Source organism: Microbacterium kunmingense, assembly GCF_023155745.1.
In the GTDB taxonomy this organism is placed as follows: Bacteria; Actinomycetota; Actinomycetes; order Actinomycetales; family Microbacteriaceae; genus Microbacterium; species Microbacterium kunmingense.
Genome location: NZ_JAKNUS010000003.1, coordinates 1 through 56,954 on the forward strand (window position 1 = coordinate 1; position 56,954 = coordinate 56,954).

General features: G+C 66.5%; 55 protein-coding genes. 27 read left to right on the forward strand and 28 right to left on the reverse strand.

Annotated elements, in window-relative coordinates:
* Positions 1–109: 109 nt before the first annotated feature.
* From MA875_RS04970 to MA875_RS05005, 8 genes are all read right to left on the reverse strand, one after another.
* Positions 110–586 carry a hypothetical protein gene (locus MA875_RS04970; protein ID WP_504915092.1) on the reverse strand — a complete coding sequence of 159 codons (477 nt, stop codon included), beginning with the start codon at positions 584–586 and terminating at the stop codon, positions 110–112.
* A gap of 9 nt (positions 587–595) precedes the next feature.
* On the reverse strand, positions 596–1,564 hold the full coding sequence (locus tag MA875_RS04975; RefSeq protein WP_248240683.1) for an AAA family ATPase: 969 nt from the start codon (positions 1,562–1,564) through the stop codon (positions 596–598).
* 233 nt (positions 1,565–1,797) lie between these two features.
* Entirely contained in the window at positions 1,798–2,880 is a 1,083-nt protein-coding gene (locus MA875_RS04980; RefSeq protein WP_248240684.1) for a DUF4062 domain-containing protein, read from the reverse strand.
* 558 nt (positions 2,881–3,438) lie between these two features.
* Positions 3,439–3,789 carry a sulfate permease gene (locus MA875_RS04985; protein WP_248240685.1) on the reverse strand — a complete coding sequence of 117 codons (351 nt, stop codon included), beginning with the start codon at positions 3,787–3,789 and terminating at the stop codon, positions 3,439–3,441.
* Positions 3,790–3,871: 82 nt separating this feature from the next.
* Positions 3,872–7,357: a MobF family relaxase gene (mobF, locus tag MA875_RS04990; protein ID WP_248241341.1), complete on the reverse strand. Its 3,486-nt coding sequence runs from the start codon at positions 7,355–7,357 to the stop codon at positions 3,872–3,874.
* 490 nt (positions 7,358–7,847) lie between these two features.
* Positions 7,848–10,151, reverse strand: coding sequence for a glycoside hydrolase family 3 C-terminal domain-containing protein (locus tag MA875_RS04995; protein WP_248240686.1), 2,304 nt, complete (start codon positions 10,149–10,151; stop codon positions 7,848–7,850).
* A 20-nt stretch (positions 10,152–10,171) separates the two neighbouring features.
* On the reverse strand, positions 10,172–10,957 hold the full coding sequence (locus MA875_RS05000) for a phosphatase PAP2 family protein (RefSeq protein ID WP_248241343.1): 786 nt from the start codon (positions 10,955–10,957) through the stop codon (positions 10,172–10,174).
* Positions 10,958–10,959: 2 nt separating this feature from the next.
* Positions 10,960–12,261, reverse strand: a complete 1,302-nt coding sequence (locus MA875_RS05005) for an MFS transporter (protein WP_248240687.1) — start codon at positions 12,259–12,261, stop codon at positions 10,960–10,962.
* Positions 12,262–12,355: 94 nt separating this feature from the next.
* On the opposite strand from MA875_RS05005, the gene MA875_RS05010 reads away from it, so the two are divergent.
* Both MA875_RS05010 and MA875_RS05015 read left to right on the forward strand, forming a co-directional pair.
* Positions 12,356–12,988 carry a TetR/AcrR family transcriptional regulator gene (locus MA875_RS05010; RefSeq protein ID WP_248240688.1) on the forward strand — a complete coding sequence of 211 codons (633 nt, stop codon included), beginning with the start codon at positions 12,356–12,358 and terminating at the stop codon, positions 12,986–12,988.
* A gap of 95 nt (positions 12,989–13,083) precedes the next feature.
* The gene (locus MA875_RS05015; protein ID WP_282448723.1) at positions 13,084–13,563 is read left to right on the forward strand and encodes a glutathione peroxidase; all 480 of its coding nucleotides are present in this window, start codon (positions 13,084–13,086) and stop codon (positions 13,561–13,563) included.
* Between the two features lie 210 nt (positions 13,564–13,773).
* Here the strand turns inward: MA875_RS05015 and MA875_RS05020 are convergent, their stop codons facing one another.
* Both MA875_RS05020 and MA875_RS05025 read right to left on the reverse strand, forming a co-directional pair.
* The gene (locus MA875_RS05020) at positions 13,774–14,760 is read right to left on the reverse strand and encodes a phosphotransferase family protein (RefSeq protein WP_248240690.1); all 987 of its coding nucleotides are present in this window, start codon (positions 14,758–14,760) and stop codon (positions 13,774–13,776) included.
* Positions 14,761–14,979: 219 nt separating this feature from the next.
* Entirely contained in the window at positions 14,980–17,355 is a 2,376-nt protein-coding gene (locus MA875_RS05025) for an MMPL family transporter (RefSeq protein ID WP_248240691.1), read from the reverse strand.
* A 296-nt stretch (positions 17,356–17,651) separates the two neighbouring features.
* Here MA875_RS05025 and MA875_RS05030 point away from each other — a divergent pair, with 296 nt between their 5' ends.
* A complete protein-coding gene (locus MA875_RS05030) occupies positions 17,652–18,236 on the forward strand; it encodes a TetR/AcrR family transcriptional regulator (protein ID WP_248240692.1) in 585 nt (194 codons plus the stop codon).
* A gap of 118 nt (positions 18,237–18,354) precedes the next feature.
* On the opposite strand, the gene mftF is transcribed toward MA875_RS05030, so the two are convergent.
* From mftF to mftA, 12 genes are all read right to left on the reverse strand, one after another.
* Positions 18,355–19,761 carry a mycofactocin biosynthesis glycosyltransferase MftF gene (mftF, locus tag MA875_RS05035; protein ID WP_248240693.1) on the reverse strand — a complete coding sequence of 469 codons (1,407 nt, stop codon included), beginning with the start codon at positions 19,759–19,761 and terminating at the stop codon, positions 18,355–18,357.
* The gene (mftE, locus tag MA875_RS05040; RefSeq protein ID WP_248240694.1) at positions 19,758–20,552 is read right to left on the reverse strand and encodes a mycofactocin biosynthesis peptidyl-dipeptidase MftE; all 795 of its coding nucleotides are present in this window, start codon (positions 20,550–20,552) and stop codon (positions 19,758–19,760) included. The genes mftF and mftE overlap by 4 nt, the downstream gene beginning before the upstream one ends.
* A gap of 9 nt (positions 20,553–20,561) precedes the next feature.
* Positions 20,562–21,899 carry a pre-mycofactocin synthase MftD gene (gene mftD / locus MA875_RS05045; protein ID WP_248240695.1) on the reverse strand — a complete coding sequence of 446 codons (1,338 nt, stop codon included), beginning with the start codon at positions 21,897–21,899 and terminating at the stop codon, positions 20,562–20,564.
* Positions 21,900–21,966: 67 nt separating this feature from the next.
* Positions 21,967–22,716 (reverse strand): vWA domain-containing protein, encoded by a 750-nt coding sequence (locus MA875_RS05050; RefSeq protein WP_248240696.1) that lies wholly within the window; start codon positions 22,714–22,716, stop codon positions 21,967–21,969.
* Between the two features lie 243 nt (positions 22,717–22,959).
* Complete coding sequence (locus MA875_RS05055) at positions 22,960–23,898, reverse strand: AAA family ATPase (protein WP_248240697.1); 939 nt, start codon at positions 23,896–23,898, stop codon at positions 22,960–22,962.
* An 8-nt stretch (positions 23,899–23,906) separates the two neighbouring features.
* On the reverse strand, positions 23,907–24,740 hold the full coding sequence (locus MA875_RS05060; protein WP_248240698.1) for a mycofactocin-coupled SDR family oxidoreductase: 834 nt from the start codon (positions 24,738–24,740) through the stop codon (positions 23,907–23,909).
* Between the two features lie 38 nt (positions 24,741–24,778).
* Positions 24,779–25,615: a mycofactocin-coupled SDR family oxidoreductase gene (locus tag MA875_RS05065; RefSeq protein ID WP_248240699.1), complete on the reverse strand. Its 837-nt coding sequence runs from the start codon at positions 25,613–25,615 to the stop codon at positions 24,779–24,781.
* Between the two features lie 14 nt (positions 25,616–25,629).
* Positions 25,630–26,448: a mycofactocin-coupled SDR family oxidoreductase gene (locus MA875_RS05070; RefSeq protein WP_248240700.1), complete on the reverse strand. Its 819-nt coding sequence runs from the start codon at positions 26,446–26,448 to the stop codon at positions 25,630–25,632.
* Between the two features lie 55 nt (positions 26,449–26,503).
* Positions 26,504–27,364 (reverse strand): mycofactocin-coupled SDR family oxidoreductase, encoded by an 861-nt coding sequence (locus MA875_RS05075; RefSeq protein ID WP_248240702.1) that lies wholly within the window; start codon positions 27,362–27,364, stop codon positions 26,504–26,506.
* Between the two features lie 155 nt (positions 27,365–27,519).
* Complete coding sequence (gene mftC, locus MA875_RS05080) at positions 27,520–28,794, reverse strand: mycofactocin radical SAM maturase (RefSeq protein ID WP_248240704.1); 1,275 nt, start codon at positions 28,792–28,794, stop codon at positions 27,520–27,522.
* Entirely contained in the window at positions 28,791–29,066 is a 276-nt protein-coding gene (mftB, locus tag MA875_RS05085) for a mycofactocin biosynthesis chaperone MftB (RefSeq protein WP_248240705.1), read from the reverse strand. The genes mftC and mftB overlap by 4 nt, the downstream gene beginning before the upstream one ends.
* Before the next feature lie 7 nt (positions 29,067–29,073).
* Positions 29,074–29,184 carry a mycofactocin precursor MftA gene (gene mftA / locus MA875_RS05090; protein ID WP_248240707.1) on the reverse strand — a complete coding sequence of 37 codons (111 nt, stop codon included), beginning with the start codon at positions 29,182–29,184 and terminating at the stop codon, positions 29,074–29,076.
* 89 nt (positions 29,185–29,273) lie between these two features.
* Here mftA and mftR point away from each other — a divergent pair, with 89 nt between their 5' ends.
* From mftR to MA875_RS17920, 4 genes are all read left to right on the forward strand, one after another.
* Positions 29,274–29,939 carry a mycofactocin system transcriptional regulator MftR gene (mftR, locus tag MA875_RS05095; protein WP_248240710.1) on the forward strand — a complete coding sequence of 222 codons (666 nt, stop codon included), beginning with the start codon at positions 29,274–29,276 and terminating at the stop codon, positions 29,937–29,939.
* The gene (locus tag MA875_RS05100; protein ID WP_248240711.1) at positions 29,926–31,656 is read left to right on the forward strand and encodes a GMC family oxidoreductase N-terminal domain-containing protein; all 1,731 of its coding nucleotides are present in this window, start codon (positions 29,926–29,928) and stop codon (positions 31,654–31,656) included. The genes mftR and MA875_RS05100 overlap by 14 nt, the downstream gene beginning before the upstream one ends.
* Before the next feature lie 37 nt (positions 31,657–31,693).
* Positions 31,694–32,326 (forward strand): MBL fold metallo-hydrolase, encoded by a 633-nt coding sequence (locus tag MA875_RS17915; protein ID WP_372492524.1) that lies wholly within the window; start codon positions 31,694–31,696, stop codon positions 32,324–32,326.
* A gap of 403 nt (positions 32,327–32,729) precedes the next feature.
* A complete protein-coding gene (locus MA875_RS17920; RefSeq protein WP_372492525.1) occupies positions 32,730–33,020 on the forward strand; it encodes a GIY-YIG nuclease family protein in 291 nt (96 codons plus the stop codon).
* On the opposite strand, the gene MA875_RS05105 is transcribed toward MA875_RS17920, so the two are convergent.
* Entirely contained in the window at positions 32,937–34,139 is a 1,203-nt protein-coding gene (locus MA875_RS05105; protein WP_248240713.1) for an alpha/beta hydrolase family protein, read from the reverse strand. The genes MA875_RS17920 and MA875_RS05105 overlap by 84 nt on opposite strands.
* Complete coding sequence (locus MA875_RS05110) at positions 34,136–35,155, reverse strand: hypothetical protein (RefSeq protein WP_248240716.1); 1,020 nt, start codon at positions 35,153–35,155, stop codon at positions 34,136–34,138. Before MA875_RS05110 ends, MA875_RS05105 begins: the two co-directional genes overlap by 4 nt.
* Positions 35,156–35,265: 110 nt before the next feature.
* Between MA875_RS05110 and MA875_RS17925 the strand changes: the two genes are divergently transcribed.
* Positions 35,266–35,586, forward strand: coding sequence for a hypothetical protein (locus tag MA875_RS17925; protein ID WP_372492526.1), 321 nt, complete (start codon positions 35,266–35,268; stop codon positions 35,584–35,586).
* A 98-nt stretch (positions 35,587–35,684) separates the two neighbouring features.
* Here MA875_RS17925 and MA875_RS05120 read toward each other — a convergent pair whose 3' ends face one another.
* Complete coding sequence (locus MA875_RS05120; RefSeq protein ID WP_248240718.1) at positions 35,685–36,107, reverse strand: hypothetical protein; 423 nt, start codon at positions 36,105–36,107, stop codon at positions 35,685–35,687.
* A 396-nt stretch (positions 36,108–36,503) separates the two neighbouring features.
* On the opposite strand from MA875_RS05120, the gene MA875_RS05125 reads away from it, so the two are divergent.
* The 17 genes from MA875_RS05125 to MA875_RS05205 all read left to right on the forward strand — a co-directional run bounded on the left by MA875_RS05125 (position 36,504) and on the right by MA875_RS05205 (position 52,267).
* The gene (locus MA875_RS05125) at positions 36,504–37,604 is read left to right on the forward strand and encodes an ArdC-like ssDNA-binding domain-containing protein (protein WP_248240720.1); all 1,101 of its coding nucleotides are present in this window, start codon (positions 36,504–36,506) and stop codon (positions 37,602–37,604) included.
* Positions 37,604–38,491: a bifunctional DNA primase/polymerase gene (locus MA875_RS05130; protein ID WP_248240722.1), complete on the forward strand. Its 888-nt coding sequence runs from the start codon at positions 37,604–37,606 to the stop codon at positions 38,489–38,491. The genes MA875_RS05125 and MA875_RS05130 overlap by 1 nt, the downstream gene beginning before the upstream one ends.
* Positions 38,491–39,144: a DUF2637 domain-containing protein gene (locus tag MA875_RS05135; RefSeq protein WP_372492538.1), complete on the forward strand. Its 654-nt coding sequence runs from the start codon at positions 38,491–38,493 to the stop codon at positions 39,142–39,144. Before MA875_RS05130 ends, MA875_RS05135 begins: the two co-directional genes overlap by 1 nt.
* 423 nt (positions 39,145–39,567) lie before the next feature.
* Positions 39,568–40,467, forward strand: coding sequence for a hypothetical protein (locus tag MA875_RS05140; RefSeq protein ID WP_248240726.1), 900 nt, complete (start codon positions 39,568–39,570; stop codon positions 40,465–40,467).
* Positions 40,468–40,469: 2 nt separating this feature from the next.
* Positions 40,470–41,474, forward strand: a complete 1,005-nt coding sequence (locus tag MA875_RS05145) for a ParB/RepB/Spo0J family partition protein (protein WP_248240728.1) — start codon at positions 40,470–40,472, stop codon at positions 41,472–41,474.
* Between the two features lie 194 nt (positions 41,475–41,668).
* Complete coding sequence (locus MA875_RS05150; RefSeq protein ID WP_248240730.1) at positions 41,669–42,154, forward strand: hypothetical protein; 486 nt, start codon at positions 41,669–41,671, stop codon at positions 42,152–42,154.
* Positions 42,155–42,166: 12 nt separating this feature from the next.
* Complete coding sequence (locus tag MA875_RS05155; protein ID WP_248240731.1) at positions 42,167–43,336, forward strand: M23 family metallopeptidase; 1,170 nt, start codon at positions 42,167–42,169, stop codon at positions 43,334–43,336.
* A 10-nt stretch (positions 43,337–43,346) separates the two neighbouring features.
* A complete protein-coding gene (locus tag MA875_RS05160; protein WP_248240734.1) occupies positions 43,347–43,613 on the forward strand; it encodes a DUF6112 family protein in 267 nt (88 codons plus the stop codon).
* 98 nt (positions 43,614–43,711) lie between these two features.
* Positions 43,712–43,981, forward strand: coding sequence for a DUF6112 family protein (locus tag MA875_RS05165; RefSeq protein ID WP_028495551.1), 270 nt, complete (start codon positions 43,712–43,714; stop codon positions 43,979–43,981).
* A 32-nt stretch (positions 43,982–44,013) separates the two neighbouring features.
* Entirely contained in the window at positions 44,014–45,363 is a 1,350-nt protein-coding gene (locus MA875_RS05170) for a TrbL/VirB6 family protein (RefSeq protein WP_310891914.1), read from the forward strand.
* Positions 45,360–46,823, forward strand: a complete 1,464-nt coding sequence (locus MA875_RS05175; protein ID WP_248240737.1) for an SCO6880 family protein — start codon at positions 45,360–45,362, stop codon at positions 46,821–46,823. Before MA875_RS05170 ends, MA875_RS05175 begins: the two co-directional genes overlap by 4 nt.
* Before the next feature lie 56 nt (positions 46,824–46,879).
* A complete protein-coding gene (locus tag MA875_RS05180) occupies positions 46,880–47,362 on the forward strand; it encodes a hypothetical protein (RefSeq protein ID WP_248240739.1) in 483 nt (160 codons plus the stop codon).
* Positions 47,359–48,852, forward strand: coding sequence for a putative type IV secretion/conjugal transfer ATPase (locus tag MA875_RS05185; RefSeq protein ID WP_248240741.1), 1,494 nt, complete (start codon positions 47,359–47,361; stop codon positions 48,850–48,852). Before MA875_RS05180 ends, MA875_RS05185 begins: the two co-directional genes overlap by 4 nt.
* On the forward strand, positions 48,849–49,439 hold the full coding sequence (locus tag MA875_RS05190) for a hypothetical protein (RefSeq protein ID WP_248240742.1): 591 nt from the start codon (positions 48,849–48,851) through the stop codon (positions 49,437–49,439). Before MA875_RS05185 ends, MA875_RS05190 begins: the two co-directional genes overlap by 4 nt.
* A complete protein-coding gene (locus MA875_RS05195; protein WP_248240746.1) occupies positions 49,436–51,208 on the forward strand; it encodes a type IV secretory system conjugative DNA transfer family protein in 1,773 nt (590 codons plus the stop codon). The genes MA875_RS05190 and MA875_RS05195 overlap by 4 nt, the downstream gene beginning before the upstream one ends.
* Positions 51,209–51,261: 53 nt before the next feature.
* Positions 51,262–51,690, forward strand: a complete 429-nt coding sequence (locus tag MA875_RS05200; protein WP_248240747.1) for a single-stranded DNA-binding protein — start codon at positions 51,262–51,264, stop codon at positions 51,688–51,690.
* A 7-nt stretch (positions 51,691–51,697) separates the two neighbouring features.
* The gene (locus tag MA875_RS05205; protein WP_248240750.1) at positions 51,698–52,267 is read left to right on the forward strand and encodes a hypothetical protein; all 570 of its coding nucleotides are present in this window, start codon (positions 51,698–51,700) and stop codon (positions 52,265–52,267) included.
* Positions 52,268–52,485: 218 nt separating this feature from the next.
* Here the strand turns inward: MA875_RS05205 and MA875_RS05210 are convergent, their stop codons facing one another.
* Positions 52,486–52,974, reverse strand: coding sequence for a hypothetical protein (locus MA875_RS05210; protein ID WP_248240751.1), 489 nt, complete (start codon positions 52,972–52,974; stop codon positions 52,486–52,488).
* Between the two features lie 86 nt (positions 52,975–53,060).
* Positions 53,061–53,432: a MerR family transcriptional regulator gene (locus MA875_RS05215; RefSeq protein ID WP_248240753.1), complete on the reverse strand. Its 372-nt coding sequence runs from the start codon at positions 53,430–53,432 to the stop codon at positions 53,061–53,063.
* Positions 53,433–53,612: 180 nt separating this feature from the next.
* On the opposite strand from MA875_RS05215, the gene MA875_RS05220 reads away from it, so the two are divergent.
* Positions 53,613–55,136 carry a SulP family inorganic anion transporter gene (locus MA875_RS05220; RefSeq protein WP_248240755.1) on the forward strand — a complete coding sequence of 508 codons (1,524 nt, stop codon included), beginning with the start codon at positions 53,613–53,615 and terminating at the stop codon, positions 55,134–55,136.
* 301 nt (positions 55,137–55,437) lie between these two features.
* On the forward strand, positions 55,438–56,034 hold the full coding sequence (locus tag MA875_RS05225) for a DUF305 domain-containing protein (protein WP_248240759.1): 597 nt from the start codon (positions 55,438–55,440) through the stop codon (positions 56,032–56,034).
* A gap of 326 nt (positions 56,035–56,360) precedes the next feature.
* On the opposite strand, the gene MA875_RS05230 is transcribed toward MA875_RS05225, so the two are convergent.
* Positions 56,361–56,783 carry a hypothetical protein gene (locus MA875_RS05230; RefSeq protein ID WP_248240761.1) on the reverse strand — a complete coding sequence of 141 codons (423 nt, stop codon included), beginning with the start codon at positions 56,781–56,783 and terminating at the stop codon, positions 56,361–56,363.
* Positions 56,784–56,954: the final 171 nt, after the last annotated feature.

Below are 56,954 nucleotides of genomic sequence, written 5' to 3' on the forward strand. Positions count from 1 at the left end.
ATTCAACATCTTCAAGCAATGGCGCGCCTTGGCCACCCGCTACGACAAACTCGCCCTGACCTATCGCGGCGGCGTCGTCCTACGCGCCATCACCATCTGGCTCAAGGCTTTAAGAGACACGCCCTAGGCCGACCTCGGGAAGATCCTCGACGCCCGGTCCCCTCCGGTCGTCGGGGCCGTATACAGCAATTGAATCGATCTTGTTGTAGAGAGATTTGAGCTCGCCCGCGCCGCCCTCGACATCCTCGCCTTGACCATATCGCTCAAGAGCGGCGGCAAATGCTCGTCCGCCATCCTCGGCGAGTACGAAGTAAGTGGCGGAGTCATCGGTGCCAAGTACTTCCAACTCGCGAAGGCTGAGTGTGTGGTCGTCAGCGAACCCGGCTTCAGACTTGATCTTGAAGACGAATCGCGGGTCCACCCCATCCATTGCCGAACGAGCGGATGCGACAGGCATTGTTGCGAGTTGCGCACTAAGCGCCTGGCCATGTCGCCGGGGATTACGTGAAGGTGTAACTCCGAAGCCGGGCGACACGCGTCGCGAAGTCAAGGTTCTCCTGGGAGGCAGGAACGGATGACTTACCACTCCGCTTGCTTACCACGCGCGCTGGCGGATGCCGCGCAGAAGCTCGCTGACACGACTTGCGCTCACTTCCCCCCTGAGGATTTGCTCGCGGCGCACGTCGTACACGAATCGTTCGACGGCAGCGTGTGGGAGACCCTTCAATGCGGACGCAACTTCGTCGGTAGCAAAAGGTTTGACGCGCATGGCACGCGCGCGTAGGCGAAGCAAGCGACGGATGGCATGAACGCCGGGACGCTTGAACTCGGCTACCTCGTCGAATCTCCGCCAAAGAGCAAAGTCGAGGAGACCGGGGTAGTTGGTAATGGCGATCAAGATGCTGGGGCCGGAATAGTGGTCGAGGAACTGCAGGAAGGACGATACGACCCGCTTCATCTCCCCATGCTCCGACGAGTCGTCACGCATCCGCCCCAATGCATCGAACTCGTCAAAGACAAGGACAAGTCGGTGGTCCCGGGCAAACTCGAAAACGCGTCGCAAGTTCGTTGCTGTCTCGCCCAGGTAAGACGAGACGACGGTGTCCACACTGACCAAGCCCAGTGGCCAGCCAAGCATTGTCGCCAGTCCCTCAGCGGCACTCGTCTTGCCCGTGCCCGCCGGTCCGGTGAAAAGTAGCTTCTGCCGCTTGGGGACTCCCGCACTCGTAAGTTCTTCCCAGTGAGCGACCTCTCCAGCAACTTCATCCAAGGTGCTAGCAACGGACGGCTCTACAACAAGGTCGCTCAGATCCAATTCTGGGATCCGTACATCAATGAGATCCCACTCGTTGTCCCGTGACTTCGGCGCCGGAGGAAGCGTGAAGAGCGAGTCCGTTTGGCGCGCACCGCTCCCGACCGCGAGGAGAGCGCGGAGATCGCGGGCGATCGCGAAGTGGTGGCGAGCCTCTTCTTCCTCGATGATCTCGTTTACCGCGCGGCGGAATGCCAGCTCGTCGCGCGCCTGGAACGCACGCACGACATCCTTTATCTGCCTGCCCGCCATAGCGCCGATCCTAACGGGAGCTTCGGTCACTGTAAGCCGACCCGACGACGTTGCGTAAAGCTGCCCTGAGCGCTGAACGCGTCGCCCCGCTCATCACCACAAGCTCGGCCCTTTGGCGGTCTCAGGCCGCGCCCAATGGCGGCGCGTCAGCCAAGCAGGTGGCTCGATTCTTGCCGGATCACGCCATCGCCCGGGCGGGGCGCTCGCCGTAGTCGCGGCGCAGGCTCCGCCGCCTAACCCCGGCGGATCGCGCGGAGCTTCATCATCTGGTCTTCACCCAGTGGGGTCAGCCGCCAATACTTGGCGGTGTTGTTGACCGCTCGCTTCTTATCGCCTCGCGCGATAACTCCGATGGCGAACAGTTGGACGATGATGTCGCTGACGACCTCGTCGCCCACCGAGATCTTGCTGGTTCGTTTTCCAAAGTCTGCGTGGTAGTTCTCGGACACCTCAGCCGCTCGACTGTCAACCCACGCGTCGAGCGCACGGCGAATCTCCGGCTCTGACGCTTCGTGGAGCAACGTAGGCCCAACGGTCTGGAGAATCTCGTTCCACGTCGACGACAGGATCATCCACCATGTGCCGGGGGAGGTGAACATCTCCCGTAGTTGTCCGTCCTCACGAAGCTGGTCTTTCCGATATCCCTGAAACAGCATCTTGACCTCGTACTCATCTTCTCCTTGAGCAAGTTCGTCGATGCCTTCGAGAAACGCCGTTGAGGTCGCCTTGGCTTGTGCTTCCTGCGTCAGTTCTGCGACCTTGGCTCGAAGCTCCGCGAGTTCGGTACGGACTTCGGGCGTCATTGCTTGACTCGCACGCACCCATCCTTCAGCGGGGTAGTGATCACGAGTTTCCATGAGAGCCAAGGCCACGTGTCCGGGGAGTTCGGCTGGCGTGTTCCAGTACTTCACCACCCGCGACGCCTCGACCTTCGTGCGGAATGCATCGAGCTTCTCCCGGCGCTCCTTGTCGAGCTCGATCTGATCTCCGGTCAATTTGCCGGGAGCGCCATGAAGGAAGGCCATGATCGGCTTCTCGATCGACTCGGCGTAGTCGAACTCCATCTCCGTGTAGCTGAGTTCGGTCGCTGGGTCGAGCGATCCGTACTTACCGCCGATAACGAGGACGTAGTAGTCGCACTCGTTGATGACCCGCTGAATTAGCCGCCACTTCTCGTCGTTGCCCGCCGGAAACAACTCCATACCTGCGGGAATGCAACCGGCGATGAGCAATGCCTGGATGACCGACTGCCGCTCTTCGCGCAGATCAAGGTAGGTGGAACTGACAAAGACTTGTTCGCGGCGATCCCCGGGCATGATCTGAGGTTAGCGAGCCATTGGGACTTCCCAGCAGGAACGACGCCGTAGTGAGGGCGCACGGCGCGGCCTCTTGTGGTGTCTTCGTTGACGTCTTGCTGTTACGCCGGTACTCGTGGGGTGGGGACGCTCCGAGGCCGTCGGAGAGGCTGCACGGAGAGGACAACAGACTTCACCGCCTGATTGCGGGCGGGTAAGCCCGTGGCATGCAACTTCTCAAGCTGCGATCCGATCAGCGGAGGGTTCAAGTTGCCATTCGGCGACTTGAAGGCCGGTAGGTGTAACGGTCAGTTCCTAATTAGCTGCCTGGAGACTCTCGCCCGGGCCATTGACCCTCTTGGTGCGAGTTCGGGGGCGCGCTGGGTTTGATCCGGGACGCGGGGTCGCGTCTGTCGGCGGCGACCGGAAGGCGGTCCTGATCCGCGCCGCCGCTCCCTGTGCTGCGATCACTGCGTCAGCGGGAAGTCCTGCGCGTTTGGCAGGTGCAGAGAGATGAATGATGAGGGGACGGCAATTGAAGCCGGCCCCGCGGGCCGATCCGTCACCTAGAGCGGGTTTTCAGCTCACCGGCATCGATTCGTTCGACGCCACTCCCGCGTCGTGGTAGCGCCGCTCCAGCGCCCGTACCCGCACGATCCGCACAAGCGTGATCGGCCCGTTCACCACGAACTTGATCGCGTTCCACAGGCACACCAGTACGAGCAGGTTGATCCAACCCGGCGCGCCCCCGGCGACCCATTGCGCGAGTGCGGCGGCGATCACGACGTAGAAGACCGCGACGAGCATCGCGGGCACGCCCCACTTGAGTCCGCGGCGCGTGTGCGTCGCGCGAATCAGGATGTTCGTCGGCATCGTCCGCTGGAAGACGGCGTAGATGCGACTCACGAATGCGATGAGCAACTGGAACATCGGCCAGGCCTCTCCTTCAGGCGTGGGGCTTGCGGTTGCGCTCAGGTTACGCTCGCCCCTCCCGCACGGATAGGACTACCCGCTACAGGCTGTGGACAGATCCTGCACGAACAGGCACCCGCTGCGGCAGTGTAGGAGTATCGGCCCTCGACAACCTGAGCGCCCGATCCCGCGCCGCGGCTGCGGCCGCGGCATCCAATCGCTGGTTCGGCGAGGTTGCGGGAGCGCCGAGCGCGTCATCATCGAAAACGCCGTACCGGTCACGGTAGGCCGCCACAATGCGGGCTTGGCGCCGCCAGGCGCCCATGCGACCAGGATCGACAGGTACGCACCCGAGCGACGCGATCCAGCTCGCTTTCGAGGCCAGCGCCGCTTCCACGAGCGCGACGGCGCGCGCCTCAATCAGTTGCGCGCGTTCGTCGAGGGCACGCCGCATCTCGGCATCCATCTCCCCCATCGCCGCCGGAATGAGGCCCGCAATCAGGCGCTGCCCGCTCCCTCGCGAGCTGCCGCTCGACCGCTGAGCGAGGATGCGCTCGAGGCGTTCGTGGAGTACTGCTGCAGCATCCTGAGCATCTTCGAATCCACGGGCGGCGACTATGCGCGGCACAAGCGTCTCGACGTGGTGACCGAGCGCCTCGGCGCGTCGAAGGCCTGCGGTGAGGGCACCGAAGGCGTCCGACGCGATCACCGCTTCGGCCAGTTCGCCAGGCAGCCCGCACGCCTGAATGAGGTGCATCCACCGTGGCCGCTGGGCGGAGGCCGCGATCGTGTCGTACTCGGCGGCGAGTTGCGCGATCGATCCCCAGTTCTCCTGCTCGGCGGCGATCGTCTCGTGTGCCGACAGCTCTGCGCCGACGTGACCGAGCACGCCTGCGAGGATGTCGCGAGCCGACGCATCCAGACGCTCACCGGGATGCCGGGCGGAGTGATTGTTGTCGGTGCGCGACACGACCACATACGCGGTGTTCGAGACTCTCCCCCGTGTCATCGCGACGTAGAGGTTCTCGCGCGTCGTTCCGGGGTCGACGACGGCGTGCGCGGTGTCGGTCGTGATCCCCTGCGCGCGGTAGGCGGTCACCGCGTATCCGAGGTCGACGTTCTCAGCCACGTACTGAGCAGGTAGCGTGAGTGGTCGGGCGTCGGTACGGTCGGTATTTTGCACGCGTAGCGAACCGTCGCGACGAACGGCGACGACCTTCCACCGCGCTCCGTTGCGCACCCAGTCGCGCCCTGAGCGCAGGCGGCGGTCGTTCTTGCGGGTGATGACGACATCACCGACGGATGCCGCGGACTCATCCCACAGCGGAGCCTCAGCGCCCGCCTCCACAACGCCGTTGAGAATCAGCTCGGCGCGCGCCCGCCGGTTGAGCGTGGCGACCGACTCACCCGTCTCGGCGACGAGAACCGACGAAATGCCCGCTGCGACGTCTCGGAGCCAGGCGCTGTAGGCGGCATCCGCCATTGCGTCGGCGTCGCCGCCGACGATCCGATCATGCGCACCGTAAGTGTCGAGGGCGTGCACTCGCCCGTTACGAAGGTCGAGCGATGCGTCCTTCTCCCACGCATTGCGGAAGCGGTGGACGTCGGCGAGTTCTGGTGCATCTGGGCGGGCCTCGACGAGCATCCGGAACGCGCCGCCGGCGTCAACCGACTGCAACTGCGCCCAGTCCCCCACCAGCAGCACCTTCGCCCCGACCTGCGTCGCCAGCGTGCTGATGCGATCGAGCGCGAGCGTGCCGGAAAGGGATGCCTCATCGATGATGACGAGCTGTGCGGCCCGGAGGGTTACGCGGCCCTGGTCGTGCTCGTGCAGCCACTTTGCGGTGTTCTCGGCAGCTATGCCGAGGTCATCGGCAAGCTCGCGCGACGCCGCGGCGGATGGCGCGAGTCCGATTACCGAGCCCCGCCCGTGCTCGTGCTCCCAGGCCAGGCGCAGCGCATGCATCGCCGTCGTCTTACCCGCACCCGCCGGTCCGATAAGTACGTCGAGCGAGCGTGCGGAGGTTGCGATCGATTGGAGCGCCGTGCGCTGATCCTCCCCGAGGACGATCCCGTGATTGCGGCGGGCGCGCTCGGCACGCTCGAGGGTTGCAGTGCTGACCACCGGTGCATCGGGCGCGCGCGACGCGGTAAGCAAGCGCTCCTCGGCGTCGAGCAGCGTAATCGATGAGTAGCGCGTGGAGTTGCGCGGGCGGAAGACGCTCGTCTCGTCAGCACGGCGGAACTCAGCGGGCGAGACCGCGAGCTCGGGTGGCGTGAGGCGCGTGGAGCGCTGCTCCGCAGCATGGGTGATCATGCCGACGATCGCCTCGCGGTCCTCGGTCGCGGCGAACCGCCAACCCATCGTCTGGCGCGCGGCTTCGGCGTAGAGGTTCCAGCGAGTCCAGGTCGAGCGGCGCTCGCTGGCCGCTTCGACGACCCGCTCTGCGAGGTGGTTCAGGATGCTGCGCTCGATGTCTTCGGCACGGCGCGGCTGCGGGGCGTCCTGGTGCTCCACCGCGCCACGAGCCCACGCTGTCGCATTGCGGCCTAGCAGTCGGCTGGCGCGGGTGCGCCACTCGTGTGTGAGATCGGCGAGGGACCGGAGTTGCTTCTCGGGACGGGTTGCGAGGGTCGCCTGCTGACGGAGTCGGATGATCGTCACCTTCGACGGCGCGCGCCCGCGTGTCGCGATGTACTCGTCGATGAGCCGGTCCTTCTCGATGTCGATATGGCGCGAGCGGGACGAAAACTCCGCGACGAGCTGCTCGGGAACGGTTGCGATCGCCCACACCGGGTTGCGGTCGGCTTCGCGGTCGCGCAGCTCCCACCGCACGCCCAGCGCACGCGAAAGGTGGTCGGAGAACACAGCCGTGTGCAGCTCGGACAGCGCAACCGTCGCGGCGTGCAGCGGTCGTCCGTCGAGCGAGCGCCACTTGCCGTCCAGCACAGTGCGCACTTTGTTGCTCACCACGACGTGCGTGTGCAACTGCGGATCGCCGGCGCGGGAGTCGAAATGGTCGAAGCCCGCGGCGATGAGTCCGGTGACCTCAACCTGCGCGACAGCGCCATCACGGCCCGCTTCGCCAGCCCGAGTCGCGGCGTTTTCACGCTCCATGAAGGCGAGGACGTCGTCGATCGCTTTGTGGTGCGCCGCGGCGATTGTGGCCTGGGTGTTGGCGTCGGCGACTGCCCAGAGGACGGATGCCGACTTCGGCAACGAGAAGGTGAAGTCGTAGCCGGCGACTGCGCGGCGGCGGGTCGGTGCTGGAGCGCCCTCGGCTGGGCGGTCGGATCCGGGCGCGGATGCTGCGTACTCGGGGTACGCGCGGCCGAGCGGCGCTCCCTTTCCGGGGTCGCGCCCCATCCCGAGCAACAGCTCGAGCTGTGCCTCGGACACCCGCGATCCCGCGGCGATCCTGCCGTCGGCGAGCTCTGGCAGTCCGCTGCCGAGCCAGCGTCCCGGCGGCGTGCCGGCTTCGGCGTAGTACCGCGTCAGCGGGGTCGAGAGCGGCCGATCGCCGTCCGCTGCTGCCACGGTGCGGAGGAGGTACTTGTACCCATCGCCCGCGCTCATCACCCGCATCGACACCGACACCCGGCACCGCCTCTCCTTTCCCAGAGAGGTGGTCGAGCCGTGCCCGCTTCAGCGGGCGCGACCCTCGATCTGCAAGACGTGTGGAGGTGCATCGGTCGTTGCGCGAACAAGTGGCATCGGATCTGCGGGGAGCTCCTATAGCGAACCGGTTGTCCGCCAGCGAGATTGACTCGGCGGTCGGGGTGGGTTGTCGTCGGGAGCGAGCTACTCGCCGCGGTGCTACTCAGGCTACGCAATGCACCGATGGCCCCTGATCCCTGGGGCAATCTCCCTTTCACCGACGCGGTCGGGCCGGCCATTCGACATCCCGACCGCGTCCGTGACGACAACGCAAGTGCAAGGTCGCGATACTGTCACGCTCGGATTCACCGAGGACGGCCAACCGGCATGGTCGGGCCAACCGGTGGGGATCGCGCCCTCAGTTACCAAGGCGGAGACGTCCTCCTAGCCGTCGCGACGTCTCCATGACCGACATTGTTCAGCGCTGCGGCGGGAGCGGCGCGTTTGCCATCGCGATCAGCCCGTCGATCATCTCCGGCGTCACGCCGCCCGGGCTGTCGCTCACGGCGGCGAACATCCCGGCGCGGCCGATCGGGAACGACTCCATCATCTTCGAGGCGTCGACGCCTTCTGGCATGATCGCCTCGACGCCGTCCATCGAGCCCATCATCTGAGCGATCGCCGCCTGCACCATGGGTCCCACGACGGGGTGCGCCATGACCTCGCCGATCGACGAGGTCTTCGAGAGGGGCAGCTGCAGCGTGTCGCCGGTCACCTCGATCGAGACGGACGCGCGGATGTCGCGGCTCGACGCCGCCACGTCGACCGCGTAGGCTCCGCCCTCGACGACGAACCGGTCGGCGCGGATGTCCCAGTATGCGAGGTCGGCGCGGCGCACGGTCAGCGCGACGGTCTGCGTCTCGCCCGGCTCGAGGGCGACCGACGCGAACGCCTTGAGCTCTCGAGGGGCCCGCTGCACGCGCGAACCGGGCAGTGACGTGTAGACCTGCACGACCTCGCGACCCGCGCGGGCGCCGGTGTTCGTCACCGCGACGGTGACGATGACGTCGCCGTCCGCATCGACGGTGGCTGCGGCATCCGTGTACGAGAACGTCGTGTACGAGAGGCCGTGACCGAACGGGAACGCCACCTCAATGCGGCGCGCGTCGTACCAGCGGTAGCCGACGAAGATGCCCTCGCCGTAGCGGGTGTGCGAGAACTCGCCCGGGAAGTCGAGGAACGCGGGGGTGTCCTCGAGCCGAAGCGGGATCGTCTCGGTGAGCTTCGCCGACGGGTTGACGTCGCCGAACAGCACGTCGGCGGTCGCTCCGCCGCCTGCCTGGCCGAGCAGCCAGCCTTCAAGGATCGCGGGCACGCGCTCGGCGAAGGGAAGGGCCACCACCCCGCCGTTCGAGAGCACGACGACCGTGTTCGGGTTGACGGCCAGCACTGCGGCGAGCAGAGCGAGCTGCTCGGCGGGCAGGTCGATGTCGGTGCGGTCGTATCCCTCGGACTCGAGGCGGGCGGGCAGACCGAGGAACAGCACCACGACGTCGACACCGGATGCCGCGGCCACCGCCTCGTCGCGCAGTGCGGCGTTGTCGTCGGCCGTCGTGGTCGATGCGATGCCGAAGCCCTTGGCGTAGGTCACGTCGCCCGTCGCGAGTGCGCGGATCTCGTCGAGTGCGGCGTCCAGGCGCGTCGGGTTGATCATCGACGAGCCCGCACCCTGGTAGCGCGGCTTCTCGGCGAACTCGCCGATGACGGCGATGCGCGCGTCCTTCGCGAGCGGCAGCAGCGGCGCCTCGCCCCCCGCGGCCGGCTCGTTCTTGAGCAGGACGATGCCGCGGCCCGCCGCCTCGCGCGCGAGCGCGTGGTGCCCGTCGACGCCGAGCGGGCCTTCGACGCGGCCGGCGCCGGCCTGCGCCCTGCGCACGAGGTCGAGCACCCGGCCCGCCGCGACATCCAGCACCGACTCGTCGAGCGTCCCGTTCTGCACCGCCGCGACGAGTTGGGCGTCGGTGACCCCGTTCGAGGTCGGCATCTCGAGGTCCATGCCTGCGACGATGCCCGAGACCCGGTCGTTGACCGCACCCCAGTCCGAGACCACGAGACCCTCGAAGCCCCAGTCGTCGCGCAGCACCTCGGTCAGCAGCCACGGGTCCTCGGACGCGTACACCCCGTTGATGCGGTTGTACGAGCACATGACGGTCCAGGGCTGCGCGTCGCGGACGACCCGCTCGAAGCCGCGCAGGTAGATCTCGCGCAGCGGCCGCGGGTCCACGTCCGACGACGACCGCATCCGGTCGTCCTCCTGGTTGTTCGCGGCGAAGTGCTTCAGCGACGTGCCGACACCCTGCGACTGCACGCCGTCGACGTACGCCGCCCCGAGCGCACCCGACACGATCGGGTCCTCCGACAGGTACTCGAAGTTCCGACCGCACAGCGGAGAGCGCTTGATGTTGACGCCCGGTCCGAGCAGCACCGCCACCTTCTCGATCGAGGTCTCGGCGCCGAGCGCCTCGCCGACCCGCGACACGAGGTCGACGTCCCACGACGATCCCAGCGCGACGGCGGGCGGGAAGCAAGTCGCCGGCACGCTGTCGCCGATGCCGAGGTGGTCGCCGCCCTCGCGCTGCTTGCGCAGACCGTGCGGACCGTCGGTGAGCATGATCGCCGAGACCCCGGCGCGCTCGACGGGGGTGGTCCACCAGAAGCTCGCGCCGCTCGTGAGCGACGCCTTCTCTTCGAGGGTGAGGGTGCTGACATCGGGGATCGTCATGGTGTTCCTTTCGAGGGTTGTCAGATCGGTTGGGATGCCGCGAGCTCGGCGCGTCGACGGGCGCCGAGGTGCAGGAACCAAACGGGACGCCCGTAGTCCTTCTGCAGCCACGGCCAGAACGCCCACCAGATCAGCGGCGCACCGGCGGCGCCGGCGACGAGCCCGAAGAAGGTGTCGCTCAGCCAGTGCGCGTTGATGAGGGTGCGCTGCCACATCATGCCGACCATGATCACGCCGCCCACGATCCACCACACGCGGCGCACCGTGCGGCGAGCCGACGGGATGAGCGCGGCGATCACGAACACGAAGGCCGCCGCGGCGACCGCGTGCCCCGAGGGGAAGGACCCGTGGTCGACCGAGAACAGCGGGCCGTAGAGCCCCAGGGCCTCATCTGCGGCCGGACGCGGGCGGTCGACGAGGTTCTTCATGCCCTGCGAGTACAGGCCCATCGAGGTCAGGAGCGCCGCGATCGCGAACAGCGCCGATCGCCAGCGCCCGACGGCCACGAGGCCCAGCGGCAGCAGGATCACCATCACGAGGGCACCGCCGCCCTCGCCGAGGATCTGGAAGAACATCGCGATCGGCCCGAGGTGGGCGGTGCTGTCCGGGGCGGTGCCCACGAGGGCCCGCCACCAGTCGTCGAGGCCCTGCGTGAACGGCTCCTCAGCATTCACGGCGACCGCGGTCCCCATGAGGGCGAACGCGGCGGTGAGCCCCAGCGCCCACCACAGCAGCGCCATGGGGCGGCGGACTCGGGATGCCGCAGCATCCCGAGTCGTCGCGTCACCGGTGAGCGCAGTGCCCATCGTCACCTCACGGCCTTGATCGGCCACACCGCGAGGGCGCCCAGGATGCCGAGCACGATCGCGACCGGGAACAGGGCCTGGTAGCCCGCGACGAGCACGATCGCGCCGGCGACGCCGGGGGCGAGCGTCTGGGGAAGGGTGGCTGCGATGTTCACGACGCCGAGGTCCTTCGCGAAGTTCTTCGCCGAGGGCAGCACCTCGCTCATCAGCGCCGTGTCGACCGCCTGGAACATGCCGAAGCCGAAGCCCGCGATGAAGGTCATTAGCATCCACGCGTTGAGGTCCTGCCAGAACCACGGCAGGAGGAACGCGAGGCTCACGACGGCAGCCGACGCAAACACGAACGGCTTGCGCCGCCCGACCTTGTCGGAGATCGGACCCGACACGACCGTCGAGATGATGATGCCGACCAGCGACAGCAGACCCAGGAGCGGGATGACCGTCTCAGGGTGCTCGACGCCGAAGTAGTCGGTGAGGAGGAACAGCTGGTAACCGGTGACGGCGAAGTACCCCGTATACAGCAGCAGGCGACCGGTGAACGCCCAGAAGAAGTCCGGGTGCTTGACGGGGTTGACCCAGAACGTCTTGAGGAACTCGACGAGCGTGAACGGCTCGGGCTGGAGCTCCTGGCTCGAGTAGTCGGGGTTGAAGACGACGAACAGGCTCAGGATCACCACCGCGAACACGGCGAAGATGACGTAGCCGAGCGCGATGCTGTTGAAGAAGAACGAGCCGACGATCGTGCCGCCGAGCGCGCCGACCATGAGCCCGATGCCCGAGAGCGCCGCGAATGTGCCGCGCCGCTTGAGCGGCACGCGGTCGGGCATTACGGCCGACAGCGGACCCTGCGCGAAGTTGTAGGCGACCTGCACGAGCGTCCACGCGACGATGACGCCGACGAGCGAGTTCGCGAAGGCCAGGCCCACCAGGGCGAGGCCGCCGGCGAGCGCGCCGATGACGATCCACGGCGCGCGGCGACCGAAGCGGGTCCGCGTGCGGTCCGAGACCTGACCTGCGACCGGCTGGGCGATCATCGCGGCGAACGCGCCGATGGTCGCCACGATCGCGAGGTTGGCGACTTTGTCCTCCTCGCCGAACAGCATCGTGATCTGCTGCGGGAGAAGGATGCCGGGCACGGCGCCCCACACCAGAAAGATGCCGAGGTTGGCGGGGATGATCCACACCATGAGCCGGCGAAGGCCCTTGAGCGGTGCGGGCGGGTCGTCGTTTCCGGAGGCCGTGGCCATGAAGGTGTTCTCGGTCATGGGCGCCGCAGCGGGCGCGAGCTCGGGTTCTGACGTCATCGTCACGTGATCCTTTCGGCGACCACCGTGGGCGCCGACAAAACCATACGACATTCGGTTTTGAGAATCAAGCGTCGTTCGCTTTACTGGCTTCATGGCAGACCAGCAACGCCGCCGGGGCTCGTACGCGAAGGGCGTCGCCAAGCGCGAGGAGATCCTCCAGACCGCGCTCGACGTCATCGCCCGCGAGGGATTCCGCGGCGCCTCGGTGAAGGAGCTCGCCGACGCCGTCGGACTCAGCCAAGCCGGGCTCCTCCACTACTTCGGCAGCAAGGAGGAGCTCTTCACCGAGATCCTCCGCAAGCGCGACGAGCTCGACGCGGCCTCGTTCAGACTCCAGGACGCCGAGCTCGAGCCCGTCGCGTTCGAGGACGTCCGCGCCGGCTACGTGAACATCGTGCGCCACAACTCCGACGTCCCCGGCGTCGTGCAGCTGTTCGCCCGGCTCTCGGTCGACGCCGTCGACCCCCAGCATCCCGCCCACGACTTCTTCGTCGAGCGCGGCAGGCAGCTGCGCGGGGTCTTCGGGCTCGCGATCGCGCGCGCGCAGACGGACGGCCGGATCAGCTCAGAGGTCGAGCCCGAGACGGTCGCGAGGATCCTGCAGGCGGTGGCGGACGGCCTGCAGGTGCAGTGGATGCTGGAGCCCGACCTCGACATGGCGGCGACCGTCGACGCCCTGCTGACGCTGCTGATGCGGAAGGACACCGATCAGCGCACACGTTGACCAGCCCATCGTCGCCCCACCGGAGGGCACAAGCGCGGGTCATGCCTCGGCGAACAGTGGGGAACACCCGCGACCCTTGAGGCGTTGCATGCGTTATGAAGATTCGCGAGATTGAGATTCGGACCATGGAGGGCACCACAACCTCGCTCTCGGAGTTCGGCGACAAGATGTTGCTCATCGTCAACGTCGCTTCACGATGTGGGCTTGCTCCTCAGTATGCGACGCTGGAGCACCTGCAACAGCAGTATGGCCATCGAGGTCTACAGGTTGTCGGGTTCCCCAGCAATCAGTTCCTTCAGGAACTGCGGACCAATGATGCGATCAAGCAATACTGCTCCATGACATACGGCATCAGCTTTCCGGTTTTCGATCCGATCCGCGTCAACGGCCGCCGCGAGCACGCTCTCTACTCTGAGTTGAAGAAGACTCCCGACTCACGTGGGAAAGCCGGCAAGGTCCAGTGGAACTTCGAGAAGTTTCTGGTGACGAGGTCGGACGATGTGCACCGCTTCCGTCCTCACACGTTGCCCGACGACCCGGCGATCGTCTCGGCGATCGAGCGGGGGCTGCTCTGATTTTCAGTAAACGCCGACCGATGAAACTCCTTGCGATGAAGTGAACGGCGAGGTACAGCGAGATTTGCGACGCGAATGGGTACCACCCGCCGCGGTGGTCTGACTCGCCGGAATCAAGATCCTGCCCCATCTGCCCCCTCGAAAACCATCGCGGACGCAACGCGAACCGTTGCCCGATCACCGCGCCCACGCCACCACCTCTCGTCCCGCTCACACGCCAAGGCTCGTTAGCAGACCGCGGATCCGTTCGAGACTCCACACCTCTTGTCGGGGATCCTGGTGCCCGCGATAAGAGGGTTCCACGGCCATGATGAGCAGCCGGTGTAGTGCGTAGAGAGCTTTTCGCGCCCGCCCGCTCTCATCCCCTTGTACGACGCCGTATCCTCGAGCGAACGCCTGCTCCCTGGGGAAGATGGGGATGTTGGGGTTCATGAAGCCGGCTTCCATCAGCGGGTCGCCCCACAAAGAGCGCTCGTGATCTACCACTCCAACGAGCATCGACTTTGTGACGATCGCGTTTCCAGGCCAGAGGTCCCAGGACACCAGGACCGGGGAGGTAACGGCCCGCAGTGCGTCGCTGTGCAGATCGAGGGCGGCAGCCGCACGCTCCTCGATGTCTTCGAGTCGGACTTGCGCTCGGTGTCCGTCGGCGAGCACATCCTCGACCATGCGCCTGAATGCCTGTGGCCAGTCCGAGAACACGGGGTCCCCAACGTAGCCGAACGAGGACCCACGAATGCCGTTGAGCACGCGGTTGACGCGCCCCAACTCCGTCATCAGGTGATCTAACCTGGGCGCATCGGCTTTCTCGCCGTGCTCCAGCAGCTCACCCAGATTCTCTCCGTCGACGAAAGCCATGAAGAAGCATGGGGCGCCGACTGGGCCGGCGCCGTCGAAGATGTGCTCGACGTGAGGCACCGGTGCGGCCGAGCGACGTGCAATGAGCTCGATCGCGGCGAGTTCATTTGCCATGAGCCGTTGCTCGTAGGTGAGCACATTGACCTCCGGCGAAGGCGCGATCTTGAGTGCGACATCACGCCCGTCCCGAAGACGCACCCGATACACGGCGTTAAAACGCCCACGTTTCAGTTCGACGATGGACCCATCAGCCTTTGGCACCTGTCGCGCCCCGTAGGCAGCATCCACGAGCGCCTCGATCGTCTCGACAGTCTGGCGGTTCTTGGTAGGGCTTTCCATGTGCTCCGGGGCGAGCGCTGTGAGGTGGTGACGGTCGAAGAACGCGCCGCAACGTTCAATTGTCTCGTAACTTGATGTGAATCGCGAGCTCCTGTGGAACTCGGACTACCTGGCAGATTATCTTCGCGCAGCACTCCCGGTCCGCCGATTGAAGGCGCTCCCTCACCGGATAGGTGTCATGCCGTCTCCATGGCGCGCTCGTGGGGACGGACGAGAGGGTCACTCACGTGCGAGCTCGTTCGGCGTGTTCTGGGTGCCCGTCGTGGCGCCGTGCACGGGGTGGCTGCGTTCTAGCGCTGCTCCTTCGACGTCGACGTTGGGAAGGATCCGGTCGAGCCACTTCGGCAGCCACCATGCCTTTTCCCCGAGCAGGTGCATTGCTGCAGGGATGAGGACGAGTCGTACCACGAACGCGTCGATCAAGACACCGGCAGCGAGGCCGAAGCCGATGGGTCGAACCAGCGCGATGTGCGAGAACACGAATCCGCCGAACACGGCGCCCATGATGATTGCGGCGGCCGTGACAACTGCGCGTCCATTTCTGAGGCCGGCGATGACGGCCATCCGCGCGGGGACACCGTGCACGAAAGCTTCGCGCATGCCCGAGACCAGGAAGAGTTGATAATCCATGGCGAGACCGAACAGCACGCCGATAAGGATGATTGGCGCGAAGTTCAGCACAGGACCGGGGCTGTGTACTCCGAATACGGGTCCGAGCCACCCCCACTGGTAGATCGCCACGACGGCACCGAATGCGGCGACCAGGGACAGAACGAACCCGGCGGTGGCGACCAGCGGGACCAGGATGGACCGGAAGACGAGGACGAGGATGAGGAAGGAGAGTCCAACGACGAGCACGAGGTACACGGGCAGAACGTCGGCGAGTTTCTCGGAGATGTCGATGTTGCCACTCGCCTGGCCTGCGACTCCAAGCTCGATCTCGCCGATTGGGGAGAGGTCGCGCAGGTCTCGTACGAGTTGCTCAGTTGATTCACTGGAGGGTCCGTCGATCGGCACGACCTGGAAGGCGAGGAAATCCCGATTGTCTGAGATGCCTATCGGTGCGACGGCGATGACGTCGTCGTTCGCAAGCAACTGCTCGGCGATGTCTGCTTGAACGGCGATGACGTTGTCTTCATCGATGGACTCGGGCAGAGCGGCTGTGATGAGCAGCGGGCCGTTTTGGCCAGCGCCGAATGCCTCGGCGGCGGTCGTGTAGGCGCGGTACTGGGTGGAGTCGAGGGGCTCAGATGATCCGTCCGGCATGCCGAGCCTCATGGACAGCGCCGGGATCGCGACGATGAGCAGGGCGATCACTGCGATCGCGGTACGGAGGAGCGCGCGCGAGGTTGTCATGGGCTTCAGGTCGGGCGCGGCGTGCGACTCGTGCCCGATCTGCGCCCGGGCACGGCGGTTGAGCACGCGGGGACCGATGATGCCGAGCAGCGCCGGCGTAAGCGTCACGGCGATGAGAACCGCGACCAGAACGCAACCGGCGGCGACCGTCCCCATGGTGCCGACGAACGGGATGCCCGTGACATTCAGGGCCAGCAGAGCCACCAGCACTGTCGATCCGGCGAACACCACGGCGTTGCCTGAGGTCCCGTTCGCCAGTGGTATCGACTCCCTCAGGTCGACGCCGGCCAGGATCTGCTGGCGATGCCGATTGATGATGAACAGGGCATAGTCGATACCCACCGCGAGCCCGAGCATCAACCCGAGTACGGGAGTGGCCGAAGACATGTCGACAACCCCGGAGAACGCGAGCGCCCCGGCCACCCCAACCCCGACGCCGATGACGGACGACACAATGGGGAGCATCGCCGGGAGGAGCGCGCGGAACATGAGCACCAGCACCAGCAGGGCGAGTGCGATTCCCACGAGCTCACCGACCCCCAGGATCCCTTCCACGGCCGTCGCGATGGCCGCAGAGTAGTAATCGACCTGGACCCCGGCGATGTCGACTTCGTCGAGCTCCGCACTGACTGCCGTCACGACCTCCGCCGGAATCGCGAAGAGGTCATCTTCGAACAGCACTGCGCCGATCGCCGTCGAGCGATCTGTCGTCACGGTGCGGATTTCGGATGCCGCGGCGACGAGCCGTTGAGCATCCGCGATTTGGTCGCCCCTGTCCGCCAACTCCTTCGCACCGGCCTCGAGTTCGCTCCGGCGGGCGTCAAGCTCCGCCGCGCCGGCATCGAGCTGCGCTTGCTGAGCCAGGAACTGCGGTGCGGCAAGTTCGTAAGATCCTGCCGCATTCGCCGCCGCAATCGCCGCGTCGAGCTGCGCCTGCCCTTCTTCGAGCTGCGCCTGGGCCGCATCGAGCTGCGCAGCGCCATCATCGAGCTGCTGCTGTGCGGCGTCGAGCTGGGCGGCGCCGTCTTGAAGTTGCTGTTGCTGGTCCTCGCGAGTGGCCTCGGCGTCGAAAGGATTCACGACTTCGGCCACGCCGTCGATGCCACCGATGCGAGTCAGCAGATCCCCGATCTGCTCCTGCTGTGATTCGCTGAACTCGGACCCGTTCTCGCTCTGGAACACGACCGTTCCGGTACCGCCGCCGAGATCGCCGATCTCCTCAGTGAGCTGCTCGCTCACCCGCTCCGTCTCCGTGCCGGGGATGCTGATGCTCGAGGTAAGGGTGCCTCCGAAAGCGAGGAAGGCTCCGATGGCGAGGGCAAGTGCGACAAGCCATCCGACGATCACTGCCCACGGACGCTGCGCGGCGAATCGACCGAGGCGATAGAGGAGTTCTGCCACGTGAGAACCTTTCGTGATGGGACAGCGGGGGCGCACCGTCGGGCCGTCATCGAGACTAGTCGACATTTGTCGGAAATCAGACGGATGTCGGAGAACTCGAAAATGGTGCTGGTGCGGGATGGCAGAATCGCCACATGGATGTCCGCGTCGAACGAACCCGACGGTCCTTGCAGGAGGCGCTTTTCGACCTCGCCCGTGATCGCCCGCTTGAGGAAGTGACGGTCGCCGACATTGTTCAGCGCGCCGGCGTGAATCGGAGCAGCTTCTACCAGCACTATGCCGACAAGGAGACCTTGCTCGCCGACGCGCTCGACACCGCGGTGGATGACGCCGGCACGTTCCTGCCCGAGACCATCACCGCGCCAGACGGACCGCAACGCGCACTCACCGCTTACCTGCGCCACATCGACGAGCGCGCCGACGTGTACCGGCGCGTGCTCGGACGGCACGGCTCGGCGGCCGTGGCGTCACGGCTACGCGACCGCATCGAGGCCGTTGCACGAGAAGGCCTCGCCCGAATGGGCACGGGAGCGTTCGAGGGCATCCCCCTCGGCGTCGTCAGCGCGGGCATCGCCGGCTCTGCCCTCGGTGTCATCGAGACATGGCTCGCACGAGACCCCCGGCCGAGCGTTGAGACCGCCGCAGACTGGGTCTGGCGGGTACTGGTCGGCGTCGGCGACGCATTGGAGCACCAAAGGCAAGCACCTGGGAATTCGTGACCCACTGGTATCCGGATGACCCCGGAGGGCGCCTGCCCACCCGGACCTGGTTCTACGCCGAAACGGTCCGTGCGCATCGCGCCGGTCCCTCTCCGCGGGCGCGGTGCCGCTGGGCGCGTCAGCGGCGGCTGCGCAGGTCCGGAAGCAGCGCGCGCGGCGAGCGTCCGCGGATCGCGCTCACCCACACTCCGGCCCCATATGCCGCGTCGTCGAGTCGGCGCGCGAGCCCGAACCGCACCGGGTCAAGGCGCGGGCGCGTGCGGGCGAGTTCCCAGGCAGTGTCCGCGACTGCAGCCACGACCACCGCCCTGCGCACCCGGCGTGAGACGAGGCATCCAATCGCCGTCAACGGCCACCAGTGCCGCAGCAGCAGGGCGAAGCCCTGAGCGATCGCGGTCACGAGGCCGTACCCGGTGAGGCGAACGGCCAGGCGGTAGGGGTGACGCACCGCGGTGGCTCGGCGTCCGATCCGCACCATGGTCACCGCGAACAAGGCGGCTGCCACGGGAAGCGACCAGCGGCGCTGGGCCATCAACGCAACGAGCAGCGCCGCCGCCCACGGCGCTAGCGTGACCGGTGCGATGTCACGCGGATGCCGCACTGCAAGCAGATCGGCACCGGTGCCGTAGTACAGCTTGCGGCCTAGCCACGCCCGCAACGTCGCGCGGTGATCGTGCCGGACGACCGCTGCCGGCTCGTAGCGCACGCGATGGCCAGACTTGACGAGCCGCCAGACGAGGTCGACATCTTCCGCGACGCGCATCGACGCGTCGAAGCCGTCCCCGAGCGCGGTGACGCGTGCGGCGAGGCAGGCGGCGGGGAGCCACGTTACGCGGGCGCGCGGCCGCACGATCGATGCCTCGTGGCCGATATCCAGGGAGGACCTCGCGTCCTCGTAGCGCGTGATCCAGTTCGCCCTGGGCGCGTCGAAGCCGAGCACGCGCGGAGCGATCATCGCGAGGCGCGGATCGGCGAAATGTCGCAGCAGGAGCGGAATTGCGCCCGCCTCGACCACCACGTCGGAGTCCACGAACACCACGAACGGAGTCGCCACCCGAGCGAGCCCCGCGTTACGAGCGCCCGCGGGCCCAAGGTTCTCATTAAGGGTGACCAGCTCGGCGCCGTGCCGTGCCGCGACCGTGGCGACCGGGCGCGGGTCGACGGATGCGTCGTCGACGACGATGACGCGCAATCCGGCGAGAGAGGCGAGGAGGCGGTCGAGTTGCCTCGGTCGGTCGCGGACGGGCACGACGACGGTCGCAAGCCCGGGGTCGACGTCGGGTAGCAACTCGACGACCGGGTCGGCGATGCCGGCCGCGAGGAGATGGTCGGCGAGCGTGCGGGAGACCGCATCCTTCACCGTCAGGCGGTCGCCGTGGAGGTAGGGGCGGGCACGCGGCTTCAGCGCGGAGATGCGGGTCGGTGAACCGCCGATGAGCACCGCGCCGTCGTCGACTACGCGCGTGTGCCGGTCGAGCCGCACCGTGAATCCGTCGGGCAGCACGGTACGCGGCGAAGCCGTCACGAGATCGTCCCGGCTGTGGGGTCGGATGACACGGCAACACCACGCCCGACCTCGAGCACGACGCACCCCCGCGCGTCCACCCGGCCGAAGCGCAGCCGCGCCCAGGCCTCGGCGATCATCGCCTGGAGCAATGCCTCCCCCTCGGCGGCGGACGCCCCGTGCGGGTCGCCCAGTACCCCGTTCGGTGCGACACCGCGAACGCCCGACGCGCGCAGTTCGGGCAGGATCAGGCCGATGGGCCGCGTCTCTCCGGCCTCGAACCGGTCTGCGCGCACCCGCGAGGCGCAGAGGGCTTGCATGATCGAGGTTTCTGAGCGTCCCGCGTGCGCGTCCACGGGCACGCCGATCCCCGCCACCGAGGCCGGATCGCAAGGGACCCAAACCGTTGATCGTCCCTCGCCGATCAGGGTCAATACCGCCGTCGAGAGTGCCTCGACGTTGCCGCCATGCCCGTTGACTAAGACCAGCCGCTCGGCCCACTCCCCCGCCGACCGACCGAGCTCGACGAGCAGCATCGTCAGCGTCTCCGTCCCGATCGAGAGCGTCCCCGGGAAGCCCCGGTGCTCGCCGCTTGCCCCGACCGCGACAGCCGGGGCCACGACGGCATCCGTGCCATCGGTGCGATACCGATCGGCGAGCGCGTCCGCGACGGCCGAGGCAATGATCGCATCGGTGTCGAGGGGCAGATGCGGTCCGTGCTGCTCGGTCGATCCGACCGGCACGAGTACGACCGGGTGTCCGACATCGGGCCACGGGCGGTCGACGAGGTGCGGGAAGCCCTGGAAGGTCACGCGGCCGCCTTAGAGGTTGCCGGCGGCGACTGCATCAGTCGGCGGCTCGCCGGTGTCAGTCTCGAATGCAGCGCCGCGGGTCGTGGTCTGAGGAGTGCGCGCCGCGGGCTTGCGTGCTGCCGGCTTGCGCGCCGCGGGCTTGCGTGCTGTCGCAGCTGTCTCAGCCTCGGGACCGGCACCGAGTTCCCGCCGGAAGCCCGGGGGGATATAGAAGTCTGCCGGCGACAGCTCGGTGACCGAGCGGTGTCCCAGTCCGAGCACCGCCGAGTCGAGCCCGCCGCGGAGGACGTCGAGCACGTTCTCGACCCCCGCCTGGCCATTCGCGGCGAGGCCCCACAGGTACGCCCGACCGATCATCACGGCGCGTGCACCCAGGGCGAGCGCCTTGGCGACATCTGACCCGCGCCGCACGCCCCCGTCGAGCAGCACCTCGACCTGCCCGCCAACCGCGTCGGCGATACCGGGCAGCATTCGGACGGACGCGGGCGTGGTGTCGAGGTTGTTGCCGCCGTGGTTCGACACCGAGATCGCGGTAACGCCGACATCGACCGCACGCTTCGCGTCGTCGATGCGCGACACGCCCTTGAGCATGAACGGCCCGCCCCACTGCTCGCGGAGCCAGGCGACGTCGTCCCAGGTCGGCGGAGGCGTCGACATCCACTCGCCGTACGCGCCGAAGAACGTGGGCGCAGTGCCCCCGTCAGCCGGCGCGAGGTTCGGCGTCCTGAGGTCGGGCACCCACCCGGTCTTGAGGAAGTCGAACAGCCACGCGGGCTTGACGATCGCCTGAGGTGCGAACCGCATGGCGGCCATGAACGTGAGCTTGTCCGGGATCCACGGGCTTCCCCAGTCGCGCCCATGCGAGAATGACCAGTCGAGTGTGGCGATGAGGCCCTTCGCCCCGGCCGCACGCGCGCGGTCGAGCCGGTGGGCCATCGCCTCGCGTGTGCCGCTCCAGTACACCTGGAACAGCGTGTTCGGGTTCGCGGCAGCGACCGCTTCGATCGGCTTCGACGCGAACGAGCTGAGACCCATGATCGTCCCGCGGTTCGCGGCGGCGCGAGCGACCGCGACCTCGCCGTCGGGGTGAACCGCCTGTACGCCCGTCGGAGAGATGATCACGGGCAGCGAGATCGGGATGCCCATCACAGTGGTGTCGAGTGTGCGTTCGGCATGATGCCCGGCGACGTGCGGCGCGAACTGCAGTTCGGAGAACGCCTGCTGGTTGTCCTCGATGGTCAGGCCGCGTTCGGAGCCCGCGATCAGGGCGCCGTACACCGATCTGGGCAGGCGCCGCTCGGCTCGTCGCTGCGCCACCGCCACCGTTTCAAACCAGCTGTTGCTCATCATCCGTTTCCTTCCGCGGGTGCGTTCGCCGTTGTCATCGTCTCGTTCGCTGCCGTCCGGCACCGGGTCATCCGCCGAACATCGCGCTCACGGCGGGGGCCACGGCCCGGAAGTCTTCCACCACGTGCAGCGAGCCGCGGCCGAGGCGCGCGAGGTCGCGCCCGAGCTCGACGTCCCGCTCGCCGCTTGCATCGAGCAGCACGTCGAGGCGCGGCAACCTACCCGCGAAAAGCCGCGGGTCGGGCCCGGCGTTGTGCACGCAGTCCGACAGCAGCACGACCCGGGCGTCGCGAACAGGGGCGCGCGCGAACTGCTGTGAGGCCAGCTCGAGCGGAAAGGCCACATTCGTCAGGCCTTGCGCCGGGATCCGCATGATTGACTCGAGCAGGTTCATGGGCTTCACGGGCTGCCCGAGGTTCAAGAGAATTGCGGCATCCGACCAGAACGCGATCACCGCGAGGTCCTCGCTCACAAGCTCGCCCGCGAGGGCGCCTACGGTCGCTGCGGCCGTCGCGACCCGTTCACCTTTCATCGAGCCCGACACATCGACCGCGAGGACGACCGATCGCTTGGTGCGGATGCGGTCACGGACGATGATGTCCTCGTCCTCCGGCAGCGGACGCTCGGCGAGCACCTCGATCGTCCTGTCGAGGTCGATCTCGTCGGACCCGCCGCGATAGGGTACGCTGCCGAGCTCGCCGATGCCGCGCCGGCTGGTCGCATCGCGCCGTGGCCGGCGCACCGACAAGCGCGCAGCGATCTGAAGTGCGCGCGCCCGGGCCACGGAGTCGGCCGCGGCATCCGCCTCCGCCTGCACGAGACGTGCCTCCTCGTGGGTGAAGGTGGTCGCCGCGATGCCCTGCTTCGCCTTCCTCCTGGGTGCCCTCGAGTCGCCCACCGCGTTCTCGGTGCGGAAAAGCGTGCCGCCGGCGCCGGGTGTCGCATCGAACACGGTGGGCTCCTCGTCGAGTCGTTTTGGCTTGCGCTTCAGGGGCGTTCCCTCGATCGTGCGCCGGTCGGGACGCTCGCGCTGCAGCGGTCCATCGGCGGGAACCGCTCTTCAGCCGGGCGCCGCTGCGGCAGGTTCGAGGATGAACCGGTCCTCCCAGATCTCGCGAAGCACTCGTTCGGGTGTCGTCTCGATCGCCTCGTCGAGGTGGATACGCCCGGAGAGCGCGACGACCATGGCGTCGAACACGAGCTCCGGATAGTCGTTGTGATCGGGCGAATGGATGCCGCGCAGCTGCGCGAGCTGTGCGGCGACGAGCACGAGATCGATCGCGCCTCGCACGCTCGATCCTTGGCGCACGTCGCGGTGCTGCCGCGTAGCGCGGGTCACCGCAACCGCGTCCTCGATGACCCGCTCACCCACGTCGTTCGCTGCCCCGGCGCGCAATGCCACGATGCGCTCCTCACTCGGCGCATCCTGGTAATCGACTGCCAAACGATTCAACCGGTCGTGGACGCTCGTCGACAGCCGGGTCGTGCCTACGTTGTCGTACGGGTTCATCGAGGCGATGACACGGAACGTCGGCTTCGCCCGGATGCGACCCACGCGCGGGACAGCTATCGATCGATCGGCCATGGCCGTGAGCAGCGTGTTCAGGGTGTCCTCCGGCGCCCGGTTGAACTCCTCGATGTAGAGGAAGCCGCCAGCGCGCATGGCCTCGACGAGCGGCCCAGCGACGAAGTTCTCGGCACTGTAGTCCTCTTTCAGCACCCGGGCGGGGTTGTGGTGGCCGACGAGCTTCGCGGGCGTCAGGTCGGCGTTGCCCTCCACGAAGAGCAGCGGGATTCCCCACTCCTCCGTGATCGCCGTGAGTATCGTCGTCTTGCTCGTGCCGGGCGGACCCTCGAGCAGAATGTCGCGCCCCGCCGCCACCGCCGCGAGCGTCAGCTCGAGCTCGCGCTCGCGGCCGACGATGCGCGCAGCGATGCGCGAACGGCTGGCCGCGAGCCGACTCGCCCCATCCTCGATTAGAGGGACCTCGTCGGTCACAACCCCGCTCACTTCTGCATCGACCCCGCGTCGACCGGTAGCGTCACGCCAGTCACGTACCTGGACTCGTCGGAGGCGAGCCAGAGCACCGCGTTCGATATGTCGACCGGCTCGACCCAGGGAATGGGCAGCGCGTTCGTCGCCCGGAACCGTTCGCCGATCCGCTCGCGCGTGCGTTCGACCGGCTCGAGATCGGGGGCGAACAACGCGTAGATGGCCTCGTTCTGGATCATGTCGGTGTCGACGCTCGTCGGGTGCACTGAGTTCACGCGGATCATGTCGGGCGCCAGCTCGAGAGCGAGCGTGCGCATGAGCCCGACAACCCCGTGCTTAGCCGACACGTAGTGCGCGAAGTTCGGCAAACCCTTCAGACCGGCGACCGAGCTCGTGATGATGATCGACCCGCCGCCCGCGGCCCTGAGGTGCGGGATGGCGACCTTGCAGGTGCGCCAAACCCCCGACAGGTTGACGTCGATCATGTCTCCCCACTGCTCCTCGCTGAGCGCCTCAGTGGTCGCCGTCGAGAAGATCCCCGCATTCGCCGCCACGATGTCGAGCCGGCCGAGTTCGGCCACGCCCGCGTCGACGGCCGCACGCAGCGCCTCGACGTCGCGCACGTCAGCCGTGCCGGCAACGATGCGCCGGTCAAGCGCCTCGACCTGTCGAACCGTCTCGTCGAGGTCGGCCTGCGTCGCCATACCGTATGGCACAGTCGCGATCTGCTCGACGATGTCGACCGCGATGATGTCAGCTCCCTCTTCCGCCAGGCGGAGCGCATGACTGCGCCCCTGTCCTCGCGCCGCGCCCGTGATGAACGCGACCTTGCCGTCCAGTCGTCCCATAGTGTGCTCCCTTCTCTGCGTTCTACAGACCGTTGCCGCTACTTGACATTTGCTCCGGCATCCACCGGCAGGGCGACGCCCGTGACGTATCGCGCCTCGTCGGAGGCGAGCCAGAGCACAGCGTTCGAGATGTCGCGCGGGTCGACCCATGGGACCGGAAGTGCGTTGATGCCCCCGGCAGCCTGCTTGAAGTCCTCGACCGTCGGGTTCTCCAAATCGGGCCGGAAGAGCCTGAACGTGGCGTCGTTGTTGACCATCGGCGTGTCCACCACTGTCGGATGCACCGAGTTGACCCGGATCATGTCCGGTGCGAGTTCGAGTGCGAGGGTGCGCATCAGCCCGACGACGCCGTGCTTCGCCGCGACGTAGTGCGCGAGATTCGCGAACGCGAACAGCCCCGCGTCGGAGCTTGTGAGAATCATCGATCCGCCCTTGCCGCCCGCGCGGATGTGCGGGACGGCCGCCTTGCACGTACGCCACACACCGGAGAGGTTGATCTCCTGCATGTTGACCCACTCGTCGTCGGGGATGTCCTCGACCCTGTTGAATGTCCCCCCAATGCCGGCGTTGGCGGCGACGATGTCGAGCCGGCCAAGTTCGGCGACGCCCTTGTCGACAACTGCCTTCAGTTGGCCGAAGTCGCGAACGTCGGCTTTCTCAGCGACGATCCGCCGGTCGAGCGCCTCCACCATCCTCACGGTCTCTGCGAGGTCCTCCTCCGTCGCAGGCGGGTAGTTGTTTTCCGGAATGGCGGCGCAGATATCGATTGCGATGATGTCGGCGCCCTCTTCAGCAAGCCGTATCGCGTGACTGCGCCCCTGTCCTCGCGCCGCGCCCGTGATGAACGCGACCTTGCCTTCGACCCGTCCAGCCATAACTTCCTCTCCCTTTACTTCTTGTTGGTGAAGCCCGCGTCGACGGGCAGTGTGACGCCGGTGACGTACCGTGCGGCGTCGGACACGAGCCACAGGATCGCGTTCGAGATGTCGACGGGCTCGACCATGGGCACGGGCAAGGCATTGGCCATTGCCTGGCCCATCTGGGGATCTGACTGGAGGAATTCCTGCATGATGTCGTTGACGACCATGGGTGTGTTCACGCCGGTGGGATGGACAGTGTTGACCCTGATCGAGTGCTGAGCCAGCTGGTTGGCGTAGCTTCGCATGAGCCCGACTACGCCGTGCTTGGCGGCGGTGTAGCCGAGACCGCCGGGCGCGTCGCCGCCGATGCCATTCAGTCCCGCAGTCGAGCTTGTGATCACAATTGCTCCGCCACGTCCGCCGTTGATCATCGACGGTTTCGCAACCTCGACGGTGTAAAAGACGCCCGTGAGGTTGACGTCGAGGACGTCCTGCCACTCCTCGGGCACCGGGTGCAGCGACAGTGGCGCGATGCCCGCATTGGCAAGCACGATGTCGACCGCTCCCAGTTCGGCGACGCCCGCGTCGAACGCGGCCTGCAGCGCGTCCCGGTCCCGCACGTCAGCTTGCACGGCGTGGATGCGGCGATCGAGAGCCTCGACCTGCTGCACCGTCTCGGCAAGATCATCGGGCGTCGACATCGGGTACGGGACCGACTCGATCTGAGCGCAGATATCAACTGCGATGATATCGGCGCCCTCCTGCGCGAGTCGGATTGCGTGCGAACGTCCTTGCCCGCGTGCGGCTCCGGTGATGAAGGCGACCTTGCCTTCGAGCTGACCAGCCATGTTGCTCCGTTCTGTTGGTTTTGCCGATGCTGGGTACGGATAGCTGATTGAGTGGCTACTTCACTGGGTCGGCGTTGTAGCCGGGCATGAGCAGGTGTCCGGCGTCGACGGGGATAGAAACCCCCGTGACCGAGGACGCGAGGTCTGAGTTGAGGTACAGCGCCGCGTCGGCGATGCGTTGCGGGTCGAGGAATCCGTTGCCTTTGAGTGCGTGGAACGAGTACCCGGCCTCCAACATGTCGGCTTCGTTGCCCTCGCCTGCGGATTTGCCCGACATCATGTCCCACGCGCCCTGCCAGCTTGTCATCGGGGTGAGGATCGCGCCGGGGTGGATGGCGTTCACGCGGATGCCGTGCCGGGCGTACTCGAGCGCCAGCGTCTTCATAATGCCCACGACGCCGAACTTCGCTGCGCAGTAATGCACGTAGTTGACGCCCGGCTCGAGTCCGTTGATCGAACTGGTCATCACGATCGAGCCGCCACCTCGCTCCATCATGTGCGGCAGCACGGCCTTGGCTGACTTCCAGACCCCCGTGAGGTTCACGGCGATCATGTCGTCCCACATCTCGTCGGTCATCTCGTGAGCCGGCGCGAGCGAGAAGATGCCCGCGTTGGCGATGAGGATGTCGATACGCCCGAACTCGGCAATTCCCGTCGCGACCGCCCCGTCGAGGTCCGCCTGCCTCCTTACGTCACCGTTCACGGCGACGATTCGCCGGTCAAGCGCTTCGACCTGCTTCACGGTCTCGTCGAAGTCCTCCTGCGTGGCCATGGGATAGGCGACCGTCTCGATCTGCTCGAGCGTGTCAATGATGACGACGTCGGCGCCTTCACGTGCGCACGTAAGCGCGTGCGCACGCCCCTGGCCTCGCGAGCCTCCCGTAACGAGCGCAACCCTGCCGTCGAGCATTCCCATGATGGTTCCTCCTGTTCAAGGGCGTGCCGCTCCCACGCCACGGTGGCCGCACGACCACTGGCCGCAACGTCGCGGCCAGTTCGGGCGAGTCGGGTCTCACGCGAGATCGGGGCGGGTGCCTCCTTATTGACATTGACGCCGGGCGGCGCCGATCTTCATTGGGTCATCGGATGGTGCGAGGTGAAGCCCGCGAGCGGATCCTCGGCGCACGCGCTCACGGGCGGCGCCGCGAGGTCCTCGCGCCGGGTGAGAGTGAGGCGCACGGGGCCCACGCCGGTGCGCGGACGAGGCGGTGAGGTGCGATGCGAGTGGTCGCCGGAGTGCCTCGGCAGCCCTGAGTCGCCTGCTCGCTGTGCGAGAAGCTGCTCGCCGTAACCCTGCACGCACTCGGGGTCGGGACCATCGAGCGGCAGGCCTGTGAAGAACTTCGCGGCCATGCACCCGCCCTTGCAGGTGTCGAAGAACTGGCACGAGCTGCACGCGCCGCCAGACTGCGGCGAACGCAGTTCGGCGAATAGCGACGATTCGCGCCACACCTTAGAGAATCCACCCTCGTCGCGGACGTTGCCGGCGAGGAACTCGTCATGGATGGCGAAGGGGCACGCGTACACGTCCCCGACGGGATCGATGAGGCAGACGACGCGCCCAGCGCCGCAGAGGTTGAGCCCCGGGAGAGCTTGACCGTACGCCGAGAGGTGGAAGAACGAGTCGCCCGTGAGCACGTCGCCGCCGTGCGCGACGAGCCAGTCGTAGAGTTCGCGCTGCTGCGGCGGCGTGGGGTGCAATTCGTCCCACACGTCGGCGCCGCGGCCCGACGGGCGCAGCCGAGTGAGGCGTAGCTGGGCGCCGTAGCGATCGGCGATGGCCTTGAACTCGTCAAGCTGCGGGATGTTCTGTCTCGTGCAGACCACGGACATCTTGAAGGAACGCATGCCGGCGTCCGACAGGTTCTGCATCGCACGCAACGCGGTCTCGTAGGAGCGCGGCCCGCGGATATGGTCGTTGACCTCGGCGGTGGCACCGTCAAGCGAGATCTGCACGTCGACGTAGTCGTTCCCGGCGAGGCGCCGGGCGATCTCGGGCGTGATCTTCACGCCGTTCGTCGAGAACTTCACGCCCACGTTGTGTTCCGTGGCGTAGTCGATCAGCTCCCAGAAGTCGCTGCGCACCGTCGGTTCGCCGCCGCCGATATTCACATAGAACACCTGCATGCGCTCGAGTTCGTCGATGACGGCCTTGCACTCCTGGGTGCTCAGCTCGCGCGGGTCGCGCCGGCCGCTGCTCGACAGGCAGTGTACGCACGAGAGGTTGCATGCGTACGTGAGCTCCCAGGTCAGGCAGATGGGTGCGTCGAGGCCGAGCTCGAAGTGGTCGGCCAGGCGCATGGACCGCGGCGGCCCGGCGACGACAGGCGCCTCCACGATGCTCACGGCGTCCGCTCCATGAGCATCTGCGACTCGGCGAGGGTGCCAAGCGCCCCGAGGTACCGCGGCAGGTGCGCGTCCGCGACGCCGGCAGCCTCGCACGCGGCACGCGCGGACGCGGCATCCGGCAGTGCCCGCACAACCTCGAGCAGCGTGAGATCCTTGAGGAAGGACAGCTTGCGCGTGCCGAAGTGGTAGAGCAGCGCACCGAACGGCTCGGGCCGAACCGAGACCTGGGGGTGCAGCTGCCAGGCGGACTCAGGGGCGACGGCGGTCATGGGAATGTTAGTAGACGCCGCACATACCGTCGATCGAAATTTCCTCGACGAGCGACTCCGTCTCGATCACCTCGTCGACATCACCCGTTGGAACGACGAGGTCTTTACTTCGACTCATGGGATGCTCCTCATGTGCGATCACCGTCATTGGTGATCTACTCGGTTGGCCCGATACTAATGACACCCGGTGCCGTTGGGAAGGGGGTAGTGGCCTTGGTCCTGTCCCAGGGGGATGAATCACTGCCGCGCGCTCGTGTCGGCCGCTCGCCGTCGACCACTCATGCGCAGATCAGTCACGTCGCCCTCGAGCTGTTCATGGAGCGCGGCTTCGATGCCACGACGGTCGATGAGATCGCCCGAGCGGCCGGCATCGGGCGGCGAACGTTCTTCCGCTACTTCCCCTCGAAGAATGACGTACCGTGGGGCGAGTTCGACGAGATGCTCGACCGCATGGGCACGCATCTCGCCTCCCTCCCCGACACGATCCCGATTATGGAGCAGCTACGACGCGCGATCATCGAGTTCAATCGCGTGCCGGAATCGGAATCGGAGTACCACCGGCGGCGCATGGAGCTGCTCCTCAACGTGCCGACGCTCCTCGCGCACTCAACGCTCCGCTATCGATCATGGCGTGGGGTGATCGCCGACCACGTCGGGCGTCGCCTGGATCTGCCATCGAGCGACCTGATCCCGCAGACCATCGCGTGGACCTGCCTCGGGGTATGCCTCGCAGCGTACGAACAGTGGCTGGCCAACCCCGAGCGCATCCTGCTGGACCTGCTCGACGAGGCGCTGCTCATGATCGACGAGCGCATCGACACGAGAGTCGTCCAGGCACACCGCAGCCATAGGGGAGCCGATGACCAGCGCTGAGGCGACGCGCCCCACTGCAACCCGCACCACGGTGGTGGTCGGCGCGGGCGCCGCGGGGGCGGCCCTTGCCGCGAGGCTCAGCGAAGATCCCGAGCACCGCGTCATCCTGCTCGAGGCGGGCCCTGTACCCCGCTCTCCCGCCGAGTTCCCGCCCGAGCTGCTGGACGCGTCAACAGTGCAGGGCGCGATGCCGGGGCATCCGGCGAACTGGTCCTACCTCGGCAACCTCACGCCCGATCTGCCGTACACGATCGCGCGCGGTCGCATTATTGGCGGCTCGTCGACAATTAACGGAGGGTACTTCGTGCGCGCGCGCCCGGAAGACTTCGCCCGGTGGTCCGTTGCCGCGGGTCCGGACTGGGGCTATGAGAGCGTACTGCCCGTGCTCCGCCATCTCGAGCACGACCTCGACCTCGGGTCTGGAGTGTTCCACGGTGATGCCGGGCCGATGCCCGTGCGGAGGGCGGTCCAGTCGAACCCCGCGGCTCGGGCGTTCACGGCCGCGGCCCTTGAACTCGGCTTCGTCGCCGAGCCCGACAAGAACGCACCCGGAGCTCCCGGTGTCGGCCCCGTGCCGCAGAACGTCGTCGACGGCGTGCGCATCAACACCGGTCTGGCCTACTTGTCGCCCGCGCGAGACCGTCCGAATCTCCAGGTGATCGGACGATGCCGCGTCCTACGCGTCGTGTTCGAGGGCACACGCGCGGTGGGGGTCGAGGTGGCGGAGACGGGAGGCATGTCTGCGGCATCGGGTCGGAGTGGTGCGCGCGTCGCATCCATCCTGGCCAACGAATCCGGGGCGCGTGTGATCCCTGCCGACGAGGTGGTGCTCTGCGCCGGCGGAATCGGAACGCCGCAGCTGTTGCTCGTCTCTGGCGTCGGGCCGGCCCAGCAACTGCGCGACCACGGCGTGCGGGTGGTGCACGACTCCCCCGGCGTCGGCCGGGCATTCACCGATCACCCCGACATCGCCGTGGGCTGGCGAGCCCCGCGCAATCTCATGGATCCGCGCACGCCCGAGACGTTCACGACCGCGCTCAACTTCGTATCACCCGGAGGTGACGCCGCGGGAGACCTGGAGATCATGGTCTCAGTCAAAAGCATGAACCACCTGCTGACGGGGTCGACGAGTGCGCTGGCCGGCGGTGCGCGATCAGCGCTGCGGCATCCACTCGCCACTCATCGGTCGCTGCGCGGCTTGTCGCTCACGCGAGTGCGGGAACAGGCACTGCACGGGCGCGACCTCGTGCTCCTCGTCGGGCTGCAGCGGGAGGAATCACGCGGCTCGATCACCCTCGCGTCGGCAGACCCGACGGCGAACCCCCGCATCGACTACCGGTACCTCTCGACCGCGCGCGACCGGGAGCGTATGCGCTTCGGCATTCGCACAGCCGTGGCGCTGCTACACACCCGCGCGTTCGCGCAGCTGTTCGAGGGGCTCACCGAGCTCGATGAGGCAACGCTCGACCACGATAGGGCACTCGACGCGTGGATGCTCACCCACCTCGGCACCGCGATCCATCTCTGCGGCAGCGCCCCGATGGGGCCGTCACGCGACCCGTTCGCTGTCGTCGACGGGTTTGCGCGCGTTCGGGGCGTCACGAACCTCCGTCTCGCTGACACCTCGATCCTTCCCGATACTCCTTCGCGGGGGCCGGCCGCAACAGCGGTATTGGTTGGGGAACTCGTCGCGCGCTTCATCCGTCGCGGCGACTGATAGGCGCGCCCCTTCTGAAGACGAAAGGATCCTGGTCATGCATGAAGTCGCTCGGGGGGTCTACCAGCTGCATGGGCAGCCAGCGCACCTGTTCAACGTCTACCTCATCGAGAATCTCCTCGTTGACGCGGGCACGGCTTGGGCGCGGCGGCGAATCTTGCGGCAGGTCGCGGGTCGAGATCTTAAGGCTCACGTAGTGACTCACGCGCACTCGGATCATTTCGGGTCCAGCAGAGCAATCTGCGATGCCTTGTCGATCCCGTTGTGGGCTGGCGCAGCGGACCGGAGCGCCATCCAGGCGGGCACGCCGCAGATGAGGGCAGGGGTCTTGTCGAGCCTTGTGGGCAGGATGGTTCCCCGACCTCCGGCGTGCGACGTTCAACGAGCGCTCAGCGAGGGCGATGAGATAGCGGGATTTACCGTTCTAGAAGTACCCGGCCACACCCCGGGGCATATCGCGTTGTGGCGAGAGCAGGACCGAGTTCTTCTGTGCGGCGACGTCTACTCCCACCTCGGAAGAGTGACGCGGCCGCCCACGTTGTTCACGTTGGATCCGCGGATGAACGACGAGTCTCGCCGACGACTGGCGGAGCTCCGACCGCGACTCGTCTTGTTTGGGCACGGACGACCGCTCAGGCTCGGGCCCGCCGAGCGACTGCCAGTTCAGTAGCTTGCGGGGAACCGCAGGAGGTAGTGTCAGGCGGCTCCGGCATGGGTGACACCCGTGGACGAGTTCCCGGAAGTTCGAATGGAACCTGACGTGATGGTCACGCTGCCCGCCGCGTACTTGGCTCGCGTGGCGAGGGAGTCCTCGAAGATACAGGCTGCGATCAAACGTGCCGAATCGAACCCCAACCCCTTGCTTCCATTGCCGCTCAGGTCCTAGTGGCAAACGCCGTGTCCGAAGAGCTAGGGCAACGCGCTCCCAACCGGATCCCCTGGACCCGAGGTACGGCGACCGAGTCGGCGTCCTCCTTGACCAGTACCGCCGTCCCGCGATCGCGGTCCACAGGACGACTTCACAACCACCGGACCTACGAAACGGGGTCAGCCCGGCCGGGAGCATCGGCGCCGTGCTCGGCTTCCGTCCGACCATCGGGTCGCTTGTCTGGACCAGCAACCAGCGGAACTATCGCTTCTCCCCCCGCGGATATAGCGTCGAAGAGTGGCTCAATCGCAACCTCGTCGTGTCGTGGGTTGCGTTCGACGACGCTGTGCACGGGGCCGAGGTCGAACCGATCAAGAGGCACACGCCGCTACTGAACCCGCGCGACAGCCCGTCAGCGCCCACCGAACTGTCGAAGCTTCGGGCCCCGTGTTGTGAGATCGCCAGGACGCAAGCCGCTCGACGTCAGCCAGGTTGAGACAGTGGATCGCCAGCGCGCTTGGTCGGAATTCCACGTCATCGTGTGATGCGCCCCAAAGATTTCGAGCTGAACGAGATCTGGACGTAGCGCTTCGAGCTTGCGAGAGACGGCAGGCGGCGCTGAGTCGTCACCCGCTCCGTGGAGGATCAGAGTAGGGACTGCCAGGTCCTCTGCTCGCGCGATCCAGTCGATATCCCGGAGAGGGATACTGCCAGGCAGGCCGACCGCGCGTGCGAGCGTGGGCGACGTAAGCCACGGGAGCGCGGTCAGCCCCGCCACCGAAGGCAGGCCAGCGCGAGCGCAGTTCGCGTTGATCGTCGCGACCCAGTCGAGAACGGGAGACTCGAGAACAACCCCTGCTATCAGCCGTCGGTATTGCGGCCGTGTAGCGAGCTGGAGCGCGACCTGTGCTCCCATTGACCAGCCGAATAGAACGACCCGTCGCGCGCCTTGATCGATGGCGTACTGGATCGCAGCGTCCACGTCGTCGACTTCAGTGGCGCCGAGGGTTGACCGACCAGTTCCGAGCCTTGGGCCTTCGCCATCGTTCCTGTAGCTGACGACAATTGACGTGTAGCCCAGCTCAGCGGTGACCTGCACACCACGCAGTGTTCCGGCTCGCGGACTGCCGAGCCCATGGATGTGGATTGCCCACCTCGTTGATTGCGAGTCGCGGCCATCGATACGCCAAGCTGGCGCCGGCCCCGGCGGAGTGGGGATGTCGATGTCGTGGGCGCTGAGGCCCGCATCGACGGGCGTCATGAAGTAGATGCCGCTCCACGAGGCGCGATCGTCGGCTGACGGTGTGAAGCCGGGTGCTGTCGCTGTCACGGCTCGTGCGAGGCGCCCAGGCCCGCGATCAAGTACTTCGGCACCCAGCTGAACCCACTGGCCACCTGGAAACAGCAGAGTGAACTCACCTGGGGATTCAGTTTGATGCGTTCGATCCAGCACGATTGCTCGTCGGTCGCCATCCTGTTCGAGGCCACGGACGGACAGGTCGAATCGGCGCGGGCTCGGAGGGGCGGTCAGGCGCCGCGCGATCACTAGACCGAGGCCCAACGAAAGCGTCGCTGCGGCGGCCAGCGCGCCAGCCAGCACGATCGGGGCTCTCATGCCGCTCCTCGTTGAAACTTGGGCCGTGTGGCCGGCGCAGCCGGCGCGTGAAGTCGAGCTTCGTCGGTTCCGAGGAGATGCTGCTCCGCACGTTCAAGGACGAGACGGTCGCGTGCGTGGAGAGAGAACGACACGCGCGGGTCGATCATCGCGTCGCGGATCTCTACGACCTGTCGATGCAACTGCGCCTCGAGGCCATCGGTTTGCACGGACGCGGCATCCGTCTGACTCAGTCCCGGGCGAACGATCGTCGCCGCTCGCCACGCGGGCGATAGTTCCTTGATGAGTGTGCGTGTTCGCGCTGCCCTCCGTCGCGCGCTCAGGAAGCGCACGGTCGGCTGCCCAGCGAGTCCGACGCAGAGGAACAGGAAGGTCGATATGTAAAGCGGTCCGTACGCGATAGACACGTCAGTCATCACGTCTACACGCCCGGCAACGTGTGCGATGTCCATCATGAGGACGACGACGCAGAGAACCGCTCCGAGGATCGCGCCGACGACGAGACAACCGGCGGGCAGCCGCTGTAGACCAACGCTCAGCCGATACTGACGGCTCGCGAGGACTGCCATGGCGCCGACGACGATCCCGTAGTACGTGAACTGGATCATCGAGTACGCAGCTGCGGCAGGCTGCGCTCCGAGATCAATCATGAAGTTGGTCGTGGTGGCGCCACGGTCGATGAGCAAGAAGGCGACCCCGACGCCGCTCAGCGCAACAAGGAGGGCAGCAGGGCCCAGGGCAATGCGAACTGGGCCGGGCTGATACTCCCCCGCTTTCATGATCCCTCGGCCAAGGAAGAAGATCCCGACCATGAGCGCGCAATCCCCGATGAGGGTGGCGACATTCGAGCCACCGAGGAGTCCATCGATGAAGCGGTAGACCGTATCGACATTGATCGTCATCGCGACCGCGATCGTGATCGCCGCGTAGGTGATGCTGCGCTCGGCTCGTCCGCGGCGCAAGATGAGCAGGCTCGCCACGAGCAGCCACATGAGCACCGCGACGAAGGTCTGCATCACCCGAAGATCTCGAGGTAACGCGATTCCCCGTAAACCGAGCTTCTGATCGCCGCAGCCAGATGATCAGCCAAGGCCTCCGCCGCGATCTCGGTGCGAGAGTCCAAATCTTGACGAGTGAGCAGTCGACGCCGAGTCCGGGCGGGGATGTCGGGAAGCAGGAAGTCTTCCGTCGAGCATTCGTCGTCGTCTCCATGCCCGAGGATCATGTGGGCGAATTCGTGCAGGACGAACTGCTGGCGATGGAGGACGGAGTCGCTGTGCGCGTGAAGGACGAGGTCTTCGCTCTCGGTGATGAGCCACACTGCGCAAATGCCATCGTGGTCGCCGAGATCCGCAAGTTCCACGATTCGGAGTGTGCGCTGCCGGTGATCCTGAAGTGCCCCGACGAGATCGTCAAAGGTGAAGGTGGTGCCCAGCTCAAGGTCTGAGACGGCCGTCGTCACGGTCTGCTCGATATTCACGGTGTCACTCCCGTCTGGGGAGCATGTGCCGGTGGGGGCCGCCAAGGGACCGGCATGGGCACTGCTCAGGTGTGTGTCATTTCCTCATCCAGGAATCTGCTGATCGCCTGAAGGGCCTTCGGGGAGATATCTCCCAGCGTTCGCGCGGCGTAGGACTTCACCTTCGCGGCTCGCATCGCCCGCACGAGATCCAGCTGCGCGGTGACCTTGTCCGGCGTCGCTGCGCCGTCCTCCCCGAGCAGGAACGCGGCATCCACGTCGAAGAACGCAGCCAGCCCTTCGAATAGCGCGGGGTCTTGCACGTAGCGGTGGCCGTTGACCATGTATGTCCATCGAGATCTCGACAGGTTGATGCCGCGCTTCTCGAGGAACGCCGCGATCTGGGCGTAGGTCGGTTCGTAATCCGACTCGGTGATCGCGACGTCGAGGAGCAGCCTGAGGCGTTTCGCGAGGTCTTCCGCAGCCACCTTGCTCTCGTCTTCTGTCATTTCGGTAGACCACCCTTCCCCTCGGGTGAGGCAAGGCTTGTCGTTTGTGAGCGCTACTCGACGGGCGTTGAGAATGCTCAATGTACCCGTTGGGCATACTCAAATCAATCGTTGCGCATGATCGATGTCGGTGCTAAAAACAAATCAAAGCCGTTTGAGCATGCTTAAAGAGGAGGACATCGCCCAGGACGGTACGGAGGAGTTGTCGGCACTCCACCCCCCACAGAGCCGGCCCGCGGGCGCGCCCAAATTTCGTGAAGCCGCCCCGCGCGCGTGAACAGTGTGCGACCGGCTCGGGTCGGTCGTTCGCGCGCCCACCCATCGGCTCCGGTTAGATCGCGCGTACCTCCCACAGGAAGCCGCTCTGTCGGCTGATCAGAAGGAGGTGCCTACGCCATGACTCACCAACCCCCCGCAGTCGGTTCCACTGAGGCGAAGCTCGAACGGCTGCACGCTCAGCTGGCGGATGCTGTGGCCACGCTCGTGACGGGCGATCACTGGGTACGGGCTCTTGAGTTCGCCGCGCGATTCCGCTCCCGTTCGTTCAACAACACCATGCTCATCTGGACGCAACATCTCGCTGCGTTCGAGCAGGGCAGGGTGGCTAAGCCCACACCAACGTACGTCGCGGGGTTCCGGCAATGGCGCACGCTTGGGAGGTCGGTCGATCGCGGCCAGACCGGGTACATGATCTTTGCGCCCATCCACGCGCGGTTCACCTCCCCCACCCCAGAGGTCGCCGAGTCATGGCGTCGTCTTGCGCCTCGCGAGACCCCGAGACGCAACGACGAAGTGCGCACTCGAATGGTCGGGGTGCGGCCCGCATACGTGTGGGATGCCTCGCAGACGAGCGGTGTCCCGATCCCCCATGCCCCCACTCCGCAGTTGCTCGCGGGCGAGGCGCCACAAGGTCTCTGGGATGGGCTTGCAACCCTCGTACGCGAACAGGGGTACACGCTGCGCATTGTTGGGAGCGATCGCGATCTCGGCGGAGCCAACGGCATGACTGACTACCTCACTCGGAGCGTTGCCATTCGGGGTGACATAGACCCCGCGGCGCGTGCGAAGACCTTGGCGCACGAGCTGGCGCACGTGATGCTGCACGGCCCTGACAACGCCCATGCCGTATTCCATCGCGGGATCGGGGAGGTCGAAGCGGAGTCCGTTGCTCTGATGATCGGAGCAGCCCACGGCCTCGACACATCGGGCTACACCATCCCGTATGTGGCGACCTGGGCAGCATCCGTCGATGGAAAGACGCCAGTGGAAGTCGTGCAAGCGAATGGTGAGCGAGTGCGCACGGCAGCGGTCGCGATCCTCAAGGGACTGCCGACAGTGCAAGTCGGTTCGGGCGACCCGCCGGGTCTGACGAGGGAAGCGCAGCGGGGTGCACTTCAGCCAACCGTCGCTGGTCCGGTGGAACGGTTCGATGATGTCCCCTTCGCGAGGGTTCGGCACTCCTTTGCCCGATCCGCGATCTCGGCCCGGGATCTGTAATGGACGCCGTCGCCCTCTTCGCCGGAATGATCGGCCTCTCGCCGCGGGAAGGCGCCGCTCGGTTCGCTGCGGCAGGAGTCCCGATCTTCCCCTGCAAGCCAGCGGAGAAGCGGCCGCTCACAGAGCACGGGTTCCGCGACGCGACCTCCGACGACCGCCAGATCGCCCGATGGTGGTCTCGATGGCCCGAAGCGAACATCGGCATGCCGACCGGGCGAGCTTCCGCCGTCGAGGTCGTAGACATCGATGTGCATGGGCGGGTGCGCGGATTCGCTGCCTTCGAACTCGCTCGCCGGGAAGGTCTCGTGGATCACTGGCAGGCGCTGGTGAAGACGGCATCCGGCGGGATGCACGCCTACTACCCCGCAGACCCTGATCGCGTTCAGGCATCGTGGCAGGCCGCCCGCGCCGGCATCGACTTCCGGGGTGAGGGCGGCTACGTCATCGTGCCGCCGTCGCAAGTGCTGTTCGAAGGCAACAGGTCTGCGTATGAGCTGATCGGCGCCGGACGCGGGGACGCCGTGTCTATCGACGGACCGGCGCTTCGACAATTCCTGGACCCGAGGCCGACCCCTGCTGCGATGCCCGCGGAGGCCCGCCGCGATGTTGACGCGGAGCGTCTCGCGGCGTGGCTGGCCGGACGGGCCGTGGGCGAGCGGAACCGCGCCCTGTACTGGGCCGCATGCCGGCTCGCCGAGAACGGCGTCACTGATCAGAGCGCGCGCAACGTACTCGCGCCTGCTGCGGAGCACGCGGGGTTGCATCAGGCTGAGATCCTGACGACCATCCGATCTGCGTACCGAACGGTGGTGGGGCAGGCGCCACCCGTTCGCATCAGTGGCGGCAGCTCAGCATCCCGCTCGCTCAGCGGGCAGGTGATCTCGTGATCCCCGCTACGACCCACCCGCCGTCAGGACGGATTGCCGTATGGACCGCAGTAGTCGGCACCGTGTTCATCGCTGTCGGTGCGTTCTGGTTGTCGTTCACCGCTCTCACGGATCTCGCCGACGCGGCCGGCATCGCGGCGACGCAGGCGTGGGCGTGGCCGCTCATTGTGGACGGAATCATCGTCGTCGGAACCGTTGCCGTTGTCGCGCTCGCCGGACAGCGGGGTGCGTGGTATCCGTGGATGCTGCTCATGGCCGGCGCTGGGGTGTCGGTCGCCGCCAACTCGATCCATGCCGTCGTCGCGGCCGATGCCGATGTTCTTCCCGTGCTTGCAGCGTCGGTTGCCGCAGTGCCGCCGCTGGTGCTTCTCGCGATCACTCACCTGACGGTCGTTCTCACCCAGCGATTCCGGCTTCACGTTTCCTCCACAGCAGAGACGCCACGAGACCTGTCCACAGAAGTCGTTCCGATTCGCTCGCTGTCCGATGTTCCGGAGAAGGGTGCCCGTAGAGACGTTGCCGCGCTGATGCGTCAGCGCGGGATGTCGAACAAGGAGATTGCGAGCGCCACGGGAGTTCATCCGTCGACAGTCGGCCGGTGGTTCGCGGGGACGATCGGCACACCTGAGGTTCAGAAGGAGGTTACGTCATGAACGAATACGAGCGAGTCGAGCGACCCGGCCTGCCGCTTCGCGTGGACGCGTCCGAGCGCGAACGTGAACTCGTCGCCAAGCGGTCACCCGAAGAGGTCTCCGAGTTGGCGCGGCGCGGCGATCCTTCACTCGCGAGGCAGCCGCTCTCCCCGTCCGGCGCCGAGCAGGTTCGAAGTGAGGTCATCTGGATGCGGCCTACGGAACTCGTTCCCGCCGTCTCCGGGCGCGTCGCGGGGCAGGGCATCGACCTCGAGTCCTCGCTCGCGCGGCGAGCCCGCGCCATCCCGACGCAGGGAGTCGCAGCAACTCGCCGAGCAATCCGAGAACGGGCCCTTCACCTCCCGCCGGTGGAGGCATTCGGAAACGGCCGCGCTGATTACGGGTCTGTCCGTCGTTCCCGAATCGGTCGGTAGCGAGGTTGCCATGTCGAGCCAGGGTTCCCGCTCAGCTGCCGCCGCATCGGTGCACTCGCAACGCGTTCCGGACTCGTCCGAGTCGGCGAGCGTGCCCGCCGCGTTTGAGAGCTCCGAGGGGCTGCGCGAAGTGCTCGAACGCCTCGCCGCGCAGGACCATGGCGCCTGGCGTCGCGACGCCGAAGCCGCAGCGCTCATGGAGTATGTCGTTCGACGTTACGCAAAGCTGGCGCGCAAGCACGGACTCGATCCATGGGATGCCGCGGCGGCCGCATTCGACGCGATGCGCTCGTCGGCCGTGCGCAACGCTGACGACCCCTGGGCCGTAGTCACGCGAGCCGTACAGGTGACGCTGATCGCGGAGGAGCGCGCAAACGGCCTGATGTGCTCCGTGTACCAGGCGCGCCGACCCGAGTTCTCGTCGTTTCATGACCCCGAGCGATTCAGTGACCGAGAGAACCCCCTGAGCGACTATCACCCGTCACTTCGTGTCCAGGGCGCCGGGGACGCGCTCGATGACGGGTGCTCAACCGACGGCGCCGGGATTGGAGAGGCAGTCGAGAATGCGATCGCCTTCATGACCTTGCTCGGCTGGCCGCGCACGCCCGCGCGCACCGCAATGGAGTACATCTGCGCACGACTCAGTGAGGTTCCCTCGCGTGCAACTGCCTGGGAATCGCTTCGGCGCGACGTCCACGGAAGAACCCTCCTCGATCTGTCGTCCGCATCGTGGAACGGATTGCTCCGCGCTGTCCTCGGCAACCCGGAACCCGAGGTCGCCCGGACGACGGCCGGACGCGGCATCCTGCTCCGCCTGCTGATCGGTGAACCCTTGCGTTCACTGCTGACGGATGACGATCTCGTCCTCGCGGTGAGTCTCGCCGCCCCCGCCGAGCGATCGAGGTGGTGACCGTGGGAACCAGAGTCGGCCACATCGAGCTCGAACGATCGATCGAATCGATCGTCGTCGGGAAGCGGCACCGTACCGAGTTCGGAGACATCGATGAGCTCGCCCAGTCGATCACCCGCGACGGCCTGCTACAGCCGGTCACCGTGACACCGGAAGGTGTCCTGGTGTGCGGCGCTCGTCGGCTCGAAGCGCTGAAGCGGCTGGGTGAGAAGACGATCAAGGTGTGGGTGAGGTCAGGGATCTCGGATCGGCTCGCCGAGCTGTTGGCAGAGCAGGCAGAGAACGTCCTCCACAAGCCGCTCACGCCGACCGAAGCCGCGGCGCTCTACACCGAGTTGAAGGATCACATCGCCGACGATGCGACTCGCCGGCAGGCCGCGACGCGTTTCAGCCGTCCGGACGCTCGGGATGGAAAGGGCGGTGGTGCCACCGTGGCACCACCGCAATTCAAGTCAGGCAAGAGTCGCACCCAGGCAGCGCAGATGGTCACCGGAAAGGCGTCATACACCACGCTGGAACGCATTGCCGAACTACAGCACCTTGTCGCTGACCCCGGCGTCGATCCTGCACTGAAGGAGAGAGCCAGCGAAGAACTGCGGCTCATCGACGATGGCGGAAGTGTCGCCGCGTCACACGCGCGAATCAGGCAACTCCTCGAGCCGGGGGCGACACAGCAGTTCGAGGACTTCGAAGCGCCCGAGGACTTCGAGCCGCCCGACGAACTCGAGCAATTGGCGAATGCGGCGCTCGCGAGAGTCAAGGAGGCCAAGCGCAACCAGCGAACATCCAGGTCTCGTGCTGCTACGGCACACGGCTTTCCCGTCCGTGCGTTCGTGCGTGTGTGGGAGGACCTGGATCTCTGGTGGACCCATTTCGACGTCGCGGCTGTGGCCACTGAACTGACGGACGAGCAACTCGAGCAGTTCGAAGCGACGCTCGCTTCGACCGTGGAGTTCTTTGCGGCGATCCGCAGCGCGCGTGCCCAGTTGGGGAGGGAGATCGCGTGATGGCCGCGTCTGTGCGCCCTGGGCGGCGGGTCGTACTCGTCCTATCGATCGGGTTCGGTGTGCTGACGGCACTTGTCGGCGTCGGCTTGTACGGCCTTGTACTAGCACCGTCGCCCAGCACTCCGACGACTGCCGTCGAGTCGCCGGCCCCGGCTGCCTCGGACGTCAGCCCCAAACCGAGCGCCTCGAGCGCAATGCTTCCCCCGATCCGCTCGACATCGGATGCCGAGTCCTTCGCGCGCGATGCGGCCCGCGCGCTTATCCGCTGGGACGCCGCCACCGACTTCGATCCGGCCGACTACGCACAGGTGATCGTCGACGCAGGGGATCCCTCCGGTACCGAGACTGCTGGGCTTGCGTCCGATGTCCGCACCTATCTGCCCACGACGGACGCCTGGTTGACGCTGCGCACCTATGGCACGCGCCAGTGGCTCACCATCGACGAGGCGTTCGTGCCGGCATCCTGGAGCGACGCGATCGATCAAGCGACGCCTGGGCAGTTGCTCCCCGGAACGATCGCATACACGATCACGGGAACACGCCACCGCGCTGGCATCGTGGGGACGCAGGCTCAGGAGACGTCTCGACCGATAGCTTTCACCCTCTTCATCGCGTGTGAGCCGAGTTTCGACGAATGCCGCCTGCTCCGGCTCTCCGAGGTCGACAACCCGCTCCGGTGACGGACGTCGCGCATGAAGAAGCTCGTCATCGCTCTCGCCGTCGTTCTGGTCACCCTGCCGTTCGCCGGCATGATCGCGCTCCCCCTCGTCCTCTCCCCCGCCGCGCTCGCTGCCTGCCAGACATCCGGCCAGCTCGTCGTGACCGACGTGCCCGACAGGTTGACTGCGAAACGGAGCGACGGCGTGTCGGTGACCCTCGGGCAGTCACAACTCACCCGTGCCGCGACGATCATTACTGTCGGCAGCGGTATTGAGGGGGTGGGACGGCAGGGGGTGGTGATCGGGCTGATGGCCGCGCTCACCGAGTCATCCCTGCGGATGCTGGCGAACGACGCCCATCCCGCATCGCTCGGCATGCCCAACGACGGCATCGGCAGCGACCACGACTCACTCGGCCTCTTTCAGATGCGCCCGACCTCCGGCTGGGGCACTGTTGAAGAGCTCATGGATCCGGACTACCAGGTGCGCGCATTCTTCGGCGGACCAGAGGGACCCAACTTTCCCTCCCCCGCTGGGCTCCTCGACATCGCGGGCTGGCAGTCAGCCGATCCCGGCTCGGCTGCGCAAGCTGTCGAGCGCTCGGCTTTCCCCGACCGCTACCAGGATTATCAGCCCGTCGCGGAAGCCATACTCGTCGTGCTGACCCGGCCGATCGCGTCGGTGACGGGAGGGGGCGCACCTCTGGATTCCGTCCCCGAGACGACCCGCATAGTCTTTCCCCTCCCGAGCAACACGTGGGTGCTGGCCAGCGGCTATGGCGGGCGAACCGACCCCATGACTGGGCGACCTGCGTTCCATGCAGGAACCGACTTCTCCGCGGCAGACGGCACACCCATCTTCTCGATCGCTGACGGGATCGTCAGCTGGGCGGGACCGTATGGGGGTTACGGACAGCTGATCGTCATCGAGCACACGGTCAACGGAGAGCGGGTGGCGTCGGCGTACGCGCACATGTGGGCGACCGGCGTACACGTGACGGTCGGCGAGCGCGTCACCGCTGGCCAGCACATCGGAGACGTAGGGTCATCCGGCAAGTCCACGGGATCCCATTTGCACTTCGAGATTCGTCCCGGCGGAGCGTTCGAGCCGGCCATCGACGCAGACTCGTGGCTCGCCGAGCATGGGGCCGAAGGATTGGATGCCGCGACCGCTGGCCGGACAGCGTGCGCGGCAGGCGCGTGAGGTGACCGAAATGGACATCTTCCCGGACTTCGGAGCGGTTGGAGGAGCGGGTGAGCTCCGCGTGATCGTCGGCGCGCTCCTCATGTATGTCCTGGTCTTCGCGGTACTCGCGATCCTCATCTGCGCCACCACATGGGTGATCGCGTCGACGAGCGGGAACTACCAGTCGGCCATGCGAGCCCGTAACGGCCTTCTTGTTGCTGTCGGCGCAGCGGCGCTTGCCGGCGCGGCGGTCGCCTGGATGAACTTCCTCATTGGGGTCGGCCAACAGCTCTAGCCAGAGTGCGTGCACGGACTGCGCGGGTCGACGGATCTCGGGGACGCCGCACGCACCTTGTACGCAGGTTCGTTTCTGCGCAGACAAGGAGCACGACCGTGATCGACATCGTTCCCAACGGGTCAGGACTTCCCGGCATCGAGCAACTCCGCGTCATCGTCGGCGCAGTGATGACAGTCGGGCTCATTCTCGCCGTGCTCGCCCTCATCATCGCCGCAGTCGCGTGGGGGTATGGGGCCAACTCATCGAACCCCCATCTCGCCTCACGGGGCAAGCTCGGCGTTCTGGTGGCGTGCGGCGCGGCACTCATCTGCGGGGCGTCGGTCACGCTCGTGAACTTCTTCTGGGGTGTAGGCCAGTCCGTCTGAGCGAACGCGGCCGATTGAGAGGAACGACGCGAGTGGGTGGAGTTTGCGATATCCCGGCGATCGCTGAGGTATGCCAGACCGTCGGGTCGGGTGTCACATCGCTCGTTGCCGCGCCCTTCGATTGGCTCGCCCACACGCTCGCCGCAGCCGCCGCGTGGTTCTTCGAAGCGGTCTGGGCGGTGTTCGACACGACAACACTCGTCGACGTCACCGGTGACCAGTACACGCACGTGTACAACCTGCTCTTCGGCGTCGCGCTGTTCGTCATGCTCGTGTTCTTCTGCCTGCAACTGATCACCGGATTGGCGCATCGCGATCCGACCGCGCTCTCACGAGCTGCTGCGGGGCTCGGCAAGTCCGTGCTCGGCTCGTTCGTCGCAATCGCCCTGACAGCGACGCTGCTGGAGATCACGGATCAGCTGGCCATCGGTATCGTCCAGGCAACAGGAAACACGATGGAGGGAATGGGCGACAGAATCGCCCTGATGGCCGCCGGGCTGGTCGCGATCAACATCGCGAGCCCCGGCGTCGGCGCGATCATGACGATCTTCCTCGCAGGACTCGCGATCGCAGCCACCGCGATTGTGTGGTTCTCGCTCCTCATCCGCAAAGCCCTGCTCCTGGTGGCTATCGTGTTCGCGCCGATCGCACTGGCCGGATTCTCCTGGGATGCTACCCGCGGCTGGTTCGGCAAGTGGGTTGCGTTCGTTGTGGCCCTCGTGTTCTCCAAGCTCGTGCTTGTCGTCCTCTTCCTCGTCGCGATCAACCAGACCGCGGCGCCGATCGACGTTGATCTCGCGTCCATCAGCGATCCCGTGGCCGGAGTCGTACTCATGCTCGTCGCAGCCTTCGCGCCATACATGACCTACAAGTTCATCTCGTTCGTCGGCGTCGATATGTACCACGCGATGTCGACCGAACAGGAGGCTAAGGGCGCGCTGAATCGGCCAGTCCCCGTGCCAGTGAGCCCCGCGAGTGCGAAGTCGGCGAAGTCGATCCTCGACGGGGGTGGCACCTCGAGTGGATCGGCGCCCCCGGTGGCGACGAGCGCCGCTGCCAACACCGCTGGATCTGGTGCCAGCGCGGGTGCGTCTGGTGCAGCAGCGTCCGGCGCAGGAACTTCAGGCGCTGCGGCGGCCGCCGGCCCGGCCGCCGCAGTCATCGTCGGCCGTCAGGTGGTCGGCAAGGCAGCCTCCGCTGGACCCAAGCTCGGCAACGCCACCGGATCAGCAGCCATGGGACATTCCGAGGGCGCTAATCCGACAGACATACCACCGTCACCGACGACCTCCCCGGCTGCCGGGCAACCGACCCCACAGCCGCGCACACCGACCCCGCACCCGCGGCCGATCCCCACTCCGCGCGAGAGGACGACAGCATGACAGCGGGCAACACCCCGCGCGCGAACCAACTGCACCCGGTCCAGTTCTCCCGCCTGTCTAAGCGAGGCGTGATGCTCGGCCTCTCCCTGGCACAGCTCGTGACACTCGCCATCGGGCTAGTCGCGTTCACCAGTGCGGTGTACCTGGGCGGCGGCATCCTGTTCGGCCTCACATCACCGATCTGGGTGACGAGCGTCGCTCTTGCCTTCGTTCCCGTGGGTGGCCGGAAGCTCATCGAATGGGTGCCGATCTCAATCCGCTGGGTGTGGCGAAGCGTCGGCGGGCAGCTGCGATTCCGCGCGGACTTGGTCAAGCCGCGCCCCGCGGGCACGCTCGCACTCCCCGGCGACGCCGCCGCGCTCCGAGAGTGGGTCGACCCCGAGACGGGTGCCGCCATGATCCAAGACCCTCACACTCAGACCCTGACGGCAATCGCCGGCATCACGCATCCAGCGTTCGTTCTTCTCGACAGCGGCGAACAGGAGCGTCGGGTGGCCGGCTGGGGGCGAGTGCTCGCGACGGTCTGCCGGTCGGGCCGCATCGCGCGCGTTCAGATCTCCGAGCGCACAGTGCCCAGCTCCGGAAGCGGGCTTGCCGAATGGTGGGCCCGGCATGGCGTCGACGATGACTCTTGGCCCGCGGTCACGTACAAGGAGCTCATTGAGCGCGCTGGCCCCGCCGGCGAACGGCATGAGACGACAATCGCCCTCGCGCTCGATATGCGCGCGGCGGCCCGCCAGATCCGCGCCGCCGGGGGTGGCATGAAGGGGGCCGCGGGTGTACTGCGTCAGGAGATGACGACGTTGGTGGCAGCACTGCGGGCAGCTGACCTAACGCCCACAGGCTGGCTGAGCCCAGGCGAGGTCGCGGTGGTGCTGCGCTCCGCATACGATCCCGCAGCCGCTCCCGCGCTCGAGAGACACGGGGAGATCGGTCGATCTCTCGCAACGGCCGGCCCCGTCGCAGTCTCCGAAACCTGGGACCGGCTGCGTACCGACTCGGCCCACCACGCGGTTATCTGGATTTCGGAGTGGCCGAGGTCACAGGTGTACCCAGGCTTCCTCTCCCCCTTGTTGCTGACTTCGGGCATCCAACGAACATTCACTCTGACGTGCACGCCGGTCCGTGCCGACCTGGCCGCACGGGACATCAGGAGAAAGAAGGTAGGACTTCTCTCGGATGCCGCGCAGCGTGCGAAAGTCGGGCAGATCGAGGATGCCGCGCGCACCGCCGAGTACAACGACGTCGTCCAGCAAGAATCAGACCTCACGGCTGGTCACGGCGTGCTGCGATTCACCGGGCTCGTGGCAGTGTCGGCGCCGAGCGTCGACGAGCTGGATGCCGCAGTCGCGGCGATCGAGCAGGCCGCCGTGCAAGCTGCCTGCGAAACACGGAGGCTCGTGGGCCAGCAGGCGCAAGCGTTCACCGTCGCCGCTCTGCCCCTGTGTCGAACCGTATGACGCGCGGGGACACCTCGCGCACCTGACTGACGACTTCCGTTGCAAGGGGACACGCAATGCCTACATTCCAGGATCCTGTCGTCGATGGCGAGGAAGCGTGTCACGCTCTGCGCGCTCTCGCGCACGCCACGCGCACGTTCGATGACCCGGCACAGACGTACGAGGTGGTCGGGGATCTGCTGGGCGGCCTGAGATCGCTCGAACAGGTGCTCGATCAGCTCGCGTTCGCGCACACCAGCTCAGACTCGATCGCCCGAACTGACGACGGTGATCACTGGGCTGGGGTGGAGGAAGCCCATGCAGCCGCCCTCGCGCTGCGGCGTGCGTCGACCCTTGTCGCTCGGGCCGGCTTGGCCCTCGATCGCGCATCTCAGCACTCCGGCCGAATCGCCTGGAGCCCATCCGTCGGCGCCGCGCCGAAGGTCACGGAATCAGTCGCGCCCCGCGTCAATCCGAACGACTCGTTTCAGCGCCCTGACCCATTCGCCTTGCAGGGGTCTGGTGCCAAAGTTAGCCGCCGCAACGGGATGTCGCTGTGAACGCGCACGGAGGTGAGCGCATACACACCACAACGCTTGTGGACCCGGCAGGCGAACGCAGGAAGGAGCGTCGTGCCCGACGAAAGGCATCCCGGCGTCTCAGTGACGCCACTCGCGCTGCCACCACCGAATCCGACCGTGCCGAGGCCGAAGCGGAGCGCGCGGATCTACGCGCGACGACCTACCTACCTGCCTCAGGTGAGTCGCGGCCCGCCGCGCTCCGAACCCCCGGCCGCCTGCGCATACCGCGCCACCAGGACACCAGTGCCACGCTCGCCGGAGCGTACCCGTTCCTCGCCGAAGGCGGACTCGGTTCGCAGGGCGTCTTCGTCGGCCAGGACCTCTACTCGGGCGCGTCGTTCGTCTATGACCCGTGGGTGCTTTACTCACGTGGGATGATCACCGCGCCGAACATCGTCCTGGCGGGGATCGTGGGCTCCGGTAAGTCATCGCTCGTGAAGAGCCTCTACACGCGTTCGATTCCCTTCGGTCGCCGCGTCTACGTCCCCGGCGACCCGAAGGGCGAACACACTGCCGTCGCCGAAGCGGTCGGTGGACAGGCAATCGTGCTCGGGCACGGCATGGCGAACCGACTCAATCCGCTCGACGAAGGGCATCGCCCATCCGGCGTTTCCGACGAGAGCTGGGCCGGCCAGGTGGCTTCGCGTCGCCGCGACCTCATCGGCGCGCTGACCGAAACCGTGCTCGAACGACCACTGAGCCCGCTGGAGCACACTGCGATCGACCTCGCTCTCGCGGACACTGTCCGCTCATGTAAGACCCCGATTCTGCCGATGGTCGTGGAACGCATCCTCTCCCCGGACGTATCCCAGCAATCCGACCGCCGCCTCGTCGAGGACGGAAGGGTCGTCGGGCACGCACTCCGTCGGCTGGTCGCCGGAGATCTCGCCGGCCTGTTCGACGGCCCCAGCACCGTCACCTTCGACCCGACCCTGCCGATGATCTCGCTCGACCTGTCGCGCGTTGCCGAGAATACGACGCTCGTGTCCGTCCTCATGACGTGCTCCTCCGCCTGGATGGAATCCGCGCTCCTCGACCCGCACGGCGGGCAGCGTTGGGTCATCTATGACGAAGCCTGGCGTCTCATGTCGCATCCCGCCCTTCTGCGACGAATGGATGCACAGTGGCGACTCGCCCGCCACTATGGAATCGCGAACCTGCTCGTCTTCCACAAGCTCTCCGACCTCGACAACGTCGGCGACCGGGGCTCCGCGATGCGCGCGATCGCCTCATCCCTCCTCGCCAACGCGGAGACGCGAATCATCTACCGGCAGGAAGCGGACCAACTCGGAGCGACTGCGACCGCGCTGGGCCTCACTGGCACTGAGCAGAGCCTGCTGCCCGGCTTGGCAACGGGACAAGGTCTCTGGAGGATCAAGGACCGCAGCTTCGTGGTTCAGCACCAATTGCACCCCGCGGAGCTCGCAGCATTCGACACGACGAGCCGGATGACGGAGGGCGTGAAATGACGACAGCGCACGCAGTACGACGATCCACCGACGCGATCCGTGTGCCGGCGGTCCTTCCCGCTATCACCATGACGATCTCGGCGAACGGCACAATGACCGTCGCCGTCGACGGGACGCCATTCGAACCGCCTCGGTTCGGGGCACCCTGGACCCGCGCGTCCTTCGCGGAAGTCATAGACACGGTCCTGCTCGCTCTCGGCTCGCCGGTGCGGGTCGTAGTTTACGAGGCTGACGGCACTGTCTTCACCGACATCATCACCCGGCCGCTGCAGGGATCACTCAGCCCGAGCGCGCCGCCGAAGATTGAAGGCCGAGAGTCGAGTGCTCCAACGGAGTCGCAGGTCGCTCGCGAAGCACTTATCGATGCCATTCCCTCGATCGGGCCGCCTCGCGTTGTTTGCGGCGAAGAGGGTTTCCTCCCTGGCGAAGACGTAGCCCTAGCGATCATCGTGCGTCACATCCAGGCTTCTGCGGACGGGTCCGCTCGAGCGTTGCTGGAACCGGGGCTCTGCCGCGTGACCGCCGAGGGCGAGATTGTCCTCGTGGGCAGAATCTCCGGCACGTGTGCTTTCGGGATCGTCACATGACGGGTCCCCACGGTGTCGGTGTCTCCGGTCCCGACGGGCTAACCAACGTCGCGTTGCTCGCTCTCGGCGGGGCCGTTGCGATCGCCGGCATCCTGCGTGTGGGCGGCAATCTCGCCGCCTTCCTAACAGGAGCGGAGCAGCCGACAGGTGGTCTGGCCGCGGGGCTCGGTGTCTTCGGGTCCCCCGCCGACCCGGGGGCGGCACTCGGATCTCCTGGGCTCAACGCCGTGGCGTACTGGGCTGTCGTCGTGGCGTTCGTGGCGCTGCTCAGCTTTTCGGGGTGGTGGGTCTGGCGCGTCATCCGAAACCACACTCGTCATGCCAGATCCGACCCGAACAGGATCGCCGGAATCGCGACCGCGGCCGACGTGCGCCGCGCTGCCTCCGATCACGCGTTGCTGACGCGCGCTACGCACCTTCGCGCGTCCGTCGACAAGCCGCGATGCGAGGACGTCGGCTACCTCGTGGGAGTGGCGCGAGGAACGAAGGTGTGGACGTCGGTTGAGGATTCGATCCTCGTGATCGGCCCTCCCCGGTCGGGCAAGGGCGCCCACATCGTCATCAACGCGATCCTCGATGCACCTGGCGCCGTCGTCACGACCTCCACCAGGCCGGACAACCTCACGACCACCATTCGCTCGCGTATGAGACGAGGACCGGTCGCCGTGTTCGATCCGCAACATCTCGCTCCGGGTGTGCCGGCGGGCTTGCGGTGGTCGCCGGTGCGCGGCTGCGAGATACCACTCACCGCGATGATTCGCGCCACGGGACTCGCAGCCGGTACAGGCCTGTCGAGTGTTGGGGTGGAGAACGGCGGCTTCTGGGAGGGCAAGACCCGCACGGCTCTTCAGTCGCTGCTGCACGCCGCAGCGCTCGATGGCCGCTCACCTGGTGAGCTCTTTCGCTGGACGCTCGACCCGGCCGCGGCGAAGGATGCCGTCGCGATCCTCACCTCCAACCCTGCCGCCGCGACCGGATGGGCCGAGTCGCTTGAGGCGATGATCGACGCCGACCCCCGTACGCGCGACTCGATCTGGCAGGGCGTCTCCCTGGCGTTGGCGGCTCTGGCTGACCCCCGTGTTCTCGACGCCGTCAGCCCGAGCGAGGACGAGCGGTTCGATCCGGAGACCTTTCTCCGACGTAACGGCACCCTGTACCTTCTCGCGACGGGCGCCGGCGCCGGCGCATCCTCCTCCCTCGTCGCCGCGTTAGTCGAAGACCTGGTCGAGACCGCGAGGCGCGTTGCCGCGAGATCCCCAGGCGCCCGCCTCGACCCGCCGCTGCTTCTCGCGCTGGATGAGATCGGCAACCTCGCCCCTCTGCCGTCGCTGCCTGTCCTAATGGCCGAAGGCGGAGGCACCGGTGTCACCACGATGCCGGTGCTTCAGTCACTCGCGCAGGCCCGTCAGCGGTGGGGCGACAACGCAGCCACGGCGATCTGGGACGCGAGCATCGCCAAGATCGTGCTCGGCGGCGCCTCAGGGTCTCGAGACCTCCAAGACATCGCCACCCTGATCGGCGACCGCGACGAGGCCACCGACTCGATCACGATCGGTGAACGCGGTATGCGCTCCAACCAGCGATCAACGCGCCGTGTTCCGATCATGCCGCCCGACGTGATTCGCACGCTGCCGTACGGCACGGCGCTCCTGCTGCTGAGGTCGGCACCGCCGATCGTCACGCGCCTGCGCGAATGGACTGCCCGGTCCGACGCTGCAGAACTTCGCGCTGAACGGGCTCGAGTCGAGGAACAACTGCGGCGGGGATAGGGAACCCACCTAACGGGTGACGGCCGACATGCGGCCCCTGGCAGGAGCATCCGATGACTATCCACACCCAGCAATCTCTCTCCGGGTTCATCGCGTCGCAGCCTCAATTGGCGTTCAACACGAAAGGCGAAGCCCGCTTCTGGGTGCGCATCGGTCAGGAGCACTTCGAACGCAATGAAGACGGAACCTTCACTCAGACCGAGACCACGTACCACGACCTCGTCATGTTCCGACGTAACGCTGAGCGCGCCTACGCGATGTTCAACAAGGGCGATGTGTTCATCGCAGAGGGATACACGCACACCTCGACGCGGGAGCGCGACGGCGAAACGGTCGAGACCGAGGAGTTCGTCGCGAAGCGCCTCGGCCACGACTCCGCGCGCACGAACTACATCCTGCAACGCCGCCGCAACCAGCTCCCGTCGGTCACGGCATCCGCCCCGTCGACGGCAAAGCCCGCCGCTAGACCCGTGGCCATCTGAGCACCTGATGACCGCCGACGAGCCCTTGCATTTTCCGGGATACGAGTTCGAGCCACCGTCGCCGGACGGCCCTGAAGGTGAGGTCGATGGCCTGCCGAGTGTACCCCGCCCGGTGAACTGGAACGTGCTCACTTCGGATCGAGCTGCATTCGAGTGGGTGGAGCTGGACAGGTGGGTGAACTGGCTACGACGCACCTACGGTCTCGGACCGTCGATCATCCCGCCGCTGTGGCATCGCCACTCCGAACTCGTTTGGGAACTCTCCGCCCTACACCTGCACTGGCTCTGCGCATACGACGAGGAGCAGCATGGCTCCGCTCCCCTCGGCTGGCACCAGGACTTTGCCGAGGCGCGCGAGCGCCTGCACGACTGGGTCGCCGCGTGCGGCTCACGCCTCGACCGTGACAGGGCGACACGTCAGACCGCGTGGCCAGGGGAAGATCCCGCCCCGGCAGTCGAAGAAATACCCATTGCGGATCGCGCCGCCGACTTCCGCAGATTCGTCGTCGAGGACGTCGCGCGGCGCCGAGCCGTCGAGGATGCGTACATGGCGGCAGCGGCCAGCGGCGCTGAGTAGGTGTTCAGGACTCGTTGGGAGCGTCGAGACGCGTTGTCCTCCATCATGAGTCCGGTGGGACCTGGCTAGAGCCGGCGCGCGCCACCCCCACGAAGAACGTGCCGTCCAACGCGCTGACAATGCGTTCGCGCTGAACTCGGACGCACATGCGGATTGGTCCTTCGCGCCCGACGGACTCAGCGCCCGCTCAGGACCGTCTGGCGAAGCGTAGGTGGAGACTATGAGACGAACTGCGGGGGAAAGTACTCGTCGGGAACCTGGTGAAGGTCCAGGTGCGTCTCGAGGTGTTGGGCTGTCTGGCGAACCCTGATCAGGAGTGGGGTAGTTGAGCGCATGCGGGTCCCGGTGAGTCGGGCCGCATTCTCATTAGCCGTCACCCAGAGCTCTTCGGCGCTGCTCTGATTTTGCGCAGCGACGGCGGCGACGAAGCGGCGGACGAATGCTTCGGTCGGGCCGGCTAGGTCGGCTTCGGCAAGGTGCGCGTCCCTGCCGTAGGCGGCGAGGATGCGCGCCAGGGTGTAGTCGAAGAGCATGGCGTTTCGTCGGAGCCACTGCTCACCGGACGCTACCTGCATGCCGGTGATCTCGTGTTCCCACTCGGTCAGGCTGGCGTTGGTGGCCAGGCACATCACCGCCTTGGTGATCATGTAGTCCTGGACCAGGTGGTAGTCCTCCTGCTGAAGGGGATGCTTGTCCTCTGTCGCCACACCGACCTCCCAATCTCACGTTACGGAAGAGATTACGGCAGCAGGATGGTCGTTGGCTGGACCGGTCAACCTGGAGGGGGGAATGGTCAGCGGCGGCCGAGTTGCTCGAGGAAGTCGTCGGCGGCCTCGAGCTGAGCGCGCAGCCGATCGCGACGCTCGTTCGCCTCGGCACGCACGAGCTCCAGTCGGTCACGCAAGCCCTCATCACCGGGGTTCTCGGTCAGCGCGTCGATCAGCTCGAGTAGTTGCCCCGTCTCTTCGAGGGAGTATCCGAGCGGCTTCATACGTCGGATCAGGAGGAGGCGTGATTCGTCTTCGGCGGTGTAGAGACGGAATCCGCCTTCCGTGCGGCCGGTGGGCTTGAGAATGCCGATCTCGTCGTAGTGGCGGATGGTACGCAGTGACAGTCCGGTGCGTTCGGCGAGCTCTCCGATGTGCATCGTCATGGTGGCGGTCATGTCAGCGGCTCCATCCGATTGGCGACCAACTCTCACGTTACGGTAGTCTTCGTGGCGTTCGATCATTTCTTGGTCGTACTCCCCAATTCTCTCCCGCCGACCATGCTCGGCATTCTGGCGCACCGGTGCGCTCCCCTCCGGCTTTCACCCTGACAGCCCCATCCTCCCGCTTGGAGTGCCATGACTGACGTCATCCCCGTTCAAGATCCCAAGACCCGCTACCGCATCGAACCCACCGTGATGCAGGCCTTCCGCAGCCCCCGCATCCTGACCCGCGAAGTCCTCGCCGGGCTCGTTGTCGCGATCGCGCTCATCCCCGAAGCCATCGCGTTCTCGATCATCGCGGGCGTGGACCCGCGGGTCGGGTTGTTCTCCTCCTTCGTGATGGCCGTTGCGATCTCGTTCCTCGGCGGACGGCCCGCGATGATCACCGCCGCGACCGGCGCGATCGCGCTCGTGATCGCACCCGTGGCGCGCGAGTACGGGATGGACTACTTCATCGCCACCGTGCTCCTGGGCGGTCTGATCCAGGTCGTCCTGGCCGTGCTCGGCGTGGCGAAGCTGATGCGCTTCATCCCCCGCAGCGTGATGGTCGGGTTCGTCAACGCCCTGGCTATCCTGATCTTCATCTCCCAGTTCCCGCAGCTGATCGGCGTGCCCTGGCTGGTCTACCCACTCGTGGTCGTCGGGCTGCTGATCATGTACCTCATGCCTCGGTTCACCAAAGTGATCCCCGCTCCGCTGGTGGCGATCGTGCTGCTCACCGCCGCCGCGGTTGTGTTCACTCTCAACGTCCCCACCGTCGGCGACCAGGGCGACCTGCCGCAGAGCCTGCCGGAGCTGTTCATCCCGAATGTGCCTCTCACGCTCGAGACGCTCGGGATCATCGCCCCGTACGCTGCGGCGATGGCGATCGTCGGTCTGCTCGAGTCACTTATGACGGCGAAGCTGGTCGATGAGATCACCGACACCCACTCCCGGAAGACCCGCGAAGCCTTCGGCCAGGGCGCGGCGAACATCCTCTCCGGAGTCTTCGGCGGCATGGGCGGCTGCGCGATGATCGGCCAGACCATGATCAACGTCAAGGCCTCTGGCGCCCGGACACGGATCTCAACCTTCCTCGCCGGCGTCTTCCTGCTGATCCTGGTCCTGGTCCTGGGCGATGTCGTTGCCGTGATCCCGATGGCTGCGCTTGTCGCGGTGATGATCGTGGTCTCGGTCGCCACCTTCGATTGGCACAGTGTCCGCCTGTCGACGCTGAAGCGGATGCCCAAGAGCGAGACCGCGGTGATGCTGATCACGGTGCTGATCACGGTGTGCACGCACAACCTCGCCATCGGCGTCGGTGCCGGAGTCCTCGCGGCCATGGTGCTCTTTGCCCGTCGTGTCGCTCACTTCGTCACCGTCACCCGACGGATCGACAAAGAAGCAGACGTCCCCACCGTCCGCTACTCCGTCGACGGTGAACTGTTCTTCGCCTCCAGCAACGACCTCACCACTCAGTTCGAATACACCCACGACCCCGACCGCGTCATCATCGACATGTCCCAATCGCACATCTGGGACGCGTCCACCGTCGCCGCTCTCGACGCGATCGTCACCAAATACGAGCACCTCCAAAAGGACGTCATCCTCGAAGGCATGAACGACGCCACCACCAAACTCCACGGACGCCTCACCGGCGGGCTCGGCGCTGGCCACTGACCACCCGCCCTCAGGGGATCGGAGCTAGGCGTCCTGCTGGGACGGTGCGCGCGAAAGAGGAGGCGGCGTCGCGATCAGCACGCGCGTCGAGAGAGTCGGTGCTCGGGCGATGCCGGGTCGTCCACCACGGCGACCACAACGCCGCGATCCGGATCTCCGTCGAGCACCCAGGTGTTCAGGTCACCGATCTCGCAGCCGGGATACCTCATGTCACGTCGACCCGCAACGGTCTGCCGCTCCGATGTGTGGACGCGCATGGTCGTTGTGGCGCACCTATCCGCAACGGGAAGAGGAGTGATCCATGTCTTCAAGCCGAGACAGCAACGACCGTGCCGCAGACCAGAAGCAGAAACGCGAAGACACGGTCAAGATGTACCTGCGTTTTGCAGCGATGGCCCTGACCGGCATGGTGGTCATGTATTGGGTCATGTTCGCAGGCTCCTGGGAGTGGTCCCACGTCAGGTTCAGCGAGAGCCGCGTGTTCATGGCGCTGACAATGGGGGGCACGATGGGCGTGGTCATGCTGGCCTGGATGCTGCACATGTACAAGAACTGGAAAGCGAACATCGCCGTCGTCGCCGTCAGCCTGCTCCTCATCGGCGGCGGCATTGCCCTGGATCGCTCGCAGGTCATTGTCGACGACACCGACTTCATGCAGGGGATGATTCCCCACCACTCCCTCGCGATCACGCGGTCCGAACGGGCGCAGATCCAGGACCTTCGCGTCTGCCAGCTAGCGGTCGGCATCAGCGAAGCGCAGCGGCGAGAGATCCTCGAGATGGACTGGCTGATCAAGGACATCGCCGAAAACGGCGTGGCGACAACTCCCGAGGACGCCGCCGATCGGCGGGTGCCGCACTTCACCCGCTCGGCTGATCGCACCTGCCCCACCGAGTAACAACGCGCCCGCCCCAATGGCGACTGAAGGTATACGCGGTCACCGCGCCGAGGCAGGCGATTCCTCGCGAACGCCCCCTTCGTGTTCGCGCGCGAGCGGATCGAAGGGAGCAACCGTCTCTAGGCTGGGCGCATGCAAGAGGCGCCGCCAGACACCATGGCCTGCCCAACGTGCGGAGACCGGATGTCCTTCGAGGTCCTCGACGACGAGAAGTTCATCGTCGCCTGGTCATGTCTGAACTGCGGCCTCATCCGCACTACTGAGCCGACATAGTTCCGCGCTGCCCGGAAGCCACCGCAACCGCGCAATGCCCGAATGGGGATCGATCAAAGCGCCATGTCGGGTCGCCGTTGCGCATAATCGGTCGTGAGCCAGCGAAAGATCGTCAGCGATGATGTCGGGGAGGCGGCGTTGGCGCGCAGATAGCCCCGGCTTGCGAACTCGAGAGCGTGACGGCGTGGCTCCGTGTAAACGTCGAGCGGCAGCATCCCGCCCCGGAAGCGCGCGCGGGATACCTCGGCGACCCGTGCCCTCAACTCCACCTCGTGATCGGCGAAGTACTGATCGGCGATCGCGAGGATCTCACGCGCAACACGTCGGTTCTCCGAACGCTCCTGCCACGCGTGCACAAGATCCGGAGAGGTCGGCTCGTCCTGATTTCTGATACGGGCGATGTCTTCACCGGTGCGCTTCTGCGCGAAGAAGGCGTCCGCCGCGGCATCGTTGTGACGTCGCTCCGGCGCGTGCACGCGGTGTAGCTGGCGTTCGGGCAGCCCAGCACGGGCGCGACGACGCGCCTGGCGCCGCGCCGCGTTCTCACGCTCGCGATATGTCGCCCGCTGATCTGGAGTGGGCGACCAGGTCGAATCGCGGCCGGCCTCCCGGGCACGCTCGACCGCCCGGCGGCGCGCCTCGTTCGC

What these genes read in the sequence shown, in the direction of transcription:
- MA875_RS04975 (WP_248240683.1), bottom strand. Translation starts at nt 1,564, where the DNA reads ATGGCGGGCAGGCAGATAAAGGATGTCGTGCGTGCGTTCCAGGCGCGC.
- MA875_RS04980 (WP_248240684.1), bottom strand. Translation starts at nt 2,880, where the DNA reads ATGCCCGGGGATCGCCGCGAACAAGTCTTTGTCAGTTCCACCTACCTT.
- MA875_RS04985 (WP_248240685.1), bottom strand. Translation starts at nt 3,789, where the DNA reads ATGTTCCAGTTGCTCATCGCATTCGTGAGTCGCATCTACGCCGTCTTC.
- mobF (WP_248241341.1), bottom strand. Translation starts at nt 7,357, where the DNA reads ATGCGGGTGATGAGCGCGGGCGATGGGTACAAGTACCTCCTCCGCACC.
- MA875_RS04995 (WP_248240686.1), bottom strand. Translation starts at nt 10,151, where the DNA reads ATGACGATCCCCGATGTCAGCACCCTCACCCTCGAAGAGAAGGCGTCG.
- MA875_RS05000 (WP_248241343.1), bottom strand. Translation starts at nt 10,957, where the DNA reads ATGGGCACTGCGCTCACCGGTGACGCGACGACTCGGGATGCTGCGGCA.
- MA875_RS05005 (WP_248240687.1), bottom strand. Translation starts at nt 12,261, where the DNA reads ATGACGTCAGAACCCGAGCTCGCGCCCGCTGCGGCGCCCATGACCGAG.
- MA875_RS05010 (WP_248240688.1), top strand. Translation starts at nt 12,356, where the DNA reads ATGGCAGACCAGCAACGCCGCCGGGGCTCGTACGCGAAGGGCGTCGCC.
- MA875_RS05015 (WP_282448723.1), top strand. Translation starts at nt 13,084, where the DNA reads ATGAAGATTCGCGAGATTGAGATTCGGACCATGGAGGGCACCACAACC.
- MA875_RS05020 (WP_248240690.1), bottom strand. Translation starts at nt 14,760, where the DNA reads ATGGAAAGCCCTACCAAGAACCGCCAGACTGTCGAGACGATCGAGGCG.
- MA875_RS05030 (WP_248240692.1), top strand. Translation starts at nt 17,652, where the DNA reads ATGGATGTCCGCGTCGAACGAACCCGACGGTCCTTGCAGGAGGCGCTT.
- mftD (WP_248240695.1), bottom strand. Translation starts at nt 21,899, where the DNA reads ATGAGCAACAGCTGGTTTGAAACGGTGGCGGTGGCGCAGCGACGAGCC.
- MA875_RS05060 (WP_248240698.1), bottom strand. Translation starts at nt 24,740, where the DNA reads ATGGGACGACTGGACGGCAAGGTCGCGTTCATCACGGGCGCGGCGCGA.
- MA875_RS05065 (WP_248240699.1), bottom strand. Translation starts at nt 25,615, where the DNA reads ATGGCTGGACGGGTCGAAGGCAAGGTCGCGTTCATCACGGGCGCGGCG.
- MA875_RS05070 (WP_248240700.1), bottom strand. Translation starts at nt 26,448, where the DNA reads ATGGCTGGTCAGCTCGAAGGCAAGGTCGCCTTCATCACCGGAGCCGCA.
- MA875_RS05075 (WP_248240702.1), bottom strand. Translation starts at nt 27,364, where the DNA reads ATGGGAATGCTCGACGGCAGGGTTGCGCTCGTTACGGGAGGCTCGCGA.
- mftB (WP_248240705.1), bottom strand. Translation starts at nt 29,066, where the DNA reads ATGACCGCCGTCGCCCCTGAGTCCGCCTGGCAGCTGCACCCCCAGGTC.
- mftA (WP_248240707.1), bottom strand. Translation starts at nt 29,184, where the DNA reads ATGAGTCGAAGTAAAGACCTCGTCGTTCCAACGGGTGATGTCGACGAG.
- MA875_RS05100 (WP_248240711.1), top strand. Translation starts at nt 29,926, where the DNA reads ATGACCAGCGCTGAGGCGACGCGCCCCACTGCAACCCGCACCACGGTG.
- MA875_RS17915 (WP_372492524.1), top strand. Translation starts at nt 31,694, where the DNA reads ATGCATGAAGTCGCTCGGGGGGTCTACCAGCTGCATGGGCAGCCAGCG.
- MA875_RS05105 (WP_248240713.1), bottom strand. Translation starts at nt 34,139, where the DNA reads ATGAGAGCCCCGATCGTGCTGGCTGGCGCGCTGGCCGCCGCAGCGACG.
- MA875_RS05110 (WP_248240716.1), bottom strand. Translation starts at nt 35,155, where the DNA reads ATGCAGACCTTCGTCGCGGTGCTCATGTGGCTGCTCGTGGCGAGCCTG.
- MA875_RS05120 (WP_248240718.1), bottom strand. Translation starts at nt 36,107, where the DNA reads ATGACAGAAGACGAGAGCAAGGTGGCTGCGGAAGACCTCGCGAAACGC.
- MA875_RS05125 (WP_248240720.1), top strand. Translation starts at nt 36,504, where the DNA reads ATGACTCACCAACCCCCCGCAGTCGGTTCCACTGAGGCGAAGCTCGAA.
- MA875_RS05130 (WP_248240722.1), top strand. Translation starts at nt 37,604, where the DNA reads ATGGACGCCGTCGCCCTCTTCGCCGGAATGATCGGCCTCTCGCCGCGG.
- MA875_RS05140 (WP_248240726.1), top strand. Translation starts at nt 39,568, where the DNA reads ATGTCGAGCCAGGGTTCCCGCTCAGCTGCCGCCGCATCGGTGCACTCG.
- MA875_RS05150 (WP_248240730.1), top strand. Translation starts at nt 41,669, where the DNA reads ATGCTTCCCCCGATCCGCTCGACATCGGATGCCGAGTCCTTCGCGCGC.
- MA875_RS05155 (WP_248240731.1), top strand. Translation starts at nt 42,167, where the DNA reads ATGAAGAAGCTCGTCATCGCTCTCGCCGTCGTTCTGGTCACCCTGCCG.
- MA875_RS05160 (WP_248240734.1), top strand. Translation starts at nt 43,347, where the DNA reads ATGGACATCTTCCCGGACTTCGGAGCGGTTGGAGGAGCGGGTGAGCTC.
- MA875_RS05175 (WP_248240737.1), top strand. Translation starts at nt 45,360, where the DNA reads ATGACAGCGGGCAACACCCCGCGCGCGAACCAACTGCACCCGGTCCAG.
- MA875_RS05180 (WP_248240739.1), top strand. Translation starts at nt 46,880, where the DNA reads ATGCCTACATTCCAGGATCCTGTCGTCGATGGCGAGGAAGCGTGTCAC.
- MA875_RS05190 (WP_248240742.1), top strand. Translation starts at nt 48,849, where the DNA reads ATGACGACAGCGCACGCAGTACGACGATCCACCGACGCGATCCGTGTG.
- MA875_RS05195 (WP_248240746.1), top strand. Translation starts at nt 49,436, where the DNA reads ATGACGGGTCCCCACGGTGTCGGTGTCTCCGGTCCCGACGGGCTAACC.
- MA875_RS05200 (WP_248240747.1), top strand. Translation starts at nt 51,262, where the DNA reads ATGACTATCCACACCCAGCAATCTCTCTCCGGGTTCATCGCGTCGCAG.
- MA875_RS05205 (WP_248240750.1), top strand. Translation starts at nt 51,698, where the DNA reads ATGACCGCCGACGAGCCCTTGCATTTTCCGGGATACGAGTTCGAGCCA.
- MA875_RS05215 (WP_248240753.1), bottom strand. Translation starts at nt 53,432, where the DNA reads ATGACCGCCACCATGACGATGCACATCGGAGAGCTCGCCGAACGCACC.
- MA875_RS05220 (WP_248240755.1), top strand. Translation starts at nt 53,613, where the DNA reads ATGACTGACGTCATCCCCGTTCAAGATCCCAAGACCCGCTACCGCATC.
- MA875_RS05225 (WP_248240759.1), top strand. Translation starts at nt 55,438, where the DNA reads ATGTCTTCAAGCCGAGACAGCAACGACCGTGCCGCAGACCAGAAGCAG.